Genomic DNA, 55,937 nt, shown 5'->3' with positions numbered 1-55,937 from the left:
CGGCGCGGGTGACAGCCCCGGCGGGCAGCCGCCCTCCACCTCGCACGGCTGCCCGGCGTCGTGGCCGGTCGTGGGGGTACCCGGGGCGGGTCAGGGGCGCCGGGCCGTGAAGGTGGTGTCGCGATGAGCGGGCGAGACCGGATCACCGAGCTGCGCCGCGTCGCCCGGGAACGGTTCGGGTGGAGCGACCTGGCCGCCGAGCAGACGGAGGCGATGGAGGCGTTGCTCGACGGCCGCGACGTGCTGGTCGTCATGCCCACCGGTTCCGGCAAGTCGGCGATCTATCAGGTGCCGACGGTCGTGCTCGGTGGTCCCGCGGTCGTGGTGTCGCCGCTGATCGCCCTCCAGCGCGACCAGGTCGCCGGCCTGCGGGACAGCGCGGCGCCGGACGCCGTGGCCGTGAACTCGGCACAGCCCCGGTCGGCCACCGAGAGGGGCTGGCGGGCGATCCGGGACGGAGGTGCCGAGTACCTGTTCCTGTCCCCCGAGCAGCTGGCCAAGGACAGTGTCGTGGAACAGCTGCGGGAACTGGGTCCTTCGCTGTTCGTCGTGGACGAGGCCCACTGCGTCTCGGCCTGGGGACACGACTTCCGTCCCGACTACCTGAACCTTGGCGAGGCCGCCGAACGGCTGGGCCGCCCGCCGGTCCTCGCTCTGACGGCGACGGCCGCGACCCCGGTCCGCGCGGACATCGTCGAGCACCTGCACATGCGCGAGGCTCACGTCGTGACGGCTGGGACCGACCGGCCGACCATCCATCTGGCGGTGCGCACCTTCACCGACGACCCCGCCAAACGTGAGGCCGTCGCTCGCTGGACGGCCCGAGCGGGCGCCCCGGGCATCCTGTACACCGCCACCCGCAAGGACGCCGAGACGTACGCGGGGCGACTGCGGCAGGACGGAGTGGACGCGGAGGCGTACCACGCGGGCATGAAGGCGGCCGACCGCCGCCGCATTCACGACGGCTTCATGGCCGACGCTCCCGCCGTGGTGGTGGCCACCTCAGCTTTCGGGATGGGCATCGACAAGCCGGACGTACGGTTCGTCGCCCACGCGTCCGTCCCGGAGTCGCTGGACTCCTACTACCAGGAGATCGGACGCGCCGGCCGGGACGGGGAGCCCGCCCGCGCGGTGCTGTTCTACCGCCCCGAGGACCTGGGACTGCAGAAGTTCCTCACCGCCCGGGCCCTGGACCACGACGCACTGCGCCGGATCATGACCACGCTGCTCGGCCAGAACGCCCCGCAGAGCCGTAGCCGCACGGCGCAGCTGTGCGGCCTGTCGCGCCGGAAGACCAGCGATCTGCTGAACCTGCTCGAAGAGGCGGAAGCGGTGACCGTCGAGGGCGGGCGCCGTGCGGTCCGGGCGCTGCCCGGCCGCACGGCGGACGAGGCCGCCGAAGGAGCGGCAAGGGTGTTCGAGCGGCGGCGCCGCGTCGACCGGTCGCGCATCGAGATGATGCGCGGCTACGCCGAGACGCCCACCTGCCGCCGCCAGTACCTTCTGGGCTACTTCGGCGAGCAGCTCGACGCACCGTGCGGGCGGTGTGACGTGTGCGACCGCGAGGACGAGCACTCCGCCACCGGGGCCGGGCACCGCGACGCCGCTCCCCCGCCCGGGAACGGCGGTCCCTACGCGGCGAACGACCGCGTGTGCCACGCGGAGTGGGGTGCGGGCACCGTGATGCGCACGGAGGAGGACCGCCTTGTCGTGCTGTTCGAGCAGGTCGGTTACAAGACGCTGTCCCTGGCAGCAGTACGGGAAGGCGACGTCCTGACCGGGCCGAGCAGCGGGTGAAAGCACCGCGAACGGTGGGCCGCGGCCGCGTCGGGGGTTCCCGCCACCGGACACTGTCGGCAGCCGCTCGGGCGGACAGGCGTCGCGGCCGGTCTGCGCAGAGGAGGAATCCATGCCCGAGACGATCAGAGAGCAGTCGGTTGCGCAACTGGGCGGCCCGAGCAGCGTGCTGGCCCGGCAACGCCGTGATCATGCCGAGATGGACAGGTTGATGGACCGCTATCGGACCCTGGCGTACGGCGAGGACCGCGAACGGATCCTGCGGGAGGCCGTCCAGCTGGTCTTCAGCCATGCCTTCGCCGAGGAGACCGTGCTGTGGCCCGCCGTCCGGCGCTCGGTCGAGGACGGTCAGGAGTTGACCTCGCGGGTCGAGGAGGAACACCAGCAGATCAACGACCTTGTCGCCGCCATCGAACGCCTGAGTCCGGGTTCTCCTGAGCGTGAGGAGAAGGTACGGCGGGTCTTCGCGCTGATGCGGCAGGACATCCGCGACGAGGAGGACCTCGTACTGCCCCGGCTGCAGGAAGCGCTGCCCGCCGCGCGGCTGCGCCGGCTCGGCACGGCGTGGGACACGGTGCGCCGCAGCGCGCCCACCCACCCCCACCCCGTCGTCCCGCGGCGCCCGCCCGCGAACGCGGCCCTGGGTGTGCCGCTCGGTCTCTACGACCGGATGCGCGATGCCTTCGGACTGAGCACGCCCATGGCCCCCGCCAAGAAGGTCCTCACCGCGCTCGCCGGGGTTCTCGCGCTGGCCGCGGCCGTCGCGAGGTGCCGCACACGACGGTGAACCAACCGTCGTGTGCGGCGCTGGGTGCCGAGGGCACCCCGGGCACGCCATCGACGTCGCACGCGTCTCTGATCGGAACGCATCATGCCCCAGACGTCCCGGCCGGACGACTGGCCGTCCGCGTGCCCAAGTCGACCCGTGTCCTCGCGCCGTCGGCCGAGTGACCGCCGCGATGCCGGTTGGCGCGGGACGTGTTCTCCTCTCCTCTGAGGGCCGGTGCACCTGTGCTTGGCCCTGTCCTGGCGGGTACCCGGCGCGGGCATCCCCAGCCGACGTCGTCGTCCAGCGGGAAGGGAGAGCCATGAGCGACTCCGTCCGGTCCGACACGGCACGGGGCACCGGCTCCGCCACTCGCGAATCCATGGCCGTCTGCGCGCTGATCGGGGCGGCGGTCATGGCCTCGGTCGACGAGATCGTCTTCCACCAGATCCTGGGGTGGCACCACTTCTACGATCGTTCCACCTCCGGCGTGGGCCTGCTGTCCGACGGACTGCTGCACACCGCCGAACTGCTGGCTCTGGTAGCGGGGTTCTTCCTCTACGCCGATCTGCGCCGCCGCAGGGTCCTGGCGTCGGCCCACGCGTGGTCGGGCTTCTTCCTCGGGCTGGGCATCTTCCAGCTGTTCGACGGAATCGTGGATCACAAACTGCTGCGCCTGCACCAGATCCGCTACGGGGTGGACGTCACCCCGTACGACTGGGCGTGGAACATCGCCGGCCTGGTCCTGCTGCTCATCGGCGTGGTCCTGGCCCTGCGCGCGGCCCGCCGCAGCGGGGCCGGGACGGCGTCGTGACACTCGCGCACCTCCACCCGGCCCGGCCACCGGACCCGGGGCGGGCCAGCTGCTCACCGCCGTGACCGCCCTGCTGGTGGCGGTGGCGTATCCGCTGGCCGCGGGGCACCTGCGGCGCCGCGGGGATGCCTGGCCCCGGTGGCGGGACGTGTCGTTCACCGCCGGGGGCGTCGGTACGGCCTGGGCGTCGGGGGGAGCTGTGCCGGGGGGACCGTTCACCGGGCACATGATCCAGCACCTCGTCGTCGGCATGGCCGCCCCACTGCTGTTCGTCGCGGCCCGTCCCCTCACCCTCGCCCTGCGAGCCCTCAGGCCCGGCCGGGCACGACGAAGCCTGCTGTTCCTCGCGCGATCCCGTCCCCTCGGCTGGCTCGTCCTCCCACCGGTGGCGGCCCTGTTGCACGTCGGCGGCCTCTGGCTGCTGTATCGGACGGAGCTGTTCGCGACCGCGCGGCACCGGCCGCTGCTTCATGGCGTGGTGCACGCACACATGCTGGCGGCAGGGCTCGTGTTCACCTTCGCCGTGTGCCAACTCGATCCGGTGCGCCGTCGCTGGAGTGTCGCCGTACGCGGTGCCACCTTGCTGGCCGCCGGCGCGGCGCACGCGGTGCTGGCCAAGACCCTGTATGCGTTTCCGCCGCCCGGCACCGACTTCACTCCGGCCGACCTACACAGCGGGGTCCAGTGGATGTACTACGGCGGCGACGTGGTGGACGCCGCCTTGGCGGTGGTGCTGGGGGCGGGCTGGTACACGGCCGTCGGACGTGCCCGCGCCCGTCGCACCCGACGTGGAACTGCCCCGACCGGCTCCGAACAGAGGTCGACCGGTGCAGCCGGGGCATTCGGTGGCCGTCCGCAGGGCGGCGGTACGGCGACATCCGCGATCTGTGCGACGAGGTGGAGAAGACCACCGGGGTTCGACAGGGCAGCCGGGACGACGGCGGTGGGCAGCGGCTGGAGATCCTGAACGGAAGTGCCGGAGTGTGGCGCTGCCGCGCGATCTCCATCTGCACGGACGTATTCCGCGGGGCGTCGCCGTCACCAAGGCGATCCACGAAGTGGAGCGGCACTGATCACACGCCGCATCTGACCGAGCCGGTCGTTCACCGTCGGCCGCTCCTGACCTTTCCCGTACTCCGCGCTGGGGACGAACGCAGCCAGGCCGCGATCCATCCGGTCTGCATCGCGGCGTCGAGGAGGTACGTCGGCCGGATCCGCCCCTTGGGTACGTAGACCAGGTCGACGGCCAGCAGGGTCAGGGCGGTGCCCAGCCCGATGCGGCGGGCGTGGGCCGGGCCCTGCGTGTCCGCGGCCGCCGCGAGTTGGGCGGCGCCGACGGAGGCGAGCAGTCCGCCCGTCGTCCTCTGCAGCCACACGTCGGTCTTCGGGCCGAAGACCCACTCGAAGCTGCGCAGGTGCAGCAGGGGCCACAGTCCGCCCACGATGTTGAAGGCACCGTGCGCGACCGCGAGCGTGTGGGCGGGCTTCCGCACTCCGGTTGTGTCCAAGGGACATCCCTTTGTAGGTTCCGACCGGGTACCCCTGTCCAGGCGCCCTCACTCCGGGCCGAGTTCGACCGTCGTCGTGACCCGGGTGACGGAGGGGTTCCTCGGCGCCGAACCGAACCCGAAGCGCACGGGCGGCTCGACCGGTGCCATCGGCCCGAGGTGCGCGCCTCCGTAGGCGGCCGAGACGGCACGGATCGGCAGCAGGTCCCGGGCGCCGTACCACTCCCGGCGGCCCCGGCCGGCGCTGCCACGGGTGCGCACGCCGGGCAGCAGCAGGCGGGCGGGCCGGTCCGTGAGCGCGCTCCATGCCGGACGGCGGGCGAGTGGGCCGGGCACGGTCCGCAGCGCGAGGCCCAGCAGCCCTCGCCGACCGGTGGTGAAACGCAGGTCGAGTGGCCCGGCGGTGACGGTCCAGGCGTCGTTCGTGACGCTCACCTCGACCGGCACGACACAGACCGTGTCGAAGACGTAGGTGGCGCTGATGAAGTCCACTGTGTCGCGCGTGGGGGCCAGCAGCAGCCTGTCACCGTCGGCTCGCTCCAGCATCACGTCGCTGAACGCTCCGAAGGGCGACGCCTGCCAGTGTCCGAGCACGATCCGCGTGCCGGAGGAGGTGCCCATGCCCGCGATCCAGCCGTCGAAGCGCACGCGCGGGCGTCGGGTGACGGCGCCGGGATGCCGGCGAGGGGTGTCAGGAAGGCTGGGAGACGCGCTGCGGGGCGCACGGCCTGGAGGGCCCGAGCCGCACATGCCTGACTCCTTCCGAGAAGTGCACCAGGGGCTCACCGAGGGGGGCTTCCTCAAGGCCCGCCGCGGCGGTCAGTGTCTCCTCCAGTACCTCGACGCCCGCGTCGGCCAGCGGCCACGGCTCGTGCTCGACGGGCGTCTCCCAGAACATGCCGAGCCTGCGGGTGTACGCCCGCCAGCGCGAGGTCAGCCACACGTCCCGCTCCGTCGGATCGATCGGGTCGCCAGGCCGGACGACCAGACGGTAGGAGGCGGCACCGAGCCATCGGGAACCGGAGTACGAGACGGTGTCCCCGTCCTGGGACACGCGGAGGGTGCCCGGGTTGTACGGTGCGCCGATGGCGCGGGCCGTCACCATCGGGGGGAAGGCGACCTCGATGGACAGGAACCAGAGCCCGTCCCGGCCGTCGCGGTGCCGTACGTACGTGCGCAGGTTGGTCTCCGCGAACGTGGGCAGGCCGGGCAGCGAGGCGGGAACGCCGGGTGGTCGCACGTCCGCCATGACAAAGGGGGTGAGCCCCACCCAGGCGGCCCCCTCGTACTCGTCCACGACCAGTCCCCCGGGCAGGAGTGCCTGGACCGCGTCAGGCCGGAACGGCCAGTGGACGAACGTCTGCGTCAACCAACCCGCCCGCAGCGCTGGCAGGCGCACCCGCTGCTCCGCTCCGTATGCCGCCACCGGTGTCGGGTCCCCGTCGCACGAGCGAAGGAAACCCGCGGGCCCCGGCAGGGTCGGCGGAACGACGCGGGCCTGTGATGGAAGAGGCCAGGACGCCGGGCGTGCGGCCGAAACACCTCGCCCGCAGGGCAGGTGGTAGGTCTGCCGCAGGAACGCGGCCGTGTCCCGCAGGGCCTGGGTGCGGCCCGCCTTGTGGCGCGCCGGTGTCGGCGCACCGGCTTTCGGCCTCCGCCCACTGGCCGAGCTGCGGGGCGATGTCGAGGTGGTCGCGGTACAGCGTGCCGTGTTCGCCGTCGAGGGCCGCTCGTGTGCGCTCCTCCGTCCCAGTCGCCCAGCTCGCCCGTACGAGATCCAGCAGTTCCTCATCAGGCCGCCGCACGGTCTTCTCCTTCGTTCCCCTCAGGCCGAGAACAAGCAGCCCAGTCGTCCTCACAGGTACCCGTCATCGGATCCCGGTCGCGTCTGACGGCCGACTTCCAGACGACGGCGACCTTCTGGTCGAGGAACAGGAAGTAGCGTCGCTCTTCCTCGCGGTCTGCCCCCGCGCGTCGCTGAGGGCCGGGTGCGCACGCTTCAGCCAGCGCGGCCTCCCTCAGCCTCGGACCCACTCCGGGACCCGGGGGCCGTTGCCGGGGGTCAGCCGGCCTGGTCGACTGTTTGCGGTATGCGCAGGTGGAAACCCGGCTGAGCATGAGCACGACGCCACGCCGTCGGATGCGGCAGAACCGGGTTCTGTGGCTACTGGACCGCCTGGAGCGTGCCCCCGGGGCCGATGCGGTGATCGACGCGCTCGGCCGGGGTGTGCACGGCCTGCCGCTCGGTCGCGGCCGGGACGCGCTGCACGGAAGGTGGCTGGGCCACCCCGTGCATCCGCTGATGGTGCAGGTGCCGATCGGCGGCTGGCTCTCCGCGGCCCTGCTCGATCTACGGCCCGGCCGCTCCCGTGAAGCGGAAGTGCTCGTCGGTGTCGGCCTGACCGCCGCCGCCCCCGCCGCCCTGGCAGGCTGGGTCGACTGGGCGGAACTGCACCGCCAGCAACAACGCGTGGGCCTGGCGCACGCCCTGAGCAACCTGACAGCCGTCGCGCTGTACGCCACCTCGCTCACCTGCCGCCTCAAGGGACGCCACGTGGCCGGCCGTGCCTACGGCCTGCTGGGACTGACGGCGGTCGGAGTCGGCGGTATGCTCGGCGGCCACCTCGCCTACCGTCAGGCGTCCGGCGCCAACCACGCCGAAGAGGTGCCGCACGTGGTCACGGAGGGCTGGCACCAGATCGGCACCGTGGACGAGTTCCCGGTCGGCCGACCCGTGCGGCGCAGCGTGGACGACGTACCGGTCCTGGTCGTGCGCGAAACCGGCGGCACCGTCCACGCCCTGGCCGACCGGTGCAGCCACCTCGCCGGACCACTGTCCGAGGGCACGGTCGCCGACGGATGCGTCCAGTGCCCCTGGCACGGAAGCGTCTTCCGCCTCTCCGACGGCTGGAACGTACGCGGCCCCGCCACCGCTCCCCAGCCCGCCTTCGACACTCGGACCACCGACGGCCACGTCGAGATACGCCTGCGCCAGGACGACCGGGCGGAGCACGCGGACAGCAGCCGGGAGACAGAGCGGGCACGGGGCGCCGCGGAGGAGGGTGTGGCCCATGGATCCCCTGGCCACCACGCCCGACGACAGGGCTGAGACGACAGATGACGCGATGGCTGACAAGACGGCTCACAACCGCCTCGCACCACGTCTGCGCGAGCTTGCCCGGCGCACCGGACGACGGTACTCCGCAGGGCATGACCGGCCGCTGGGCGCCTATCTCGCGTCCATGACGGGATTCGGGGCGTAGACGGCGGCCTGGGCCGCGGCGGTACGACTGCGCGGGTGCCCCCTGCCCGATCGGCCCCAGCCCTGGGACGTGGCCCTGACCTCGGTCGCCACCTTCCGGCTCAGCAGGCTCCTGAGCAAGGCGTCCGTCACCAGTCCGCTGCGCGCGCCCTACACACGGTACGCAGGCCCGCAGGGCCCCGCCGAGCTGCGCGAGGAGGTGGAGCCGGAAGGCGGCGGGGACACCGTCGGCGAGCCGGTGACCTGCCCCTTCTGCACGAGCGTCTGGGTGGTGTCCACCCTGACCGCTGGCCAGTTGCTGTGGCCGAGGGCAACCCGGACCGCCATGGGCGCGTTCGCGGCACTGGCCGGCTCGGACGCGCTGCAACTGGCGTACGGCGCGCTGGTGAGCCTGGACCGCCGGGGACGACTGATCCGGGCCGCGGAGAGCCGGAGTGCAACGGTGCCCACGCCAGCCGCTGCACTGCCTCCAACCTCTGTGCACAGACGCCCCGCCGGACCGCACCAGAAGGGCTCCTCGTCGCACGCCGCTGTCACACGGCTATCACCGACTGCGTCGACTGCCCCCGACCAGAACGCCCTGACCTGGCGGTACACGCCCACCTTGGACTGGCCTGGACGCCCACGGACGGTCTCTACAACGTGTGCCATGTGGTGCCGAGTGAGGGACCCAGGATCAGGACAGGTGCGTCTTCTGGCCCGTCAAAGCGGTACTGCAGTGTGTTCGGTGGTGTCTCCCATGTGGTCCGACTTCGCCGACGAGCGAACGGTAAGGGCCCGGCGTCCCGAAGCCGGGATGCCGGGCCCTTACGGAGCCGCGCGAATCAGGCGGGGCGGATGTTCTCGGCCTGCGGGCCCTTCTGGCCCTGCGTGACGTCGAACTCGACCTTCTGGCCCTCATGCAGCTCGCGGTAGCCCTGGCTGGCGATGTTGGAGTAGTGGGCGAAGACGTCGGGGCCGCCGCCCTCCTGCTCGATGAAGCCGAAGCCCTTCTCGCTGTTGAACCACTTCACTGTGCCCGTAGCCATGACTGTCTCCTTCGAGGGAAAACCGGGCGCGCACCCTGCGCGACCGGGAGGTGATCGCCCTGGTCCGGAGAGGCGCCGCACAGCAAGAACGCCCGTGAGGCGATCACGGGCGAACGGAACTTCGGAACCACGACTGCTGATCACAACGCTATAACGGCACGACGGATGCCGCCAGTGAAAACGCGCCAGCGTTCGGCCCGGGAGGAAGGGCTGGATCGCCCGAGCGGCTCGGCCGACGGTGATCGGGCGGTTTCGCGCCCTTCTGTCGCACAAGGCCGGGGCGACGCTGCGGGTGCACCGCCGCGTCGGGGAAGGGGACCGCACAGGCAATGGATCATCCTGTCCCGCTCTCCGGGTACCGTCAGGGTATGAGTCATCCGCACCCCGAGCTGAAAGCCGCCCCGCCTCTCCCCGAAGGGGGGCTGCGGGTCACCGCCCTGGGCGGCCTGGGCGAGATCGGCCGCAACATGACCGTCTTCGAGCACGCGGGCAAGCTGCTCATCGTCGACTGCGGCGTGCTGTTCCCCGAGGAGACCCAGCCCGGTGTGGACGTGATCCTGCCGGACTTCACCTCGATCCGCGACCGGCTGGACGACATCGTGGCCGTGGTACTCACCCACGGCCACGAGGACCACATCGGGGGCGTGCCGTACCTGCTGCGCGAGCGGTCCGACATTCCCCTCGTCGGCTCCAAGCTGACGCTGGCGTTCCTGGAGGCCAAGCTCAAGGAGCACGGCATCCGCCCGCGCACGGTGCGGGTGCGGGAGGGCGACCGGCGCGGCTTCGGGCCCTTCGACTGCGAGTTCGTCGCGGTCAACCACTCCATCCCCGACAGCCTCGCGGTCGCGATCCGCACCCGGGCCGGGATGGTGCTGCACACCGGCGACTTCAAGATGGACCAGTTCCCCCTCGACGAGCGCATCACCGACCTGCGCGCCTTCGCCCGCCTCGGCGAGGAGGGCGTGGACCTGTTCCTCACCGACTCCACCAACGCCGAGGTGCCCGGCTTCACCACCTCCGAGCGTGAGCTGAACCCGGCGATCGAGCAGGTGATGCGCACCGCGCCGCGCCGGGTCATCGTCTCCAGCTTCGCCAGCCACGTGCACCGCATCCAGCAGGTCCTGGACGCCGCCCACCAGTACGGCCGCAAGGTCGCCTTCGTCGGCCGCTCCATGGTCCGGAACATGGGCATCGCCCGTGACCTGGGCTACCTCAAGGTCCCCTCCGGTCTGGTCGTGAGCACGAAGGAGCTGGAGAAGCTCCCGGACCACAAGATCACTCTGGTGTGCACCGGCTCCCAGGGCGAACCGATGGCCGCGCTGTCACGGATGGCCAACCGCGACCACATGATCCGCATCGGCAAGGGCGACACCGTCCTGCTCGCCAGCTCCCTGATCCCCGGCAACGAGAACGCCATCTACCGGGTGATCAACGGACTCACCCGGTGGGGCGCCCACGTGGTCCACAAGGGCAACGCCAAGGTGCACGTCTCCGGTCACGCCAGCGCCGGTGAACTCGTCTACTGCTACAACATCGTCAAGCCCCGCAACGTGATGCCCGTGCACGGGGAATGGCGCCATCTGCGGGCCAACGGCGACCTCGCCATCCGTACCGGTGTCGACCCCGACCGGGTCGTCATCGCCGAGGACGGCGTCGTCGTCGACCTGGTCGACGGGCGGGCCGCCATCACCGGCAAGGTCCCGGCAGGCAACGTCTACGTGGACGGCATGGAGGTCGGCGGCGCCACCGAAGCGTCCCTCAAGGACCGCCTCACCCTCGCCGCGGAAGGCGTGGTCACGGTGGTGGCGATCGTCGACGCGGACACCGGCGCCCTCGCCGAGGCCCCCGACTTCCTGGCCCGCGGCTTCGTCCATGACGAGACCACCTTCGAGCCGGTCATCCCCGTGATCGAGAAGACCCTGGCCACCGCGGCCGAGGAAGGCGTCGGGGACGCGCGCCAGCTCGAACAGCTCATCGCCCGCGCCGTGGCGAACTGGGCGTTCCGCACCCACCGTCGCAAGCCGCTCATCATCCCCGTCATCATCGACGCCTGAGCCGCGGCCCGGCAGCACGGTCCGGCCAGCGGGCCGCGAGGGAGTCGAGGTCACGGGCGGCGGTGGGACGCGCGAGTGGAGGTCGCGAGCGCCGGTGAAGCGGTCAGAGCGCGGGACTCATCGACTCAGCCGCCGCTCTTGCGCCTGAACGACCGCTGGCTCGCAGCCGGACCGTGCGCCGAACGCACCTTCGACCCCTCGGACCTGGCGGCACCCTCAGCGGCATCCGTCTGCGCGCCGCGCTTGCGCGCCAGGGCTTCGCGGAACTTGCGCTTGAGGTCGTAGTTGCCGTCGCTGTCCGGCTCCAGAGGGGACGTCTCGGGGGCAGTCGGCTCGGGGGCGGTCGGCTCGGGGGCGGTCGGCTCCGAACCTTCCGTGGGTACGGGCTCTGCGGTCATGGTGACCTCCTGGGTTCGGCGGGGGGTGGGCAAGCACAGCTTGTCACGCCGGGCGCGGTGCGCGGCGCCGACAACATCATCCCGCTCCGTTGCGACGCACGAGGGCGGCCTTGCGGGCCTCGGCGAGCTTGCGGGCCTCGCCCGCCTTCCGGGACCTGCCGCCAGCGCCGCGGGAGGCGCCCTTGCTGGTGCCGAGGCCGCGGAAGGGGGCGTGGGTGTTCTTGGGTCGGGGGACGGCGGGCTCGCCGTCGAGCGGGATGCCGGAGGGGGTCCTGGCGCCGGTGATCCGGCTCAGTTCCGCCTCGCCCGAGCGCACCTTGGTGACGGTCGGCTCGATGCCTGCCCCGGCCATCATGCGGCTCGCCTCACGTCGCTGGCCCGCCAGCACGAGCGTGACCACGCTGCCGGACTCACCGGCGCGGGCGGTGCGGCCCGCCCGGTGCACGTAGTCCTTGGCGTCGGTGGGCGGGTCGACGTTGACCACGAGATCGAGGTCGTCGACATGCAGGCCACGGGCCGCGACGTTGGTCGCCACCAGAACGGTGAGCTGGCCGTTCCTGAACTGCGCCAGGGTCCGTGTGCGCTGTGGCTGGGACTTGCCGCTGTGCAGCGCCCCGGCGGGCACCCCGCTGGCCCGCAGGTGCCGGGTGAGCTGGTCGACGGCGTGCTTGGTGTCGAGGAACAGCAGTACGCGGCCGTCGCGGGCGGCGATCTCCGTGACGACGGCGTAGCGGTCGGGGCCGTGGACGACCAGGACGTGGTGCTCCATCGTCGTGACGGTGCCCGCAGCGGGGTCGACCGAGTGGACGACGGGGTCGTGGAGGTAGCGGCGGACCAGTTGATCGACGTCGCGATCGAGCGTGGCCGAGAAGAGCATCCGCTGGCCGTCGGGGTGCACCTGGTCGAGCACGTCGGCGACCTGCGGCAGGAACCCCAGGTCGCACATCTGGTCGGCCTCGTCCAGCACGGTGGTCTTCACCCGTCCCAGGCGGCAGGCGTTGCGCTCGACCAGGTCGTGCAGGCGTCCGGGGGTGGCGACGACCACCTCGGCTCCCTGACGCAGCGCGGCGACCTGTCGGCCGATCGACGTTCCGCCCACGACCGTGGCGGTCCGCAGCCGCAGTGCCTCGGCGTACGGCGCCAGCGCCTGGGTGACCTGTTGGGCCAGCTCCCGGGTGGGCACCAGGATCAGGGCGAGGGGTTGCTTCGGTTCCGCGCGCCGCCCGGACATCCGGGCGAGCAGCGGCAGGCCGAAAGCGAGCGTCTTGCCTGATCCGGTGCGTCCGCGCCCCAGGATGTCGCGCCCCTTGAGGGCGTCGGGCAGCGTGGCGGCCTGGATCGGGAAGGGTTCGCGCACCCCGAGTTCGCTCAGTGTCCGCAGCAGCTCCGTCGGCAGTTCCATACCGGCGAAGGTGACGGCCGGGAGCAGCGCCGGGGCCGGTGCCCCGGGCTGGGCGGGACCGCCGTGAGCGATACCGGAGTCATGGGGATGCTTCATGAACAGCCTTCCGCAGGGAACGTACCGAGGAAGGCCCGGCAGGTGTGAACAGCCCACGCACAAGCCGAACGGTACAGGCGGAACCGCCCACCGCGACGACCGCGCAAACACGTCAGGCTAACACGCGGCATGACCTCGCGCCGCTGATGTCTGCGGGTGCGGGCCGCTCCGCGCCTCGCGGGTCGGCCGCCACGCGGCGCAGCCGGTGCCTCGCCCACCGGCACACCGCGTCACCCCGAGGAGATGCGGAACTCGAATTCGGGACGGTCCCACGGCACGGCGGGCGGGTTCGCGAGCGCGGTCCCGGTCCGCACCGCACCCGCGCGGTGGTAGAAGTCCGCGGCGGGCAGATGCGACACGACCCTGACACGGTCGAGCCCCGCGGCGCGCGCCTCGGACTGCATGTGCGCGACGAGCAGCCGTCCAATGCCCCGTCCTTGCGCCTCGTCGGCGACGAACAGCAGGTCGAGCTCCGGGGGAGCGAGGACGAGCGAGTAGAACCCGAGGACCCGGCCTCCCCGCTCGTCGGCGCCGACGGCCACGAAGGTGCGGTGGGCCTCGATGTAGTCGGGCCCGACGCGGTAGCCCGCGACCGCGTCGGCGTACTTGCCCGCGTAGGCGCCTGAGCCACGCACGATCCGCGTGAGCCGTCTGGCGTCCCGCGCGACGGCCCTCCGTATCGTGACCGGCTGGCTGGTCGGGGAAGTGCGTGAACTCATCGGGGGAGTATGCCGCACGGGGGCCTTTCGAGCCGAAGCGCACGGTCCCCTGGCCCGCTACTGCCAGCCCGGCCAGATCATGGCCGCCGTGGCGCTGGTCCGCCGCGTCCGGGAGGAGGGCCGCGCGATCACCGAGGCCGACCTGGACGGCATCCGCAACATCTGCCGCTGCGGCACGTACCCGCGGATCCGCGAGGCGATCAGGGCGGGCGCCGAGCGGATGTGACCGGGCGTCCACCGGGCGGGCTGGTCAGGGTGCGCCGAACCAGTCGGTGAGGGACCGGCGCAGCCCGGCGCGGGCCGGGTCCGTCGCCTCGCCCAGGGGCACGGCCCAGGCGATGTGCGCGTCCGGGCGGATCAGCAGGGCGTCGGCCGGTGGGTGGGCCGTCCTGGCGGTGTGCACGTCGACACGGTTCCGCCAGGGCGCGGCGGCACGGCGCAGGTCGGCCCGGTCGGCGAGGTCGAGGAGGACCGGGCGTGCGGGGCGCATCAGTTCGGCGACACTGCTGACGCGCCGCGCGGCGGGGAGGGCGCGGTCCGGCAGGGGGTGGACGGCGAGGTCCGGCGCGGTGTGGGGGGTGCCGTCCGGCGCGGTGGAGAGGGTCAGGTTCGGCGCGGTGGAGAGGGTCAGGTTCGGCGTGAACGTACCGGCCAGGGGGTGCGGGCAGCCGGGTACCGGGTAGCGGATGTCGGCCCCGGCGAGCAGCGCCGCCGTCCGGCGCAGGGCCGGTGCGTCGGTGAGGAGTTCCGCGAGGACCGCGCGGAGCGCCTCGGCGGCGTCGTCGCGTCCGCGCCGCAGCGCCCAGTGGGCGCTGGTGTGGAGCAGGGTGCGGGACGCGGCGAGGTGCCGCTCCTGGTGGTACGTGTCCAGCAGCCCGGCCGGGGCCCGGCCACCCACCTCGGCGGCCAGCTTCCAGCCCAGGTTGACCGCGTCGAGCATCCCGGCGTTGAGCGACACCCCGACGGCGGGGAACCGGTGCGCGGCGTCCCCGGCGAGCAGGACACGCCCGGCCCGGTACCGTTCCGCCTGCCGCGCCGAGAGGACGAACCGCGACAGGCGCAGCGGGTCCCGCACCGGCAGGTCGGCGCCGCCCAGCACCCGGCGGACGCTGGCCTGGAACTCGGGCAGGGTCATCGCGCTGGTGTCGTCCTCGGGGGCGTCGTACTCGGTCGTGTAGAGGGTGACGGCTCGGGAACCGGGGAGCGACGCGGTCAACCCCAGCAGGCCCCCGTCGGTACGGGTGACGCCCGGCTCGATCCGGCCGTAGCCGGGGACGTCGAGGGCGCCGCCGTCCAGGACGGTCACCGACTCGTCCAGCGTGGCCTGGGCCAGGCGGCTGACCTCCGGATAGACCGTTCCGGGGAAGGGGATGCCCGCCCAGTCGCGCACCCGGCCGCGCGCGCCGTCGCAGCCCACCAGGTACCGGGCGGTCAGTTGCCGGGGCCCGTCCGGGCCGCGCACGTCCACGGTCACCGCCTCGGCGTCCTGGCGCACCCCGACCACCTCGTGGCCGTAGCGCACCCGCACGCCCAGTTCGGCGGCGCGTTCCTCCAGCAGGCGCTCAAGCCGCCGCTGTGGCAGCGGCAGGACGCGCGTCGGCGGGTCGTCGAGGGTGGTGAGGTCCAGGCGCGGCCCGCCGAACGGGAACCGCGGCGCCGGTACGGGCTCGGTGCAGGCCGCCTCGCACCGCTCCAGCAGACCCCGGTACCGCAACACCTCCAGGATCTGCCCGCCGAGTCCGACCGCCCTGACCGTGTCCGGGCGCCGCGCGCTGCTCTCCAGCACCAGGGGCCGCGCCCCGGCCAGCCGCAGTTCCACCGCCAGCGTCAGGCCGGTCGGTCCGGCGCCCACGACGATCACGTCGCCGCCCGCCTCACGGGCGAGCCGCTCGGAGGGTGCGCTCATGGTCCGGGGGCCGGGGTGCCGAGGCCGGTCAGGGCGCCGACCGGGTCGGCGTCGGGGGTGCCGCGCGGCCACCAGTCGTCGGCGCCCGGCTCGGACTCGTAGGCGTACCACAGACCCTCGCGGCCCAGCCGGAGCTGGACGTGGCCGCGGGGGTGGGTGAGGCGGTTGCGCCAGGGGCGGAAGGCGGGCAGGTCGGCGGCGAGCAGCAGCGGGCGGGCGCGGTCGAACCGTCCGGCCGGTGGGTCCCAGGGCTCTTCGAGGACGGCGAGTCCCTCGGGCCCGCCCTGCCGCCAGGCGGCGACCGCGCGCGCCAGTTCGGCGGGGGTACGGCCACACGCGGCGGCCAGCGCGGAGTACAGGGCGCGGGTGGTGGCGGTGAGTCCGGCGCCGGGGCGGGTGGCGGCGAGCCGTACGGCGTCCTGCCACAGCGTCAGCTCCGCCACCGGGTCGTGCCCGGTGACCAGCAGGGCGTGGGCGCGGGCGGCGGCGTCGGTCGCCAACTGGTCCAGCGTGAACGGGTCGGGGCCGCCGGGTGCCGCCGGGTAGACGGGGGGCTGCTCGGGGTGCGGGGGGCCGGGCAGCGGGGCGGGCGGTCGGGGCAGCGGGCGGGGGGTCAGGGCGTCGGTGGCGCGGACGCCGGGCAGCGGTTCGGGCTCCCGCCGCTGGGCGGCCCGGGCCGCGCGGGCGGCGTTGCGGCGGGACAGCGCGTCCAGCACCTCGCGCTCGCCGCGGCCCCGCAGCAGGAGCAGGACGAACGGGTCGGCGTCGAGCAGACGGGCCGTCTGGTAGCAGAGGGCGGCGGCGTGTTTGCAGGGGTGGCCGCTGTCGGGGCAGTTGCACCGGGGGTCCAGGTCGCCGGGGCCGGGCAGCAGCGGGACGTCGCCCTCGGCGAGGGCCTGCGGCATCTCCTTGTCGAGCAGCGCGGCGATGTTCCCCGGGCGTTCGGCGGCGGCGTCCAGGAAGCGGTCCCACTCCGCGTCGCCGAGGGTGCGCAGCCGCACCTGCACGCGGTACGGGCGCGGACGGCTGCCGCGCACGTACGCCAGCACCAGGCCCGGCGTGACCGTGATGGCGTCCACCCGCCCGCCCTGGGCGTAGCCCCGGCCGCGCGCCAGCCGCTTGGCGTCCAGCGCGCCCTCCTCCAGCGCGGTCACCCAGGCGTGCCCCCACCAGGTCTCGGCGAGGGGTACGTCGTCCGAGGCGCGGGAGGGCAGCGGGGGGAACGCCGGGAAGGTGCGGCGGAGTTCGCCGTCGCGGTGCGGGGCGGCCATGGGGCGGGGGGCGTCCCCGAGGGGGCTCTCCGCGGGGAGGGTGCTCGGCGTGGGGCGGCGGGCCGGGCGGCGGGCGGCCTTCGTGCCGGGTGCCGGTCCGGCGTCCTTCGGCTCGGCGTCGGCGCGCTCCTGCCGGGCGACGCGCAGGGCCTCGCGGGCGACGTCGGCGGGGCGGGGTGCCGTCGCCGCCTCCTCGTGCGTCCCCGTCGCCGCTTCCCCGTCCGTCCCCGTCGCCGCTTCCTTCCTTGCGCCCGTCCCCGCCGCCTCGTCCGCCGCCGTCTCCGCTTCCCCCTCCCCCGATGCCGCCCCCGCTGTCCTCGCCTGCTGGTCCACCGCCCGCCGCAGTGCCGCACGGGCCGCGTCCCCCGGGCGGGGCGCGTCGCCGGGGCCGGACCGGGAGTGGGCCGCCGCGCGGGCCGTACCGCTGGCGCCGGACCGGGAGCGGGCCGTCGGGCGGGCCGCCGTGGGCTCCTGGTCGCCGGGCGCCCCCTGCGCCGACGCCTCGTCGGACGCCGCGCGAGCCGCCCGCAGGGCGCGGCGGGCCACGTCGGCGGGCCGCTCCCCTGACGTGCCCGGTGTCTCCCGCCCGTTCGGCTCCCCGCTCATGACGCCCTCCGCAGGGACACCAGGTCGGACAGCTCACGGTCGGTCAGCTCCGTCAGGGCCGCCTCCCCGGAGCCGAGGATCGCGTCGGCCAGGGCGCGCTTGGCCTCCAGCATCTCCGCGATGCGGTCCTCGACGGTGCCCTCGGTGATGAGCCGGTGGACCTGGACGGGCTGGGTCTGGCCGATGCGGTAGGCGCGGTCGGTGGCCTGCTCCTCCACGGCCGGGTTCCACCAGCGGTCGACGTGGATGACGTGCCCCGCGCGGGTGAGGTTGAGGCCGGTGCCCGCGGCCTTGAGGGAGAGCACGAGGACCGGCGTCTCGCCGCTCTGGAAGCGGTCCACCATGCGCTCCCGCTCGGGCACCGGTGTGCCGCCGTGCAGGAGGTCGACGGGGACGGCGCGGGCGGCGAGGTGGGCGGTGATCAGGCGGGCCATGCCGACGTACTGGGTGAAGACGAGCGCGGAGCCGTCCTCCGCGAGGAGGGTGTCGAGGAGTTCGTCGAGCAGGGCGAGCTTCCCGGAGCGGGCGGCGAGGCCGTCGCCGGTGCCGGGCGGGTGGTCCTCCTTGAGGTAGAGCGCGGGGTGGTCGCAGATCTGCTTGAGCGAGGTGAGGAGCTTCAGGACGAGGCCGCGGCGCGCCATGCCCTGCGTGGTCTCGATGGCGAGCAGCGACTCGCGCACCACCGCCTCGTACAGCGCGACCTGTTCGCGGGTGAGCGGCACCGGGTGGTCCGTCTCGGTCTTCGGCGGCAGCTCGGGGACGATGCCGGGGTCGGACTTCCTGCGGCGCAGCAGGAACGGCCGGACCAGCCGGGCGAGCCGGGTCACCGCCTCCTCGTCCTCGCCGGTCTCCACCGCGCGGGCGTGCCGGGCGCGGAAGGACTTCAGCGGGCCGAGCAGTCCCGGGGTCGTCCAGTCCAGCAGGGCCCACAGCTCGGAGAGGTTGTTCTCCACGGGGGTGCCGGTCAGGGCGACACGGGCGGGCGTGGGGATGGTGCGCAGCGCCTTCGCGGTCGCGGAGTAGGGGTTCTTGACGTGCTGGGCCTCGTCGGCGACGACCATGCCCCACGGCTGTTCGGCCAGGGCGGGGGCCGCCGAGCGCATGGTGCCGTAGGTGGTGAGGACGAAGCCGCCGGGCAGGTCGTCCAGGGTGCGGTCGGGGCCGTGGTAGCGGCGGACGGGGACGCCGGGCGCGAACCGGGTGATCTCCCGCTGCCAGTTGCCGAGCAGGGAGGCGGGGCAGACCACGAGGGTGGGTTCGGTGCGGGCGCGTTTGAGGTGCAGGGCGATGACGGTGATGGTCTTGCCGAGGCCCATGTCGTCGGCGAGGCAGCCGCCGAGGCCGAGGGAGGTCATCAGGTCCAGCCAGGCCAGTCCGCGCAGTTGGTAGTCGCGGAGGGTGGCGCGCAGCCCGGCGGGCGGTTCGGCGGGGTGCACGCCCGCGGTGAGCCGGTCGCGCAGGGCGGCCAGCGCGCCGGTCGGGACCGCCTCGACGGTCTCGCCGTCGACCTCGGCGGTGCCGGTGAGCGCGACGGACAGCGCGTCGACCGGGTCGAGCAGGCCCAGTTCGCGCTTGCGGGCCTTGCGGACGAGGGCGGGGTCGACCAGCACCCACTGGTCACGCAGCCGGACGACCGGCCGGTGGGCCTCGGCCAGGGTGTCCATCTCGGACTCGCTGAGGTGCTCCCCGCCGAGGGCGAGCTGCCAGCGGAACTGGAGGAGGTCCTCGCTCTCGAAGAAGCCGGTGCCGTCGGTGGCCGAGCCGGGCGCGGGCCGGACCACCGCGGCGGCGGTGAGGTCCTGCGCCAGGTCGCGGGGCCAGTGCACGGCGACCCCGGCCGCCGCGAGCCGGGTGGCGGCGACGCCCAGCAGGTCGCTCAGCTCCTCCTCGGAGAGCGCCAGCACGTCGGGGACGTCCTGCTCCGCGAGCCGGTCGAGCGGTGGCCAGACGCGCGCCGCGCGCCGTACCGCGAGGGCGGCGTCCACGCGCGCGCGTGGCCCGAAGACGGCCTCAGCCTCCCCCGCCCACAGGGCGCTGGCGTCGGTGACGAGGGTGGGGTCGGAGAGGCTGTGCACCTGGACCACGGCGGCGCCCGCCCGCCGCGCTCCGCCGCGCGCGTCCCCCTCGCCGTCGTCGGTGTCGGTGTCGAACAGGTCGTCCGCCGACAGGTCGAGGCGCAGGGAGATCCGCACGCCCGCGTCCATCCCGGCGGCGACCTCGGCGGCCCACGCGTGGGCGTCGGGCAGCCGCTGCGGTCGGGTGTCCGCGAAGGGCCTGCCGCAAGCGTGCGGCGCGGCGGGGGTGCGCGGGAGGGTGTCCGCGACGGCGTCGAGGAAGGACCGCAGCAGTGCCTCGGGCTCCGGCAGCCGCAGCGGCCCGGGTCCTGGCAGCGGCACGGCGTGGCCCTCGGGCGGCAGGGCGGCGGCGATGGCGCGCAGGTGCGCGATGTCCTCGGGGTCGAGGGGGCCCGCCCGCCAGGCGTCGTGCCCTGAGGGGCTCAGGCCGGGCAGCAGACGGCCCCGGGCGGTGAGCCGCAGCGCGTGCAGGGCGGCGGCGCCCCAGCAGGCGGTGGCCGGGTGGGCGGCCGGGTCGTGCCGGGCGCGCACGAGCAGCGGCAGCGCGGCGCCGACCGGCAGCGACAGCGCCGGGGTCCGCCTGCGGCGCACCCCGGCACCATGGCGCCGTACCACCGTGAGGTCGGTGGTGTCGCCGGTGGGGGGTGTGGTGCCGTCCGGGTCCCAGAAGGCGACGTGGGAGTGGCGGGGCAGGGGCGCGGGGAGGAAGACGGCCGCGAGGCGCGGGGAGACGGCGGACGCGTCAGCCGTCCGCTCCGCCGGTGCCGTGTCGCTCATACGTCCTGTCACCTCCCGCCCGTCGTGTCGGATCAGTCGTCTCCGACTCTACGGGCGGGGTCTGACAATCGGCCCCGGAGCCGGTCAGGGGACCGTGCGGGAGACGACGTACACCATCGGGTACCGGGAGTTCTGGGTGTTCACCACCACGTCCTGGGACGGCTTGGGGTTCTTCTCCTTGTTGGACAGGCCCCAGTAGCCGCCGAGGCGGGCGCCGGGGCCGGAGAACTTCCAGCCGACGATGTGCCGGTCGCGGTCGCTGATGGTGATGTTGTTCTTCTCAAGCTGGTCCCGGCTGACGCCGATGTCCCTCAGGAACGCGTCCAGGCCGTCGTGCGTGGTCTGGAACTGGACGTAGAGGCGGCTGGTGCGCCAGTTGTTCGTCTCGTAGTACGCGACCTGGTTCGACGGGTGCGGGATCGGCACGTCGTAGACGCGCCGCTGTACCTTCGCGGGCCAGTCGTGGGTCAGCCCGCGCGCGGAGTACTTCTGTTCCTTGGTCCTGCCGCTGTCCCGGCTCTGCTCGGCGGAGATCACCAGGTAACCGGCGGGTACGCCGATCAGCAGCACGATGATGATCAGGGTGAGCACGCGGCGGCGGACCACCCGGCGGCGCTCGGCGGGCGACTGCGGCGGCTCCGGGGGGAGGGCGGTCTGCTGGGGCAGGGAGGCGGTCACAGCGACTCCCGCATACCCCGGGCCTGGGCGGCGAACCGCTCATAGCGCTCGTAACGCTCCACCCGGCGCCGTTTGGCGCGCCGGAAGCGGCGGGCGACCAGCCGGGCGAGGTCGGCGGCGCCGACCATCCCGGCCTCGGGGCCGAGCTGGGCGCGGACGATGCGGGCCTCGGGGCGGTAGCCGCGGCCGGTGAGGTGCCGCTTGAACGCGTCCCGCGCGGGGCCGATGAGCAGGTCGTCGGCCGCGCTGACGCCGCCGCCGATCACGAAGCAGGACGGATCGAGGGCGGCGGCGAGGTTGGCGATGCCGACGCCGAGCCACTGCCCGATGTCCTGGAGCAGCTCGATGCACATGGCGTCGCCGTCCCGGGCCAGCTCCGTGATCATGGGGCCGGTGATGTCGGCGACGTTGCCCTTGACGTGCTCGATGATGCCGTAGGCCACCGGCGAGTCGGCGGCGGCCAGTTCGCGGGCCTCGCGGACGAGCGCGTTGCCGGAGCTGTACTGCTCCCAGCAGCCGCGGTTGCCGCACGGGCAGCGGTGGCCGCCGGGCACGACCTGCATATGGCCGAACTCGCCCGCGACGCCGTACTTGCCGCGCTTGACCTGGCCGTCCTCCAGGATCGCGCCGCCGATGCCGGTACCGAGGGTGATCATGACGAGGTGGTCCTCGTCGCGTCCGGCGCCGAACCGCCACTCCGCCCAGGCGGCCGTGTTGGCGTCGTTGTCGACCAGCACGGGCACGGCGAGGCGCCCGGCGATGCGGTCGCGCAGCGGCTCGTTGCGCCAGGACAGGTGGGGCGCGAACAGCACGCGGTTGCGGTCGGCGTCGACCCAGCCCGCCGCGCCGATGCCGACGGCGTGCACGTCGTGCCGGTCGGACAGGTCGAGGACGAGTTCGACGATGGTGTCCTCGACGACCTTCGGGCTCTTGGACTTGTCCGGGGTCTCCGTGCGGAGCTTCTCCAGGATGTTGCCGTCCGCGTCGACGACGCCCGCCATCACCTTGGTGCCGCCGATGTCGATGCCGACCGTGGGCACCCGGGGGGCGGTCAGGTGGGAGCGGCGCTCCCGGGTGCCGATGGTGCGCAGCGCCGGGGCTCTGCGGGAGCCGATGGGGGCGGTGAAGGTGCCGTAGGTGCTCATCGTCGCCGATTGTGCCTCACGGGGGTGCGGGGTGCCGAACAGGTGGGTTGGTGTGCGTTGCCGGGTGCGGCGCCGTCGTGGTTGTTCGCGCAGTTCCCCGCGCCCCTAGCGGCGCTGTAGTTCATGGCGTAGATCTTCCAGGTCTGTTCCGCCTGCCATCTGGGTCGTCAGCTCATCGAGCGTGATCTCATCCCGGGTGTACGTGCCCACCATCGTGCCGCGGCGCAGGAGGACGAAGCGGTCGCCCACCAGGTACGCGTGATGGGGGTTGTGGGTGATCAAGACAACGCCCAGGCCCTGGTCGCGTGCCGCGGCCACATACTTCAGGACCACGCCGGACTGCTTGACGCCGAGGGCCGCCGTGGGCTCGTCCAGGATGAGGACCTTCGCGCCGAAGTGCACCGCGCGCGCGATGGCCACGCACTGGCGCTCGCCGCCGGAGAGGGTGCCGATGGGCTGGTCGACGTCGCGCAGGTCGATGCCCATGCGCAGGAGTTCGGCGTGGGTGGTGCGGCGCATGTGGTCGACGTCCATGCGCCTGAAGGGGCCGACGCCCTTGCGGGGCTCGGAGCCGAGGAAGAAGTTGCGCCAGACCGGCATCAGCGGGACGACGGCGAGGTCCTGGTAGACGGTGGCGATGCCGCGGTCCAGGGCCTCGCGCGGGGAGGAGAGGCGGGTCTCCTCGCCGTCGATGAGCAGGGTGCCGCCGTCGTGTTCGTGCAGTCCGGCGATGATCTTGATCAGGGTCGACTTGCCCGCGCCGTTGTCGCCGAGGACGCAGGTGATCTCCCCGGCGCCGACCTCCAGGGAGACGCCTTCGAGGGCGCGGACGGTGCCGTAGTTCTTGCTGACGTCGGTCAGCTTCACGAGCGTCACTTGGTGGCCTCCGCGCGCTTGCGGACCCAGGCGTTGAGCAGGGTCGCGAGGAGCAGCATCGCTCCGAGGAAGAACTTGAACCAGTCGGGGTTCCACTCGGCGTAGACGATGCCCTTGCTGGTCATGCCGAAGAGCAGGGCGCCGACGGCCGAGCCGATGGCGCTGCCGTAGCCGCCGGTGATCAGGCAGCCGCCGATGACGGCGGCGATGATGTAGATCAGCTCGTTGCCGACGCCCTCGCCGGACTGGACGACGTCGTACGAGAAGAGCAGGTGCTGGCCGGAGATCCAGGCGCCGAGGGCGACGCCCATGTAGAGGCCGATCTTGGTCCTGGCGACGGGGACGCCGACCGCGCGGGCGGCGTCCTGGTCGCCGCCGACGGCGAAGATCCAGTTGCCCGCGCGGGTGCGCAGCAGGATCCAGGAGGCGAGGGCGACCAGGCCGAGCCACCACAGGATGGTGACCTTGAAGTCGACGCCGCCGACGGTGAGCGTGGCGGCGAAGACGGCCCTCGCGGCGGGGAAGCCCTCCATGTCGGCGATGGTCTTGGTGGAGACGGTGCCGTCGATCAGCTTGGTGAAGCCGAGGTTCATGCCGGTCAGCATCAGGAAGGTGCCGAGCGTGATGATGAAGCTGGGCAGCCTGGTGCGGGTCAGCATGAAGCCGTTGAAGGCGCCGATGGCCAGGGTGGCGAGGAGGGAGACGCCGACGCCGACCCAGACGTTGGCGGTCATCTGGTAGCTGAACATCGACGAGATCAGCGCGGAGGACGTCACCATGACGCCCGCCGACAGGTCGAACTCGCCGCCGATCATCAGCAGCGCGACGGGGACGGCCATGATGCCGATGGTCGAGGAGGCGTACAGGACGGTGCTGAGGCTGGTGGCGCGCAGGAAGCTGTCGGCGGCGAGGGCGAAGAAGACGAAGACGGCGAGCGCGCCGACGACCGAGCCGAGTTCGGGGCGGCCGAGGAGGGCGCGGAGCGGAGACTTCGGGCGGAACGTTTCTGCAACGGCGCTCATCGCGTGCCCCGCTTCGTGTACTCCTCCAGCTCGGCCGCCTGCTCCCTGGTGACGATCTGCGGGCCGGTGAGGACCGGCTGGCCGCCGCCGAGGGCGTCGGCGTTGTAGCGGTACAGCCACAGCAGGTCGACCGCCTCGTAGCCCTGGAGGTACGGCTGCTGGTCGACGGCGAAGCCGAGGGTGCCGTCCTTCAGACCGGCGGCGACCTTGGCGTTCAGGTCGAAGGTGTCGATCTCGGCGTCGCTGCCCGCGCCCTGCCGGGCCTTGACGGCGGTGTCGGCGTAGGGGGCGCCCAGGGTGACGACGGCGTCGACGGACGGGTCGGCCTGGAGCTTGGCCTCGATGGCGGACTGCACGTCCGGCATGTTGGTGCCGTTGACGTGCAGCCGCTGCACCGTGCCGCCGAAGGTCTCCTCGACGCCGTCGCAGCGCTGCTCGTGGCCGACGTTGCCCTGCTCGTGCAGGACGCACAGCGCCTTCTTCCTCCCCCGCGCGTTCAGCTCCTCGCCGACGGCCCGCCCGGCGATGGTCTCGTCCTGGCCGATGTGGGTGAGCGCGCCGAACTCCCTGGACTGGGCGGAGCCGGAGTTCACCGTGATCACGGGGATGCCCGCCTTGACCGCGCGGGCGACGGCGGCCTTCATCGCGTCCGGCTTGGCGAGGGTGACGATGATGCCGTCGACCTTCTTGTCCACGGCGGCGTCCACGAGCTGCGCCTGCTGCTGGGCCTCGTCGTCGTGGGAGTACAGGAAGTTGATGTTGTCCTTGGCGGCGGCCTCCTTGGCGCCGCTCTGGACGATGTCCCAGAAGGTGTCGCCATCGCCCGAGTGGGTGATCATCGCGAAGGTCCAGCGAGGGGTGCTCACCGTCGCCTTGCCCCGCGCGGCCTCGCGGGCGTCCTCGGCGCGCTTGCCGCCGGTGCTGCTGCACGCGGCGAGGGACGCGCACAGCGCCCCCGCCACCGCGATGCCTGTCCAGGTCCGAAACCGTGCCACGAGGCCGTGCCCTTCTTGCCGTGTTCTGTCGTGCGTGGGGGCCGGTGTTCCCACCAGCCCCAAACGCCCCAGTATCGAACACGGGGGTGAGGGCTACGGCGTCCGGGGACGGTGACACCGCTCACTTGTCCGGACAATGCGACGAGAGAAGGGGCCCTGCGGGACGGGAGAAGGGGCCCTCACGGCCGTACGAGGAGCTGGAACTCGAAGGAGTAGCGGGCCGGGCGGTAGGTGTGGGTGCCGTACTCGACCGCGCGGCCGGTGTCGTCGAAGGTGGTGCGCCGCATGGTGAGCAGCGGCGCCCCCTCGGGTTCGGTGAGCCGCTCGGCCTCGGCGGCGGTGGCGGCGCGGGCGCCGATGGACTGGCGGGCGCTGTGCAGGGTGATCCCGGCGGACCGCATCAGCCGGTACAGCCCCGTGGCCCCCAGTTGCGCGGTGTCCAGGTCGAGCAGCCCGGGGGGCAGGAAGTTGCACAGGTACGCCATCGGCTCGCCGTGCGCCAGCCGCAGCCGCTCCACCCGGTGGACGTCGCCGCCCTCGGGGACACCGAGCGCGGCGGCCACCTCGGCGGAGGCGGCGACGACGGTGTTGACCAGGACCTTCGTCGACGGGCGCTGACCGGCCGCCTCCAGGTCGTCGTAGAGGCTGCTCAGCTCCAGCGGGCGCTTGACCTGGCTGTGCACGACCTGGGTGCCGACGCCGCGGCGGCGCACCAGCAGGCCCTTGTCGACCAGGGACTGGATGGCCTGGCGGACGGTGGGCCGGGACAGACCGAGCCGGGCGGCCAGCTCGATCTCGTTGCCGAGCAGGCTGCCGGGGGTGAGCGTGCCGTGCTCGATCGCGGCCTCCAACTGCTGCGAGAGCTGGAAGTACAGCGGCACCGGTGAGCTGCGGTCCACGCTGAGGGCGAGCGACACGGTCGGGTCCACTTCTGGTTTCGGCACGGCCTGAGCGTAGCTCCGTGAGCTGTTGACGGGAAGTTGTGTAGTCCGATTGTCCGGACATACGCATTGACAGGGCGGTGGGCGGCACACCACCTTGATTCCATGCGCATCGGGGTCATCGGAACGGGCCGCATCGGCACGTTCCACGCAAGGACGCTCAGCAGGCACCGGGACGTGGGATCGCTGATCCTCACGGACGCCGACCCCGCCCGGGCCCAGGAATTAGCGAACCGGATCGGGGAGACGGCGGCGCCTGGCGTCGACGAGATCTTCAAGTGGGGCGTGGACGCGGTGGTGATCACCACGGCGACCTCCGCGCACGCGGAACTGATCGGCCGGGCGGCGCGCTCCGGGCTGCCGGTGTTCTGCGAGAAGCCCATCGCCCTCGACCTGCCCGGCACGCTGAGCGCCATCGCCGAGGTGGAGACGGCGGGCACGATCCTCCAGATGGGCTTCCAGCGCCGGTTCGACGCGGGGTACGCGGGCGCGCGGGAGGCCGTCCGCGCCGGGCGGCTGGGACGGCTGCACACCATCCGGGCGATCACCTCCGACCAGGCGCCGCCCCCGGCCGCGTACCTGCCGCAGTCCGGGGGGCTGTACCGGGACACGCTGATCCATGACTTCGACATGCTCCGCTGGGTGACCGGGCGCGACGTCGTCGACGTGTACGCCGCCGGGTCCGACGCCGGGGGCGCGATGTTCCGGGAGGTCGGGGACGTCGACACCGCCGCCGCGCTGCTCACCCTGGACGGCGGCACCCTAGCGACGGCCACCGCGACCCGGCTGAACGGCGCGGGCTACGACGTGCGCATGGAGCTGGCCGGGGAGCTGGACCAGATCGTCGTCGGCCTGGACGACCGTACGCCGATCGCCTCCACCGAGCCGACCGGGCCGCCCGCCGCGTCCAAGCCGTGGACCGGCTTCCTGGAGCGCTTCGGACCCGCCTACGAGGCCGAACTGCACGCCTTCGTCGAGGTGGTCCGGGGGGAGCGCGCCAACCCGTGCGACGGGCGGGAGGCGTTGCAGGCGCTGCGCATCGCCGAGGCGTGCGACCTGTCCCGGCGCGAGCACCGGTCGGTACGGCTGTCGGAGATCCCGGGGCGCATCGAGCCGGTGATGGGCTGAGCGCCGGGCCCGCTAGTGCCCGGCCCCGCCCGCAGGTTCCTCCGGGTCCTCCAGCAGTCCGGCGTCATGGGCGAGGAGCGCGATCTGCACCCGGTTGTTGAGGTCGAGCTTGGCGAGGATGCGGGAGACGTGGGTCTTGACGGTGGCGACGCTCATGTAGAGGGCCGAGGCGATCTCGGCGTTGGCGAGGCCCCGGCCGACCGCGACGGCGACCTCGCGCTCCCGCTCGTTGAGGGCGGCGAGCCGCTCGCGCGCGCGGGGGCGGCGGGGGGCGGCGGCGGTTCCGGCCGCGTGGGCCATCAACTGGCGGGTGACGGTGGGCGACAGCACCGGGTCACCGGCCGCGACCCGGCGCACCGCCGCCAGGATCTCGGCGGGCGGGGTGTCCTTGAGGACGAACCCGGCGGCGCCCGCGCGCAGGGCGCGCAGCACCTGTTCGTCGGCGTGGAAGGTGGTGAGGACCACGACCTGCGGGGCGTCCGGGCGGGCGCGCAGCCGTTCGGTGGCGGTGAGGCCGTCGACGGCGGGCATCCGGATGTCCATCAGCACCACGTCGGGCCGGGTGCGGGCGGCCACCGTCTCGGCCTGCGCGCCGTCGGCCGCCTCGCCGACGATCTCGATGTCGTCGGCGCCGCCCAGCATCAGGGACAGCCCGGCGCGCACCAGGGGGTCGTCGTCGACGAGGAGCAGTCTGATCGCGGTCGCAGTCATGGGGTTACGAAACCACGCCCCACCACGCGCCCACGCGCGCGTACGCCCCACCCACGCGACGCGCGCGTACCGCTCGTTCACGCGCGTGTACCACTCGTTCACGCGCGGGTACGCCCGTCATCCCCACGGCAACCACGCCCGCACCGCGAAGCCGCCGTCCGGTTCCGGGCCGTGTTCCAGCCGTCCCCCGGCCAGCGACGCCCGCTCGGTCAGCCCGATGAGCCCCTGCCCCGAGCCGGGCACGGACGGCACGTCGCCCTCGGGGGCCGGGTTGCGCACGCCGACGGTGAGCCCCTCGCCGTGGGCGCCGCGGACGGAGACGGTGACCTCGGTGCCGGGGGCGTGCTTGCGGGCGTTGGTCAGGCCCTCCTGGGCGATCCGGTAGGCGGTGCGGCCGACGGAGGCCGGGACGCTCCCGGGGTCGGTGACCCGGTGGTCGAGGGTGACCTTCATCCCGGCCGCGCGGGACTCCGCGACCAGCGCGTCCAGCGCCGCGAGGGTCGGCTGCGGGCGGCCCGCGTCGTCGGGTTCCGCGGCGCGCAGGACGCCGATGATCTCCCGTAGGTCCTGGAGGGCCTCGTGCGCGCTCTCCCGGATGACCCCGGCGGCCCGCGCGACCTCCTCGCGGGGCGCGTCGGGCCGGAACTCCAGGGCGCCCGCGTGCACGCTGAGCAGCGTCAGCCGGTGCGCGAGGACGTCGTGCATCTCGCGCGCGATGGCCTCCCGGGCGAGCCGCTGCGCCTGCTCGGCGCGGAGCCGGGCCTCGGTCTCGGCCCGCCGGGCCCGGTCGCGCAGGCTCAGCATGAGCTGCCGCTGGGACCGGACGAACATGCCCCAGCCACCGGCCGTGGCGATCAGCAGCACGGTGAGCACCACGGCCGTCGGATAGGTCATCGTCGGGTCCGGGCGCAGCCAGTACAGCACCGGCGTCAGCGCGAGGTTGGCGCCGCCGATCCAGGCCAGGTACCGCAAGGGCCGGTGCACGGCGACGGTGAACAGGACGACCAAGGCCGCGCCGCCGGAGGTCAGGGAGAGGGGCGAGAGGACGGTCAGCGCCACGGCGAGCGCGACGGGCCAGCGGCGCCGCAGCCAGACGGCGGCGCAGGCGAGGGCGCCCAGCACCTGGTCGAGCGCGGCGAGGGCCGCCGGGGTGGCGGGGTCGTCCCCGACCACGTCGGCGCTGGTGATGCCGATGGCGACGGCGACGAGGAAGCAGGAGAAGTCGACGACCCAGTCACGCGCGGTGCGCCGGGGCCACCGCCCGCCCCGCCCGTCGCCGGTACCGGGGTCGAGCTGGTGCATGAGGGCGGACGGGAACAGCCAGCGGCGTCCCGCGAACTCCGGAGCCGGTACGGATGTCGGCCTTGCCACGCTGTCGTCCCTCACGGTCGGCAAATCTACGCAGCGCGGCGCCGGGAGGGTGCCCCGCGCGGGCGGTCGTCGACCAAAGTCGGCGGATCGTCGACTTTCGTCGACGGGGTCCCGCCCGGTGGCCGACGCGGGGGCGGGCCCCGCGCGGCGAGGCTCGTGCCCATGAGGCAGTTGCTGGAGCTACTCGGATTCCTCGCCCTGGTGCAGGGGGTGCTCGGTCTGGTGCACGAGTTCACCGACTGGGACGCGGGGTTCGTGCAACGGATCGGTGTCTTCGACGGCTACGAGATCTTCGTCAGCGTCGCCCTCCTGGTGCTGGCGGGCGCCCTGTTCGCCGCCGCGGAGAGCGTGCGCGGACCCTGAGGGCCCGGCGGTCCGCCGGCGCCGGTTCCACGCCTCGTTCGCCACGAAGTGCAGCACGTTGACGGTGACGACGGCGGGCGCGACGATCCCCACGGTGCGGGGGAACGCCGGTTCGAGGGACAGGGCCAGGACGACCGCCGTCACGCCGTTCTGCTGGCCCAGCGCCAGGGAGATGCGGTCGTAGTGGCCCAGGCCGCGGGCGATGACCCACCCGACGACGCACTGCGCGCCGAAGGCCGCCGCTCCCAGGGCGGCGCCGGGCCCCGGCTCCATCCCGTCGACGAGCAGCATCCCGAGGGCGAACAGCGCCGTGTGGTAGGCGGTGTCGAGCAGCGGGCCGAGCACCGGCGCCAGCGGGGGCGGCCGGTAGAACAGTCCCGCGACGGCCACGCCGAGCATCAGCCCGTACACCGTGGCCGCGGCGAGGAGCCCGCCGAGCAGTAGCAGGCAGGCGGCGGCGCGCAGCACGGCGGTGCGCCGGGTGTCCCGCGTCCGGGGCCGCAGCAGCCGCCAGCCGAGCGCGGCCACGACGACGAGGACGGCGTTGCCGACCGTGGTGAGGGCGTACGCGTCGGGGGTGACGGGTAACGCGGAGGGGTCGGCGGCGTCGTCCAGCGCGTGCAACGCGGCCGGGGCGAGGTAGGCGGTCAGCAGGACGGTGACCGGGTCGTCGAAGGACGACCAGACGGTGAGCACGTTCTTGCCGCGCTCCGACATCCGCGACCGGGACCGCAGCGCCGCCACGGAGAGCGGGTCGATCTGGGCGACCGCGATCGCGAGGATGACGTACCCCGGTTCGCGGACGGCCAGCAGCAGCACCGGCATGATCAGCGCGGCCTTGGCGAGCACGCCCACGGTGACCGCGACCAGCAGGGTGCGCAGATCGCGGCGGGCCTCGGCGAGGTCGATGCCGGAGGTCGATCCGTACAGTCCCACGGCGAGCAGCGCGGAGACGACCAGCGGGTAGGCGGTGGTGTCGGCCAGCGAGCCGATGCCCGTGCCGGACGACAGGGCCCAGCCGGACGCCAGGACGGCGAGCATGACCCACAGGTGGCGCGCCGCTCTCAGCGTCCCTGCCATGGCTCGCTCCGCCTCCGGCCGACTTCCCAGCCCGCTGAGCATCCCAGCATCGGGCGAACTCCGGGGCCGAACGCCCGCGGCTCGTACAGGTGATGTACCCGCGTGAGCGAGTGGTCACCCGGTGGGTCGGAATTCACACCGTGTTGTCCGGTTTCTCATCCGTCGTGGCCGGGAGTCCTTCGTCCGTCGTGGCCGGGAGTCCTTCGTCCGTCGTGGCCGGGGGTTTCTCGTCCGTGGTGGCCGCGACGCGGTGGACGAGCGCGTTCATCTGCTGGTCGGCCCGGGCCACCTGGCTCTGGTCGAGGGTGACGCCGAGGAGGAAGTGGTCCCCGGGCCGGTCGACGTAGAACAGGGCGCCCTCCTCCACGTCCAGGACGACGCGGGAGAGGCTGCCCGGCACGATCGCGCGCAGGGACTGGTTGAGCCGGGCGACGACGTAGTGCAGCCGGTCGCCCAGCTCGGCGTAGCGGGTGCGCCGTTGGTCGCGGGTGAGGCCGCCGAAGAAGCGGGACAGGGAGGGGTCGTTGAAGACGTCCGCGCTGAGCCGTCCGATGCCAGGTCCGACGCATCCGGCGTAGTGCAGTCCGTCGGGGGAGACCGCCTCGGCGCAGCGGGCGAGCAGTTCCGGTTCCGTGCTGCCCCAGTCGCCCTCGACGATCCGGTGCGGCTCCTTGACGACCGTCCGTTCCCGCGGCGGGTCGTCCTCCGAGCCGAAGCCGCCCCAGTTCATCACGGGCAGGCCCATCTCCTGGCGGAACCGGCCCACCAGGTCGGCCATGGCCCGGTCGCCCGCGTCGGCGGTCCCGGCGCCCAGGGAGTACCCGGTGAGGTAGTCGTCGGCGCGGAAGTAGTAGTGGAAGACGGCGCCGTCGCCTAACTGGAGCACGCTGCGGATGAGCCTGCCGCTGTCCACGGAGCGCAGGACGTGGTCCATCCGGCCCAGGACGTAGTGGAGTTGGCGGCCCAGGCGGATGAACCGGTCCCGTCGGACGTCCAGGTCGTCGCCCCCGAAACCGCCGCCCTGGGAGCCGGGCAGCCGGTCCAGGATGTCCACCGAGTAGTCGAAGACGCCCCAGCGGTACTCGGCCACGTGGTGCAGCCCGCCGACGCTGAGCGCGTCCTCGCACAGGCCGATGAACACGTCGCTGTCGTCGGTCACATGGGCCGCGCGCCGCACCTCGGCCGACCATGTCGCCGGGGGCCGGGTCCGCGCCGCCGAGTCGGTCCTGTCCTCGTTCATCTCGCCCCCATCGCCCCGTCGTCGAGTACGTCCGGCCACCGCGCCAGCAGTCCGTCGTACAGCGTCCTCACCAGTGGTGTGCCGCGGTCCGGCAGGCGGCCCAGGGCCACGTCCGCCGCGCCGGACCGGTCGTACGGCAGCAGCATCAGCGGCGCCTCGGCCGCCGTGGGTCCGGCCGTACACGGGCCGGTGCCCTGCGGGTCGTTGCACACCCGGCCCAGGACCTTCCGGTCCAGGCCGCGTTCGCCCAGCCACGTCCTGAGCTGTGCCGTCTCCGCCGCTCCGGCCGGGTCCGGCGGTCCGACGAGGATGATGTGCTCGACCCGTTCGCACACCTCCTGGGTCACCGGGGTGCGGCTGACGCCGCAGTCGACGATCAGACAGCCCCGTAGGTCCACCAGTCCGTCGACGGCGGCGCCGACGATGTCCTGGAGCGTCCCGTCGGTGGGCAGCCGTTCGCCGGGCTTGTCACCCGGTCCGAGCGGGAGCAGCGCCATGTCCTGGCGCCGCGGGTCACCGGTGTGCACGTGCCGCAGATAGCGGTGCACGGGCCGGATGGCCAGCTCGACGCGGTCCTCGGCGAAGCCCAGGAGGCCGTCCTTCGGGGCCTCGCACGTGGCGTTCCAGTACCGGGTCAGCTCGGTCAGCCCGCCGCCGTCGGTGTCCGCGTCCATCAGGATCACCGTCTGCCCGACCCGGCCCACCGCGTCGTCGACGACCAGACCGGCCGCGGCTGTCAGCAGCGTCGCTCCGCTGCCGCGGGTCGCCGAGAGCACCGCCACCGAGTGCGGCACCCCGATGGACCCCGTCGACGGATGTGCCATCGGTTCCTCCTTGCTCCGTGCTGCTCACTCAGATCTTCGGGATGTCCAGTTCGATGCCGACCCGGTGGTCCGGGTCCGCGTGGTCGGCGGCGTCCTCGCGCAGGCCCAGGTGCGCGGCCACGAGCAGGGTGAGGGGGTGCCGGGGTCCGAACTTCTCCAGCAGGCCGCGGTGCGTGCGCTCGTCCAGCTCCCGCGCGGCACGCGCCTCGCCCGCGAAGACGAGCAGGTTGGCGTGGCAGAGGGCGGCGGTGAGGATGAGCGGGTGGTGCTGGTCGACGTGGAGGGTCTCGCGCAGCCCGCGCAGGCCCCGCTCGCTGAGCTCCACGGCGGTCTCGTCCTCGGCGTCGCGCAGCACCAGGGCGAGGTTCACCTCGGCGATCCGGGCGAAGAGGTGGTCCTCGCCCCACTCCCGGTACGCCGCGAGGTTCTCCTCGGCCAGCTCCCGCGCCCCGCCCGGCCCGCTGACCTTGCCGAGGAACCGCAGGTCGGCGGCGAGTCCGGCGCGCGCCGCCAGTGTCTCGGGGTGCCGGGGCCCGCCGTAGGTGACGAAGGCGTCGACGACCCGCGCGTCCAGCACGCGCGCGGAGTCCGCCTTCTCCTGGCGTGCCCGCCGCGACAGCTCCGGGGAGAGCACGGCGATGTGCCGCAGGGTGGAGGCCAGGGAGCAGGCCGCCAGCAGGGTGGTCACGTTGGACCAGCCGAAGTCGGCGGCGTCGCTGGTGTGCCGGTAGATCTCCTGGAGTCGGCTCAGGGAGTCGTCGTAGCGGCCGAGTTCACGGAGTCTGCCGCCCATGTGCACGGAGGTGCGCAGGGTGAGCGGGTGCCGTTCGCCGAGCACCCTGACCCGCTGTGCGTGGACCTCGCGGTGCTGTTCCAGGGAGTCGCCCGGCAGGCCGACCATGTCGAGGGACAGGCCGAGGTTGCTGCCCGCCATGAGCGTGAAGTGGTCCCGCGGGCCGTACTTGGAGCGCAGGATGTCGAGGGTGGACGCGTCCTCGGCGAGCGCCTCCTGCGGGCGGCCCAGGGCGCGCAGCTCACCGCCCCGGCCGAGCGCGCTGCGCAGGGTGAAGTCGCCGTCGACGTCCTGCACCCGGCACAGTTCCCGGTGGGCGGCGGCGTTGACGCGGTTGGCCTCCGGGTAGTCGCCCATGTCGGTGTGGATGTTGGCCAGTTCCACGCGCAGCCGGAGCAGCAGGAGCAGCCGTTCCTCGTCGCCGGTGGCCAGGGTGGCGGTCCAGTTCTCCTCCAGCCGCCGGGCGAGGTCGTGGGCGGCCCGCAGCCGTTGGGTGAGGCGCCGGTAGCGCACCTGGTTGACCAGCCAGCGGCGCACCTCGGGGTCGTCGTCGGTCACCGCCTGCGAGGACTCGACGTGCCGGTCGAGTTCGGCGTAGCGCGGGTACAGCGTGCGGTCGTCGACGCGGTCGTCCGGGGGCGCGTAGGCGGCCAGCACGCGGCGGACGCCCGCGGCGATCCGGGCGGCCTCCTCGGGTTCGAGTTGCTGGCGCTGCCAGGTGAGGATCATCCGGGAGGCCCGCAGCCGCTTGCCGTCCTGGTCCTGGCTCGCCTGCGACCTGCCGACCAGGCTCTGCGCGGCGAACCCGAGCTGCCGGGCGCCCTCGGGGCCCTCGGGCAGCCGCAGGAAGTCCAGGGCGGCGGGCGACTCCAGCAGGTCCCAGCCCGCGCCCTCCGGGGAGAGCGCGGTCAGCGTCTTCAGCAGCTCCAGCGAGGCCGGGCGTTCCTTGCCGACGTCCTCGACGACGCTCTGCCACATCGCCGGGACCGCGCCGAGGCCGATGTCCCGCCGGTTGGTGATCTCCTGTACGAAGTCGTCCACCGCCGCCTCCACCGGGCGGGCGGTGCTGCGCAGGTAGGCCACCATCTGGTCGAGCATCTGCGGCAGGGTCTCCCCCAACGCGACGAGCCGCTGGGCGAGTTCGACGGTGAGCGCGGGGTGCTTGCGGCGCAGGTACCGTACGGCCTCCTCGGCGGTCGGCGGTTCGATGGCGACGGGTTCGGCCACGCCGCCCCAGTCGGCGCTCTCGGAGGTGATCAGCGTGTGCACCTGGTTGCCGGTGACGAGCAGGTTCCGCACGGTCTCGGGCTGCCGGGCGTCGTCGTAGACGAGGAGGATGCGCTCGGGTCCGCCCTCGCGGCCCTCCAGCAGTTCGCGCAGTGCCTCGATGGCGCGGGGCGACGCCTTCGGGGAGGCGTTCAGCCGCTCGCTGAGCAGGACGAGTTCGCGTTCGATGCTCCCGGCGTCGGCGGCGGGCAGCCACCACACGATGTCGTAGTCGGCGCGGAACCGGGTCACGTACTCCAGGGCGTACGTGCGTTTGCCGACGCCCGCCGGTCCGCTCAGGACGACGGGTTTCCTGGCCGCGCGGCCCGGTGGCAGGGCGTTCCTGAGCTGCCGCAGGCGGTCCTCGCGGCCGAGGAACTCGCCCTGGTGACTGGGGACGCCGTGCCACACCCGGGGGTGGCGGCCGGGGAAGCGGGGTCCGGCGCCGGAGCGCTCCGCCCAGGGCGCGTCGTGCCGGTCGCCGGGCAGGAAGTGCGTCAGGAGGGCGTTGCGGGCGGGCTGTTCCTCCAGGGTGTACAACTCGGGGCCGCGCAGGCCGCGGAACGGCGGCTGCACCTCGATGTCCTCCAGCCAGGCCACCTTGACCTCCGGCCGGTCGCCGAGCCCGCCCGGGTTGGGCAGGTTCGCCGCCAGCGCGGTGAGCTGCGGGGAGCCGACCATGGCGGACGACATCAGCACGAGGTGGGTGACGCCGGGGTCGCGGCGGACGGCGCGGTCGACGGGGCCGTCCCCGAACTCGGCCAGCACCCCGTTGGCGGCCAGTTCCGCGCGGATCCACTCCGCCCAGCCGCGGTCCTGGGGTTCGTACACGAGCCGGACGACGCGGGGTGCGGGGGGCTCGGCGGCGAACGCCTGGCCGTAGCGCTCGCGGTCGGTGTCGGGGAGCGTGGCGAAGCACAGGTCGGGGTCGCCGCTGATCTCCTTGCCGAGCCGTTCGAGGGCCAGCTTCTGCAGGGAGACGACGTACTTCCGCAGCGCGAACGGGATGAGCGTCTCCTCGTAGGCGAGGTACGGCAGGTGTCCCACCTCGACCTCGCGCCAGTACTGCTCCTCGCCGGTCAGCTGGATCGGGCCGACGGCGCCCTCGAACTGGTGGCGGGCGCGGGCGCGGCGGCGCTCGGCCTGCTCGGGGTGCGAGGGGTCCACGCGCATCGGGACGGGCAGCACCCTGATGCGGCCGCCGGACTGCTCGCGCAGTTGGCGGGCGACGGCGGCGGAGCCCTCGATGGACTGGTTGCTGAGGTTGAAGCCGACGACGACGACGACGGGCAGGAGCAGGGTGCACAGGCTGGCGTTGTCGGAGTGGCCGGTGCGGCTGTCGATGAGGACGTAGTCGTAGTCGTCCTCGCGCAGGCCGCGCCGCAGGGTCTCGGCGAACAGCCGCCCGCTGTGCTCCTGGTAGAACCGGGCCCAGTCGAAGGCGGCGACGCGTCGGCTGTACAGGCCGTCCTGGCGGCCGGGGCCGAGGAAGTCGATCCGGCCCCCGGGGTGCGGGAACCGGTAGGCGAGCGAGTCGGTGTAGAAGCCGACCTGGGTGTGGCGCCGCAGGACTTCGGCCAGCCGCCGCTCGTGGTCGGCGTCGGACAGTCCCTCGGCCGCCAGGGCTTCGACGGCCCGCCCGTAGTTCTGCACCATCTCCACGACCCCGGGCGACTCGCTCAGCTCCGGGTCCCGCAGGAAGGGCCGCAGGTAGCGGTGCAGGCCGGGGGACTCCAGGTCCCAGTCGACGGCGAGGACCCGGTGTCCGGCGTCGGCGAGCAGCCAGGCGATGTTGGCCAGCGCCATGGTGCGCCCGACCCCGCCCTTGTACGAGTAGAAGGTGACGACAGTCGCCTGGTTCCGGCGGGATATGGAACCGGAGGGCTCGGCACTGCTCATCGATGTCGCTCCAGCGTGCGTGCGTCAGCTGTGGGGCCCCCGGAGGATCGGCCTCTCGTCGTCCTCCGGAGTGGAGAACCAGGATCTGCGGGGGGCGGCCTCCCACCGTGCGTCGGCGCGGTGGGACGTCGGTGCGGCGTGCGTAGGCAGCCACGGTACCCGCAGCGGCGGGAACTGCCTATCACGGTTGCTTCCGCCCGAGAGGGGAATTCGCGGCATTCCCGAAACGCCTGGGGCGACGGTGAAGCAGAGGTCCTCGGGTGTCATCGCGGGGGGCGCGTGACGGGCCCCGGTGAGGATGCGGTCGACCACCGCGCGCAGCACCTTCCGGTAGCCGCCGCGGGCGTGCGGCGCGCCGACGAGCCCGGCGAGTCCGGAGCGGGTGTAGTCGCCGACGAGCACGGTCACGGTGTCGGGTTCGCGGTGCCGGGGCAGTCCCTCGGTGGTCCACAGCACCGGCACCAGGGCGGGCGAGGGCTGCCCGGTGCGGTCCTGCGCCCACCTCAACCGCCGCCGGAACACGGCGAGTTCGCCGCGGGTGCGGGGTTCGGTGTAGTAGCGCTCGGTGAGCAGGGCGAGCAGGGTGCGGCAGCGCATGACCGGCGTCCAGTCCGGTACGGCGGCCCCGAAGGGTCCCGGCGGACGGTCCGGCAGCACGCCGGTGCGGTCCGGGTCGGGGCCCAGGCGCCGCTGTATCTCGGCCTGGACGTCGGTGTGGAAGGCCCGCAGCCAGGGGTCGGACGGCGCGGGCAGGGCGTGGCTGATGTAGTAGTAGGGAGCACTGGGACCACGGTGGCCGGTCATGCGCTCCACCCCCCTCCGGCAAGACGCGCGCGCAGGGCGGTGACACCGTCGGTCAGCCGCCCGCGGACGTGGTCGATGAGGAACCGGAGGTCGGCGCAGTAGCACGACGGGTTGTCGAAGCCGTTGTCCGGGTGGTGGCGGTGCGCGCGCAGCCCGCCGCCGCAGATGTCGACGACCGGGCAGGACCGGCACTGGGCGCAGAGCCCGGCCAGTCCGGCGCGCTCGGCGGCGAATCCCGGGTCGGCCGCGGCGCGGTCGAAGTCATGGGCCCCGATGTGGAGTACGGACCGGGCGGCGCCCGCGCTCACCGTCTTGAGGATGTCGTTGTACTCGATCAGTCCGGACGGCTGGATCACCACGACGTCGGAGCCGTAGGGGCCCCACATCTCGCTGCTGCTGGTGCCGCCGAGGTGCAGGTCGAGGAGGGAGTCGAAGAGCCGTACGGAGGTCTCGCGGCGGGGCGCGTCGAACCAGCGGTCGAAGACGGCGGCGAGCCAGCGGCCGTAGGGCGCGGCGGGCGCGTCCGGGGAGCGGGGCGGTGGGAACTGCCAGGTGGCGTGCGGCAGCAGCAGGTCGACGGTGGGCGGCTCGTGGGCGAGCAGCGCCTCGTAGGTGGCGACGGGGTCGGCGGTGATGTCGACGACGCACAGCAGTCCGCCGTACAGCGGCCGGTAGCGGGGGGTGCGCAGGAGTTCCAGCGCGCGGGTCACCTCGGCGTGGGTGCCGCGTCCGGCGCGGTCGGGGCGGCGCCGGTCGTGGGACTCGGGGGTGCCGTCGGTGCTGACGCCGACCCTGATGCCGTAGCGGTGGAAGACCTCAAGGAAGGCGTGGTCGAGGCGAGAGGCGTTGGTCTGGACGAGCAGGTCGATCCGGGTGGCGAGGCCGCGGCAGTCGGCGCGCAGCCGTCGGGCGAAGTGCTCCAGGGTGGCGGGCGGGGCGAGCAGGGGTTCGCCGCCGTGCAGGATGACCTGGGCGCGGGGCGGGCGGTGGCGGCGCAGGTGCTCGGTGATCCGGCCGGACAGGCGGCTCATCACGGTGGGGCCCATGACCAGGGGCTGGGTGCTCCAGCCGTCGTCGCGGTGCTCGTAGACGTAGCAGTCGGGGCAGCCGAAGTTGCAGCGGCTGTGGAGCTTGACGACGAACTGGGTGAACCGGGGCGGTGGTCCGGCGGGCGGCGGGGGCGCGCTGGGCGCCGTCTCACACCGCACTTTCCCACCTCGGCCGCTCGGGTCCGGCGCCGTGTCCGGCGTTGCGCAGCAGGGCCTCGACGAGGGCGCTGCGCGGCAGGCGGCGCAGGGCCCGTGGGTCGGGCGGGGCGTGTGGAGCGCCGTCGGCGGACGCGGGTAACGCCCGGCCGCCGGGTGCGGTGTGCTGTGCCGCGTCGTGTGCCGTCACGCAGGCTCCCCCTGGCTGTCCCGGCCGAGTGGTGCGCGGTTCGACCGGCGTGGTCCGGTCGAACGGCCGGAGTGCTCCGGGGAGTTGTGTGGCTCCTGGTACAGTCCGGGACCCGTGGGCCCGCGGACCGCTCGCCCCCCGCTCGAGAATGCCTCGGCGCGCTGACTGAACGCCCCCATCAGATACCTGTGAGTGTATCGACCGGGGCGAAGTAAGCCTATCCTCTGAGGTATTAAGGGGGTGTGAACCGGCCTATTGGGGACCGCCGTTGACCGACCGGCCATCCTTTGTGACCGAGTCTGCGCGATTGTCCATCACGCCGGACCAGCCGGCGGGAGTCTGTGAGGGGCGCGTGGATCCAGCCGCTTTCTTCTATACGAGCTGTGTACGGGCCGACGGCTGGCGTGCGCTGACGCGGTTCCACACCGACCTGGAGTACCACCTGCGCATCCAGGAGGGGTTCGGGGTCAGTGGGGTGCTCGGCGCGGTGGCGGAGCCGGAGTCGGCCCGGGAACGCGACCTGGCCAGGGCCGGGGTCATGGTCGCCCTGTACTCCCCGCGGTACTTCACCGACCGCGGCGCGGGCCAGGAGTGGGCGGTCTTCCGGTCCCGGATGCGGTACCACGAGGACGTCCGCGGCGTCCCGGCGCGCGGCTGTCTGGTCCCGCTGTGCTGGAAGCCCGTCCCCGACGACCAGGTACCGGCGGGCGTCCGTACGGCGGTGACGGCGCCCGGCGCCTTCGACTGGCTGCGGGAGCGGGGCCTTGAGGCCCTGGCGGCCTCACCGGACTCGGAGGACGGCGTCCGCTACCACACCCTGCTCGAACAGTTGGCCAAAACCATCGCCGAGGCGGGCCGCGCGGAGCTGGAGCACCTCGACCCGGCCGACGTGCCGGAACTGGCCCCGGCGTTCGGCACCGAGAGGCCGGTTCCCGTCCCGCGGCGGGGCACGGCGGCCCGGGGCGGCCCCGCCGCGGGGCGCGAACCGGGCTCGGTCGCCATCAGCTACGTCGGCGCCGACCAGCCGTGGGCTGACTGGATGACGGAGGTGCTCCAGCAGCGGGGCCGCCGGGTCGTACCGCACCGCTGGCGGGCCAGCCGCGAGAGCCTCCAGGACGCCGTCGCCCAGGCGCGGGGCATGGCCGAACACCTACTGGTGATCTTCTCCCGGAACTACTTCGCCGCCGGGGACACCAGCCCCACCGAGTGGGAGGACGCGTTCCCCGAGTCCCGCAGCCGCTCCTCGGACGCCGTCCTGGTGCAGATCGACGCCGCGCCCCGGCCGCTGCTCGTGCGGGACGCCGAGGTGGTCGTCCTGGCCGGGACGGACCCCGCGGAGGCCGAGCAGCGGATCGAGGAGGCGCTGCCCGGCGCCCCGCCCCCCGCCGACGCCCCGGGGAGCGGCCGGTGAGCCCGTTACGCCGCCCGCCCCGGCAGCTCCCGCCCGTCACCAACCTCCCGCCGCTCCCGGCACCGTTCGTCGGCAGGGACGAGGAGATCGCGGACACGCACCGGCTGCTCGACAACCACCGGGCCGTGCTGGTGCACGACCCGGAGGACCGCCCGCACGGGTACGGCACCTCCCACCTGGCCCTCTCCTACGGCCACCGCTACACCCAGCACTACGAACTCGTGTGGGTCATCGACTGCGGCGGCGAGCAGGACCCGGGGCGGCTCGCGGACCTGGTCGCGGCGCAGACCACGCTGCTGGGCGAGGCGTTCGAGGCGGGCACGGGCGAGCCGCTGACCGGTCCGACGGCGGCCGACTGGCTGTACGTCTTCGACAACGTGGCCCGCCCGGACGGCATCCGGCGGCACTTCCCCGAGGGCAACGCGCGTATCCTCGTCGCCTCCCGCGCCACTGGCACCTGGCCGTCGGCCGCCCGGCTGCGGGTGGGCCCGCTGGACCGGGACGACGCGGTCCGGCTGCTGAAGGAGAACATGGGCCTGGAGCAGCGGCACGCCGTGCTGCTGGTGGACACCTTCGGCGGGCACCCGCACCAGATCGTGCGCGCCGGTGAGGCGGTCCTCGCGGGCCGGGTCACCCCGGAGCAGGTCGTCACCGTGACGGAGATAGCGCGGATGGCGCCCCCGCCGCCCGAGCGGCCCCCGACGCTCGCGATCCCCCGGCAGCGCCGCTCCGGGGACCTGGACGCGGCCCGCACGAGCCTGCGCTCCAGTCTGCTGCGCTCCACGGTGTGCCGGGACTCCGGCAGCTTCCGGCGCTGGATGGCGACCCTGGGGGCCCGCACCCGTCTCGCCCTGCCGTCGGACAGCGCGACCGCCGACCTGTCGATGGCGGAGCGGGTGGAGCTGCTGCTGGACATCGTGTTCGAGCGGCGGGACCCCGACTTCGCGCGGGCGCTGGCCGACACGGTGGCGGCGGAGACGGAGACCGCGGGCTCCGGCCGCCAGATGGCCGACACCGTACGGGACATCGTCGGTGAACTGGCGGCCCACTGGTCCGGCGCCGGGCAGCCGCCGCCCGTGGTCGCGCCGGAGAAGCCCTCGTGCTTCTTCTTCACGAGCTGGCACAACCGGACGGTCGACCAGGAGGAGGTGCTCCGCTTCCACGCCCTGCTGGAGAAGCAGGTGACGGCCAAGCTGGGCGGCCGGGTGAAGCCCGCCGGGTTCCTCGACAAGACCATCAAGCACGGCGCGGTGTGGGAGCCCAAGCTGATCGAGGCGATCCGCACCACGCGCCTGCTCGTTCCCCTGATCACCGAGGAGTACTTCACGAGGGAGTGGTGCAGGCGCGAGTGGGCGGTCATGATGAGACGCCTGGCGAGCACGGACGCCGCGCCGGACCAGCAGCCCATCGCCATCATGCCGGTGATCTGGGCCAGGCCCCTGGACGGCTGGATGGTGCCGGAGGACTACAAGCCCTACCAGCGCTGGGTGCACTCCGCCGGGAAGCCCGAGTGGGACGGCGACGTCTACGACCTGCTGGCGGGCGACCGGGAGACCGAGCTGAAGCGGTACGTCTCCACGCTCGCCAACACCATGGTCGCGGAGGCCAGCACCCCGCTGCCGCCGCTGGACCGGGACCTGGTGATGAAGGTCCCGCTGGCCTTCGCGGACGTCAACGGCGGGATGGGCTGAGACACGCGCCGCCCCGCTCTAGGGTTCGGTCCATGACAGCCCCGCACCAGGACCCCGACTGCGCCTTCTGCGCGATCGCCGCCGGGACCGCACCGGCCCGCGTCGTCGCCACCACGACGGAGACACTGACGTTCCTGCCCCTGAACCCCGTACACCCCGGACACGTCCTCGTCGTGCCCCGGCGCCATGTCGCGGACGTCTGGGGCCTGGACGAGGGGACGGCGGCGGCCGTCAGCGCGGCGGTGCTCAGGGCCGCCCACGCGGTCCGCGCCGTCCACCGCCCCGAGGGCATGAACGTCATCCAGTCCTCCGGCGCGGTCGCCACCCAGACCGTTCCGCACCTGCACGTCCACGTCGTCCCCCGGTACGCGGGCGACCGGATGCCCCGGTTGTGGCCGGAGGCCGCGCCCACGGAACCGGAGCGGCTGGACGACTCGGCGCGTCGGCTGCGCACGGCCCTCGGGTCACCTCACGACTAGCAGCGCGACCACCTGGGCGACCAGGAGGGGGCCGTAGAAGATCGACAGGGTGGGGGAGACGGCGGCCCGCAGCACGCCCGCCTTCTCCCGGCCGGGTGCCACGTCCATGTGGAAGGGGGCGATGTCCTCCTCGGGACGGCGCACCCGGTCGTAGAGCCGCCGGAAGAGCCGCTCCTGGTAGAGGAAGTAGCCGTCCATGATCCAGAAGGCCAGCACCGGGAGGATGCTCACCAGGGCGACGGCACTCTCCTCGTTGCCGACGGCGTAGGCGAGCAGCGCGCCCGTGACGGTCAGCGACCAGCCCTTGATCAGGAAGGAGTTGCCCGCCATCCGGGTCACGATGGTCTGGATCATCTCCAGATGACGGATCCGTACCTCGTCCAGCGCCATCGGCTCCCCCGGAGGTCAACTCGCCCGCCGCTTAGCCTAGTCGGCGGCGCGCGACGTCGGTGTCCGTTCGCCGCCAGCGTCCTGGGATGGGCGTCGGTGGAATGGGGGGCATGACTTCTCAGGTATTTGGCATGACAGTTCGGACACCGCTGCTGGGTCGGAAGGCGCTCGTCACCGGGGGCAGTCGGGGCATCGGCGCGGCGACCGCCGTGCGGCTGGCGCAGGAGGGCGCGGACGTGGCCGTGACGTATGTGCGGGGCAAGGAGGCCGCCGAGGACGTCGTCCGGGCGGTGGAGTCGCTGGGGCGGCGGGCGGTGGCGCTGCGGGCTGACTCCGCGGACCCGGTCGAGGCGGCGGACGCGGTGGCGCGGGCCGTGGCGGCGCTCGGCGGGCTCGACGTGCTGGTGAACAACGTGGGCGTCGGGGTGCTCGGGCCGCTTTCCGAGCTGTCCCTCGCCGACGTGGACCGGGTCCTCGCGGTGAACGTGCGGGGCGTCTTCCTGGCCTCCCAGGCCGCCGCCGCGCGGATGGCGGACGGCGGCCGGATCATCACCATCGGCACCTGTATGACCCAGCGCGTACCCGGCCCGGGCGGCACCCTGTACGCCATGAGCAAGTCGGCCCTGACCGGGCTGACGCGGGCGCTGGCCCGGGAACTCGGCCCGCGCGGGATCACCGCGAACATCGTGCACCCGGGGCCCGTCGACACCGACATGAACCCCGCCGACGGGCCGTACGCCGCCGGTCAGGCGGCGCTGACCGCGCTCGGCCGGTTCGGCACCGCCGACGAGATCGCGGCGACCGTCGCCCACCTGGCCAGCGCCACGTACGTCACCGGCGCCGAGTTCTCGGTGGACGGCGGCCACGCGGCCTGACGGCGCCGGGGTCAGCCGCCCAGCTCCTGGTGGCGCGCCGTCAGGCGCCGCGCGCCGTCGTCCGTCAGGGCGCCGAACAGGCGCAGTCGGGAGATCCCGCCGTCCGGGTAGATGTCCACGCGCGCGTGGGTGCCGACGACGGGCTCCGGCAGGACGAAGCGGTGGTTGGTGTCGGGCTGGAGGCGGGTCCGGGGGAGCGCCTCCCGCCAGGCGCCGTCTCCGCCGTCCGCGCCGTGCTCGCCGTCCCGCACGGAGACCGACGCCCAGCCCGCGCTGTTGCCCTTGAGGTAGGCGGTGTCGATCTCCAGGGCGCGGATCTCGGCGCGGGCGGCGAGCCGGTAGCGGATCCAGTCGTGGCCCTGGTCGCGGCGGCGCCGGGTCTCCCAGCCGTCGTCCATCTTGCGGGAGCGGCCCGGCTGGATGGTGTTCGTGGCGGGCGAGTAGAAGCGGTCGGAGGCGTCCTCGACCTGGCCGCCGTTCTCCAGGGCGACGACGTCGAAGGTGCCGAGCGCCGCCAGCCAGGCCGGGTCCGGGACCACCTCGCCGTACACGCGCAGCCGGGCGATGCCGCCGTCGGGGTGCTGCCGGACGCGCAGGTGGGTGACGCGCCGCTCCAGCGACACGGCGAACCCGTTGGCGGCGTGGCCGCCGACCGGGGTGCGCGGGACGAGGGTCGTCCACTGCACGTCGGGACCGAGGAGTTCCTCCGGCGCGGCGGCGTCCGGCGCCGAGGTGGCCTCAATGGACACCGCCTGCGGGTGGTTGCCGCGGAAGTGCGCGGTGTCGACGACGACGCCGCGGACCACGCCGGGCGCGCCGAGCCGGACGAGGGCCCAGTCGTGGTCGTCGGCGGCGGGCCAGGGATGGTCGGCGGAGGCACCGCGGCGGCGCCGGGTCTCCCAGCCGTCCATGATCTTGCCCTTGTGCCCGAAGTGCTCGGGGTCGAACACGGGCCGCTCGGGCACCAGCAGGTTCTCCCGCTGGGCGAAGAACTCGTCGTTGGCGGCGATGACCCCGGCGCCGAGCCGCCGGTCGGCGAGGTTGGCGTACCGGGTGAAGGGGAAGTCGGCGGTGCGGTAGTCCGCGTACGGGTCGCCGCCCGCGTAGGGGTGCGCGTCGCCGGTGAAACGGGGTATCGCCGTCACGGTGATCAGTTCTGCCTTTCGTCGGTTCGGCCGCCGCGGGTGCGGGCGGGCGGGGGTCAGTGGGTGCGCTGGAGGAGCCGTCCCTTCGGTGCGGTGAACTGGCCGTCCGCGACGACGCGTTCGCCGCGCAGCCAGGTGGACTTCACGACGCCGCTGAGGGTGCGGCCCGCGTACGCCGTGACGCGGTTGCGGTGCTGGAGGGCGGCCGGGTCCACGGTGAAGGTGGCGTCGGGCGCGAGGACCGCGAAGTCGGCGTCCCGTCCTACGGCGATGGCGCCCTTGCGGTCGTCGAGGCCGACGAGTGCGGCGGTGCGGGCGGACATCCAGCGCACGACGTCCTCCAGGCCGTGGCCGCGCCTACGGGCCTCGGTCCAGACGGCGGAGAGGCTGAGCTGGAGGCCGGAGATGCCGCCCCAGGCGGTGGCGAAGTCGGCGGTCTTGAGGTCGGCCGTGGACGGGGAGTGGTCGGTGACCACGCAGTCGATGGTGCCGTCCGCGAGCGCCTCCCAGAGCAGGTCCTGGTTGGCGGCCTCCCGGATCGGCGGGCAGCACTTGAACTCGCTGGCGCCGTCCGGCACTTCCTCGGCGGTCAGGGTGAGGTAGTGCGGGCAGGTCTCGACGGTGACGCGGACGCCGTCGGCGCGGGCGGCGCGGATCAGCGGCAGCGCGTCGGACGACGACAGGTGCAGCACGTGCACGCGCGCGTGGAGGCGCTTCGCCTCGGCGAGCAGGGTGGCGACGGCGGTGTCCTCGGCGTCGCGGGGGCGGCTGGCGAGGAAGTCGGCGTACCGGGGGCCGCCCTTCTGCGGGGCGGCGGCGAGGTGGCCGGGGTCCTCGGCGTGCGCGATGAGCAGGCCGTCGAAGCCCGCGATCTCGGCCAGGGAGCGGGCGAGCTGGTCCCGTCCGAGGTGCGGGAACTCGTCCACGCCGGACGGGGACAGGAACGCCTTGAAGCCGAAGACCCCGGCCTCGTGCAGCGGGCGCAGGTGCCCCACGTTGTCGGGCAGGGCGCCGCCCCAGAAGCCGACGTCGACGTGGGCCTTGGCGGCGGCGACCTCCTGCTTGACGCGGAGGGCGGCGACGGTCGTCGTCGGGGGCAGGGAGTTGAGCGGCATGTCGACGAGGGTGGTGACGCCTCCGGCGGCGGCGGCGCGGGTGGCGGTCCAGAAGCCCTCCCACTCGGTGCGGCCGGGGTCGTTGACGTGCACGTGGGTGTCGACCAGGCCGGGCAGCAGGACGTCGTCCCCGAGGTCCTCAAGGCGGGCGCCGGAGGGCACCTGGGCGTCGTAGGGCGCCACGGCGGTGATCGTGCCGCCGGTCACCGCGACCGAGGCGGCGCGCATCCCCTCGGGGGTGATCACGCGCGTGGAGCGCAGCACCAGTTCAGCGTCGGACACCCGGGCCCCCTTCGGGAATTAACTTCCACGTAACGGAATTCAACTTTCTGTTGAAGGAGTTTCGCCTCCCGCCCCGTCGCAGTCAAGGGGCACACCCTCTACCGTGCACCCGCGGGCGACCTCTGGACTTTTCCGCAGTGCGGAATTAGACTTCCGCTCTACCCGTCCGTCCCGAAAGGAACGCGCCGTGCCGACGTCCCGCGCCAGCACCACCGACCCCGGCAAGTCCGCCAGCGGTGGCGTCCAGTCCCTTGAGCGCGCCTTCGACCTGCTGGAGCGGATGGCGGACGCGGGCGGCGAGGTCGGTCTGAGCGAGCTGTCCGCGAGCAGCGGGCTGCCGCTGCCCACCATCCACCGGCTGATGCGCACCCTGGTCGCCTGCGGCTACGTCCGCCAGCAGCCCAACCGGCGCTACGCGCTCGGCCCGCGCCTGATCCGCCTCGGCGAGTCCGCCTCCCGGCTGCTGGGCACCTGGGCGCGTCCCTACCTCGCCCGACTGGTCGAGGAGACCGGCGAGACGGCGAACATGGCGCTGCTCGACGGCGACGAGATCGTCTACGTCGCCCAGGTGCCGTCCAAGCACTCGATGCGGATGTTCACCGAGGTCGGCCGCCGCGTGCTGCCGCACTCCACCGGCGTCGGCAAGGCCCTGCTGGCGGGCTTCCCGGCACAGGAGGTCCGCGCCCTGCTCGCCCGCACCGGGATGCCCGCGGCCACCGAGAAGACGATCACCACGCCGGACGGCTTCCTCGCGGCGCTGGCGGACGTGCGGCGCCTCGGCTACGCGGTGGACGACAACGAGCAGGAGCTCGGCGTGCGCTGCCTCGCGGTGCCGGTGCCGGACTCCCCCACCGCGGCGGCGATCTCCATCTCCGGTCCGGCGGGCCGGGTCACGGAGGCGGCGACGGAACGGATCGTGCCGGTGCTCCAGCAGGTGGCGGTGGAACTCTCGCAGGCGCTGGCGACGCCGGGCGCCCCGGCGAGCTGATCCCGTCCCGGACCGTTCGGGTCAGCCGCGCGGCGGCTCACCGAACAGTTCCACCGCTTCCCGCACCTGGGTGAGCCCCTTCGACAGGGCGCTCACCGAGCCGATCGCGCCCGCGATGAGCAGCAGGGAGCGGCGCAGGCGGAGGATCTCGGGGGCGTCGCCCGAGGTCATCGAGGCGAGCGCGGCGAGTTCGTCCTCCGCGATGGCGCGGTCCGGGAACTCGGCCGGGAGCACGGCGAGTTCACGGCGTAACCGGGAGACGGCGGTCCGCAGTTCCGCCACCCTCGGGTCCTCGCCGCTGCCGGTCACCCGCTTCTGCCCCAAGCTCCGCAACACAGCTCTCCCCCCTCGCACGCCCATGTGCGCGGTCGTGTCGTCCCCCTGGACCATCCCCGGCTCCCCGGCTCGGGGACGCCGGTCAGTAAACGCCTTCCTGGGTGGATGCGCCACCGCCCGGACTGAAATTCAGCCCTCGGACGCCCGGAAGTCGACATGCCGTCAGGTATGCAGGACGTATGACCGAAAAAACTGAAGGCGGCGCCGTCGCCGGACTGCTGCTCGCCGCCGGGGGCGGACGGCGGCTCGGCGGGCGCCCCAAGGCCCTGCTGACGCACCGTGGGCGCCCGCTCGTGGAGCACGCGGCGGGCGTGCTGCGCGCGGCGGGGTGCGCGCGCGTGCACGTGGTGCTCGGGGCGCACGCCGACGCCGTACGCGACCAGGCCGAACTGCCCGGCTGTGTGCTGGTGGAGAACCCGAAGTGGGAGCAGGGCATGGGCGGCTCACTGCTCGCGGGCCTGGACTCGCTCGCCGGGACGGGGGCCGGGGCGGCGCTGGTGCTGCTGGTGGACCAGCCCGGCATCGGGGCGGAGGCGGTGGCGCGGGTGCGGGCCGCGTACCGGGACGAGTCGTCGCTGGTGTCGGCGGCGTACGAGGGTGTGCGCGGCCATCCGGTGCTGCTCGGCGCGGCCCACTGGGCGGGCGTCGCCGGGGCCGCGAGCGGGGACCGGGGGGCGCGTGGCTACCTCAGGGAGCGGGAAAGCGCTGTCACGCTCATCGAGTGCGGGGACGTGGCACGGCCGTACGACATCGACACCGAGGCGGACCTGGGTCACCTTGAGTGAGTGGGGTGACACCGAGTGCCACGATGCCTCGACCCGGAGAATCTCGACATCAACAAACCATTGAAGTTCCACGATGAGGAAATTACTATCCACTGCCCAGGGGCCTGTTCAAGGCAGCCACACTCGCTGAAGGAAGTGACAGCTCATGTCCGCACCAGCGCCGTCCCCGCTGGCCATCGTCGACGCCGAGCCCTTGCCGCGGCAGGAGGAGGTCCTCACGGACGCGGCGCTCGCCTTCGTGGCCGAGTTGCACAGCCGGTTCACGCCCCGGCGCGACGAACTCCTCGCCCGCCGCGCCGAGCGCCGCGCCGAGATCGCCCGCACCTCGACCCTGGACTTCCTCCCCGAGACCGCCGCGATCCGCGCCGACGACTCCTGGCGGGTCGCCCCCGCGCCCGCCGCCCTCGACGACCGCCGGGTGGAGATCACCGGCCCCACCGACCGCAAGATGACCATCAACGCGCTCAACTCGGGCGCGAAGGTCTGGCTCGCGGACTTCGAGGACGCCTCCGCGCCCACCTGGGAGAACGTCGTCGGCGGCCAGCTCAACCTGATCGACGCCCACACCCGCCGCATCGACTTCACCGACGAGCGGACCGGCAAGTCGTACGCCCTGCGCCCGGACGCCGAACTCGCCACCGTCGTGACGCGCCCGCGCGGCTGGCACCTCGACGAGCGCCACCTCCGGTCGGACGGCACCCCGGTGCCCGGCGCCCTGGTCGACTTCGGCCTGTACTTCTTCCACAACGCGCGGCGCCTGCTGGACATGGGCAAGGGCCCCTACTTCTACCTCCCGAAGACGGAGTCGCACCTGGAGGCCCGCCTCTGGAACGACGTGTTCGTCTTCGCGCAGGACCAGCTCGGCATCCCGCGGGGCACCGTCCGCGCCACCGTCCTGATCGAGACGATCACGGCGGCGTACGAGATGGAGGAGATCCTCTACGAGCTGCGCGAGCACGCCTCCGGGCTGAACGCGGGCCGCTGGGACTACCTCTTCTCCATCGTGAAGAACTTCCGCGACGGCGGCCCGAGATTCGTCCTGCCGGACCGCAACGCGGTCACGATGACGGCCCCGTTCATGCGGGCGTACACCGAACTCCTCGTCCGCACCTGCCACCGGCGCGGCGCGCACGCGATCGGCGGCATGGCGGCGTTCATCCCGTCCCGCCGGGACGCCGAGGTCAACAAGGTCGCCTTCGAGAAGGTCCGCGCCGACAAGGACCGCGAGGCGCGCGACGGCTTCGACGGCTCCTGGGTCGCCCACCCCGACCTGGTGCCGATCGCCATGGAGTCCTTCGACAAGGTCCTCGGCGACAAGCCGAACCAGAAGGACCGGCTCCGCGAGGACGTCCACGTCGAGGCGGCCGACCTGATCGCCGTCGACTCCCTCGACGCCAGGCCGACGTACGCGGGCCTCGTCAACGCCGTCCAGGTCGGCATCCGGTACATCGAGGCGTGGCTGCGCGGACTCGGCGCGGTCGCCATCTTCAACCTCATGGAGGACGCGGCCACCGCCGAGATCTCCCGCTCGCAGATCTGGCAGTGGATCAACGCCGGGGTCGTCCTCGACAACGGCGAGACCGTCACCGCCGACCTGGCCCGCGAGGTCGCGGCGCGGGAGCTGGCGAGCATCCGGACGGAGCTGGGCGAGGAGTCCTTCGCCGCGGGCAACTGGCAGCAGGCCCACGACCTGCTGCTGAAGGTCGCCCTCGACGAGGACTACGCCGACTTCCTGACCCTTCCGGCGTACGAGCAGCTCAAGGGGTAGCAGGGCGGGCGGTCACTTCAGGTGGGCCGACCAGTCCTGTTCCGCGGCCGGTCGGCCGTGCAGGTCGGGGACCCGCTTGAGCCAGTCCGGGCGTCCCCGCTGGGTGCGTGCCGCGCGCCGCGCCTCCTCGGCGGCGACCTCCTCCCGGGTGGGGAAGTCGGTCGGCAGCCAGGCCGTGGAGGCGCGCACGCGCGCGTGGAGGTAGCCCACGTACGCCTCCCGGACGGCGTCCGGCGTCGCGAAGTCCGCCTCCTCGGCCAGCCAGGCGTCCGGCACCTCGGCGACCACCGCGCGCAGCAGCTCCTCGGTCACCTTCGGCGCCAGCTCGGCGTCGGCGGCACGCAGGTCGGGGCCGTACTGCCCGAGGGCGTGGTGGCGGAAGTCGTACGCCTTCTCCGGCGCGGAGAGGTCCCAGCGGTGGTGGAAGACGAGCGCCGCGCCGTGGTCGATGAGCCACAGGCGCGGCGGGGCGACACCGGCGGTCGGCCAGACCATCAGGTTGGAGCTGTGGACCGTGCGGTCGACGTTCACGGTCAGGGCGTCCAGCCAGACGACCCGGCCCGCCTCCACCGGGTCAACCGGGAACGTCGCGGCGACCTCGGGCGTGAAGTCGCGGGCGCCCGGCAGCCAGTCCATGCCGAGGTTGGTCCCGGCGCTGGCGCTGTGCAGGTCCCGTACCTCCTGGTGGGGTTCGTGCCCGGCGATCGCCGGGTCGAAGTGCACCAGCACCAGCTCCGGGAACCGCAGCCCGAGCGCCCGCGCCAGCTCCCCGACGATCACCTCGGCGACCAGGGCCTTGTGGCCCTGCGCGGAGCCGGTGAACTTCACGACGTACGTCCCGAGGTCGTCGGCCTCGACGACGGCGGGGACGGAGCCGCCGGAGCGCAGGGGCTCGACGTACCGGGTCGCGGTCACTTCCCTCAGCATCCTGGCAGGCCCCACGGCTCGGTCGTCTTGCACGGTCACCTCATGGCGTGTGCATCGTAACGAAGTGGGTGTCGAAGGCGACGAAGCGGAGTTCCGAGGTGTAGCGGCGGCCCTCGTCGTCGGTGAGCCAGGTCTGCTCCGGGGTGGGCAGCATCTCCGTGATCGTCACCGTGCCCGCCGGGTCCTTGCGGGCCAGGCGGCGCAGGGCCTTGGCCAGGATGGTGATGTAGACCGGGCTGTCGAAGTCGACGTAGAACGGGCGGGACTCGGTCGGGGAGACGACGAAGACGAAGCGCGGCAGGTCGAGGCAGGTGCGCCACTGCCGGGCCTGGACGAAGCGCCGGGCTTCGTCCTTGACGTCGACGAAGGCGGCGTCCGCGGCGGGCAGCCGCCAGGTCTCGCGGGCGATGACCAGGCGGTCGACGGTGACGCGCGGGGTGTGCGCGGCGGGCGGCAGGAACTGGCACAGGTCCATCGCCAGCGTGGTCAGGACGTGCGCGAACACGTCCACCGCGGGGAACAGCGCGCCGTCCGGGAGGCGGACGACGAGGCCACCGTCGCGTTCCTCGACGACGGCGTCGGCGCTGCGGACGGCCCGCGGGCGGGCGGGGTCGGCGGTGAAGTCGGTGAGGGCGACCTGGTAGTCCTCGGGCCTGACCAGGGTCTGCCGGACCCGGGCGGAGAGGCGGGCGCGGTGCTCCTTGGGGATCAGGGGCAGCAGGCGCGGGCCGGGGTGGTCGCGGTCGGTGAGGGCGAACAGCTCGTCGACGTCCGGGTGCTGGTGGGTGAAGAGGGAGGCCGCCAGCGTGTTCGAGGCCAGGTGGAGTTCCCCGAGGACGAGGGTGAGGTCACCGCGGGCGGCGGCCTCCGGCCCGTCCGCGGCGATCATGATGTCGGGGCTGAGGTAGCGGGCGGCGGTCCAGCCACCGCCGTCTCCGCCGAACTCCCGCCGTACGGCCGCCTCGACGTCGGCGGTGCGCGCGGTCACCCGGCGGGCCCCCTCGGGGACGGCGAGGACGCGCTGCCAGCGTGCGGCGAACTCCTGTTGCAGGTCGGTCGCGGCGGCGCGGGCGGTGCCGTGCAGGACCGGCAGGCACGCAAACCAGAAGGAGGCCAGGTCCACCGGCCCGTCGGCGGCGAGCCGGTCGTACACCGTACGGGTCTCGGCGGCGACGGTGGCGGCCAGGCGTGCGGTGAGCCAGCCCGCGCTGTCCAGCAGCGGGCGCAGCGGGGCCAGCGCGTCCAGGACGGCGGGGCCGAGACGGGCGGTGGCGGAGCGCCGGGTGTCGGAGTAGACGAGGGCGCGGCAGGGCGCGGTGGTGGCGGACTTCTCGCGGACGGCGGCGGTGTCGGTGAGGTCCGTGAAGTCGCGTTCCAGTTCCTGGAGCGCGGTGACGAGGGCGTCCGCGTCGGTGGCGGCGGCGACCTTCGCGCGGCCCGCCTCCAGGCGGTCCAGGGCGGCGAGCGCGCGGTCCCGGGGGCCCGGGTCGCCGACGGTGTCCAGCCAGGCGCGCAGGGCGCGGTCGGGGTGGGTGCCCGCGGGCACCTCAAGGCGCCAGACCGCCCAGCGGCGGGCGACCAGGTCGGCCAGGACGGCGGGGACGTCGGTGCCGGGCAGTTCGGCGGCGATGTCGTTGGCCCGGTGGACGCCGTCGCAGCGGGCCAGGACGGCGGCCGTCGCGGCGTCCACGGTCGCCGGGCGGCGGCCGGGCACCCGCACCCGGTCACCGTCCACGGCGACGAACGGCACCCGCCGCGGGGCGATCCAGCCGCGCAGCGCCGGGTCCGCGTCCAGCAGCCTGGCCAGGGCGTCGATGCCCCAACTGGCCCAGTACACGGTGGAGTCCGCGATCAGGCCGGACCCGGTGTCGACCACGGCGCCGTGCACGGCGGGGTCCCAGCGGCCCCAGCCGACCGGGCCGAAGAAGCCGATGGTGTCGTTCTTCACGCAGAACCGCTGCCAGTAGTGGGCGACGAGTTCCTCGCGCTGCCGGGGCATACTGCTGCGCGCGTCCACGCCCGGCGTCCAGCGCAGGAACGGGGCGATGCCGGAGGTGAGCACGGGCCGGTTCTGCCAGGCCACCGCCTGCCGGAACGCCGGGGTGCGGGCGATGTCCTGGAGGACGTGGGCGGTCTCCACGGCCGCCGTGGCGAGCTGTTCGGCGAAGCCGTCCCAGTCGGGGCCGGTCAGCGGGGTGTCGGGGCCGAACTTGTCGGCGGCCTCGGCCAGTCCGGGCGGGGCCAGGCGCAGCACGCCGTCGGCGGGGAAACCGGGCCCGCGCAGCGCGAACTGGTTCCACAGCCGCCAGCGGCCGAGGGACGGAGCGGGTTCGTCGGTCATAGCGGCACTCCTTCGCGAGCACGGACGGGTTGGCGGGACGGGGCGCGAGCGGGGGCGGGCGGGGGCGGGCGGGGGCGGCCATGGGGGGCGCGGGGCGCGTCAACGAGGTGGCGGGCGGGGCAGGACACGGGCGCACCCGGCCATGGAGGGCGCGGGGCGCGTCAACGAGGTGATGGGGGGACCAGGACGCGGGTGGGGGTGGCTGGCGCTCCGGTTCCCCGGCCCCGTGGGGCGGGGTGGGTGGGGCCGGGAACCGGTGGGGGCGCCGCGTGGGTGGTGTCAGGCCCTGCCGTAGTCGGCGTCGACGACCTCGGCGAGGTCGCGGGGCGTCGGGTAGGCGAAGACCAGGGAGACCGGGATGTCGTCGGCGCCGAGGATCTCCTGGAGGCGGCCGGTGATCTGGAAGGCGGTCAGGGAGTCGCCGCCCGCCTCGTAGAAGTCGGTGTCGGCGGTGAGGTCGGGCAGGTCCAGCACCTCGCGGAAGACGTCGACGAGCAGGTCGAGGGTGCTGACGGCGGTGGCGGTGGCGGTGGGCTCGGTCATGGCGTGTGCTCCTCTGTGGTGGTGGGTGTGCGGTGCGGGGTGAGCAGACGGGCGGGCGTGTTGCCGCCCGAGACGATGGCCACGGCGGCCTCGCGGCGCCCGGCGCGCAGGGCTCCGGCGAGGGCGACGGCGCCGCTGGGTTCGGCGGCGACGCCGTTGCGGCGCAGCAGGGTGGCGGCGGCGAGGATCTCGGCCTCGCCGACGGCGATCAGGTCGTCGACCCGGTCGCGGACGATCGGGTAGGTGGTGTCCCCCGGGCGCTGGCCGCGCAGGCCGTCCGCGACGGTGGCGCTCGGCGGCAGTTGGACGGGGTGTCCGGCGGCGAGGGAGCGGGCGTAGCGCGGGGTGAGGGCGGGTTCGACGCCGACCACCCGCACCGGGTGGTCCGCGGCGGCGAGGCAGACCCCGGCGAGCAGGCCGCCGCCGCCGACCGGGACGTACACCGTCTCGGTGTGGGGGGCGTCGGTGAGGAGTTCGGCGCCGACCGTGCCCTGCCCGGCGATCACCAGGGGGTGGTCGGAGGAGGGGATGAGGGCGGCGCCGGTCGCCTCGGCGAGCGCGCGGGCGCGTTCCTCGCGTTCGGCCACTCCCCCGCCCACCCGGACCGTCTCGGCGCCCAGCGCCTGGATGGCGGCGGCCTTGGCGGGCGCGGAACCCGCCGCGAGGACGACGGTCAGCCGCAGGCCGAGCGTGCGGGCGAGCCGGGCGAGCGCGATGCCGTGGTTGCCGGACGAGCCGGTGACGACGTGGCGGGCGTCCAGGGCGAGGACGGCGTTGGCCGCCCCGCGCGTCTTGAACGACCCGCCGAGCTGGCGGTGTTCGGCCTTCAGCAGCAGTCGGGGGCCGCAGGCGGCGGTCACCGGGCCGGACAGCAGCGGGGTGCGGACGACGTACGGGGCGATGCGGACGGCGGCGGTGACGACGTCGGCGGGGACCGGCAGGCCGGGGACGCGCGTCGCGGTCGCAGTCGCGGTTGCGGTCGCAGTCGCGGTCGCGGTCGCGGTCGCGGTTGCGGACGGGCCGGGGCGGGGGCCGGTGGTGGTCGGGGTGCTCATGCGGTGCGTCCGGTGACCAGGCGGCGGCGGTCGGCCTTGCCGCCGCGGGTGGTGGGCAGGGTGGTGTGGCGGTGGAAGCGGCGCGGCAGCAGGTGCGGCGGCAGGGTGCGGGCCAGGTGGGCGCGGAGCGCGGCGTCGGTGGTGACCTGGTCGCCGGTGACGTGGGCCGCCAGGTAGACGCGGCCCCGCTCGTCGGTGTGCGCGGTGACGACGGCGCCGGTCACGGCGGGGTGGGTGAGCAGGGCGCCCTCGATCTCGGCGGGGTCCACGCGGTAGCCGCGGATCTTGACCTGGCGGTCGCCACGGCCCTCGTAGCGGAGGCCCTCACCTGTCCAGCGGCCGAGGTCGCCGGTGCGGTAGAGACGGGACCCGGGCGGGCCGTAGGGGTCGGGGACGAAGCAGGCGGCGGTACGGGCCGGGAGGCCGCCGTAGCCGCGGGCGACGCCGGTGCCGCCGATGTAGACCTCGCCCACGGTGCCGTCGGGGACGGGCGTGAGGTCGGGGCCGAGGACGCGCACGACGGCGCCGGTACGGGGCGTGCCGACGACGTCGTGCGCCGGGTCGGGGTCGGCGGGGACGTCGTGGCGGGTGGTGGTCATGGTGCACTCGGTCGGGCCGTACTGGTTGACGAGGCGGCCGGGGACGAGGCGGCGCCCGCCGGAGGTGAGGAAGGGCCGCAGGGACTCGCCGCTGGAGGCGACGACGGTGACCCCGGCCAGCGGGTCGGGCAGCTCCCGCTGGCCCGCCAGGTGGGTCAGGAAGGACGGCGTGACGCTGAGCAGGGCGGTGACGCGGT

49 protein-coding genes and 2 pseudogenes (1 of these 51 only partly in view) are annotated in these 55,937 nt (G+C 73.6%); 18 read left to right on the top strand and 33 right to left on the bottom strand.

Going from position 1 to position 55,937, the window contains the following annotated elements; translation table 11 throughout:
- Window positions 1-123 precede the first annotated feature (123 nt).
- The 5 genes and pseudogenes from ACFQZ6_RS29140 to ACFQZ6_RS29120 form a co-directional block, all read left to right on the top strand.
- Entirely contained in the window at window positions 124-1,797 is a 1,674-nt protein-coding gene (locus ACFQZ6_RS29140) for a RecQ family ATP-dependent DNA helicase (protein WP_381614817.1), read from the top strand.
- Between the two features lie 112 nt (window positions 1,798-1,909).
- Window positions 1,910-2,584, top strand: coding sequence for a hemerythrin domain-containing protein (locus ACFQZ6_RS29135; protein WP_381614814.1), 675 nt, complete (start codon window positions 1,910-1,912; stop codon window positions 2,582-2,584).
- Between the two features lie 301 nt (window positions 2,585-2,885).
- Complete coding sequence (locus tag ACFQZ6_RS29130; RefSeq protein WP_381614811.1) at window positions 2,886-3,377, top strand: DUF2243 domain-containing protein; 492 nt, start codon at window positions 2,886-2,888, stop codon at window positions 3,375-3,377.
- A gap of 61 nt (window positions 3,378-3,438) precedes the next feature.
- Window positions 3,439-4,344, top strand: a complete 906-nt coding sequence (locus ACFQZ6_RS29125) for a cytochrome c oxidase assembly protein (protein ID WP_381614809.1) — start codon at window positions 3,439-3,441, stop codon at window positions 4,342-4,344.
- A pseudogene (locus ACFQZ6_RS29120) lies at window positions 4,305-4,450 on the top strand (succinate dehydrogenase iron-sulfur subunit); the annotation flags it as partial. The gene ACFQZ6_RS29125 and the pseudogene ACFQZ6_RS29120, both read left to right, overlap by 40 nt.
- 30 nt (window positions 4,451-4,480) lie before the next feature.
- Here the strand turns inward: ACFQZ6_RS29120 and ACFQZ6_RS29115 are convergent.
- From ACFQZ6_RS29115 to ACFQZ6_RS29105, 3 genes are all read right to left on the bottom strand, one after another.
- The gene (locus ACFQZ6_RS29115; protein ID WP_381614807.1) at window positions 4,481-4,885 is read right to left on the bottom strand and encodes a hypothetical protein; all 405 of its coding nucleotides are present in this window, start codon (window positions 4,883-4,885) and stop codon (window positions 4,481-4,483) included.
- Window positions 4,886-4,933: 48 nt separating this feature from the next.
- On the bottom strand, window positions 4,934-5,506 hold the full coding sequence (locus tag ACFQZ6_RS29110; protein WP_381618730.1) for a hypothetical protein: 573 nt from the start codon (window positions 5,504-5,506) through the stop codon (window positions 4,934-4,936).
- A gap of 70 nt (window positions 5,507-5,576) precedes the next feature.
- Window positions 5,577-6,311 (bottom strand): YqjF family protein, encoded by a 735-nt coding sequence (locus tag ACFQZ6_RS29105; RefSeq protein WP_381614804.1) that lies wholly within the window; start codon window positions 6,309-6,311, stop codon window positions 5,577-5,579.
- A gap of 690 nt (window positions 6,312-7,001) precedes the next feature.
- Here ACFQZ6_RS29105 and ACFQZ6_RS29100 point away from each other — a divergent pair.
- Window positions 7,002-7,994, top strand: a complete 993-nt coding sequence (locus ACFQZ6_RS29100; RefSeq protein WP_381614801.1) for a Rieske 2Fe-2S domain-containing protein — start codon at window positions 7,002-7,004, stop codon at window positions 7,992-7,994.
- A 223-nt stretch (window positions 7,995-8,217) separates the two neighbouring features.
- Window positions 8,218-8,511 (top strand): annotated as a pseudogene (locus ACFQZ6_RS29095) (DUF1360 domain-containing protein); the annotation flags it as partial.
- A 460-nt stretch (window positions 8,512-8,971) separates the two neighbouring features.
- On the opposite strand, the gene ACFQZ6_RS29090 reads toward ACFQZ6_RS29095, so the two are convergent.
- On the bottom strand, window positions 8,972-9,175 hold the full coding sequence (locus ACFQZ6_RS29090; RefSeq protein WP_381614798.1) for a cold-shock protein: 204 nt from the start codon (window positions 9,173-9,175) through the stop codon (window positions 8,972-8,974).
- A 368-nt stretch (window positions 9,176-9,543) separates the two neighbouring features.
- On the opposite strand from ACFQZ6_RS29090, the gene ACFQZ6_RS29085 reads away from it, so the two are divergent.
- The gene (locus ACFQZ6_RS29085; RefSeq protein WP_381614795.1) at window positions 9,544-11,229 is read left to right on the top strand and encodes a ribonuclease J; all 1,686 of its coding nucleotides are present in this window, start codon (window positions 9,544-9,546) and stop codon (window positions 11,227-11,229) included.
- Window positions 11,230-11,354: 125 nt separating this feature from the next.
- Here the strand turns inward: ACFQZ6_RS29085 and ACFQZ6_RS29080 are convergent, their stop codons facing one another.
- The 3 genes from ACFQZ6_RS29080 to ACFQZ6_RS29070 form a co-directional block, all read right to left on the bottom strand.
- Window positions 11,355-11,627 (bottom strand): DUF5302 domain-containing protein, encoded by a 273-nt coding sequence (locus tag ACFQZ6_RS29080; RefSeq protein ID WP_381614792.1) that lies wholly within the window; start codon window positions 11,625-11,627, stop codon window positions 11,355-11,357.
- A gap of 76 nt (window positions 11,628-11,703) precedes the next feature.
- Window positions 11,704-13,125, bottom strand: a complete 1,422-nt coding sequence (locus tag ACFQZ6_RS29075) for a DEAD/DEAH box helicase (RefSeq protein WP_381614790.1) — start codon at window positions 13,123-13,125, stop codon at window positions 11,704-11,706.
- A gap of 230 nt (window positions 13,126-13,355) precedes the next feature.
- A complete protein-coding gene (locus ACFQZ6_RS29070) occupies window positions 13,356-13,844 on the bottom strand; it encodes a GNAT family N-acetyltransferase (RefSeq protein ID WP_381614787.1) in 489 nt (162 codons plus the stop codon).
- On the opposite strand from ACFQZ6_RS29070, the gene ACFQZ6_RS29065 reads away from it, so the two are divergent.
- Window positions 13,843-14,070 carry a 2Fe-2S iron-sulfur cluster-binding protein gene (locus ACFQZ6_RS29065; protein ID WP_381618727.1) on the top strand — a complete coding sequence of 76 codons (228 nt, stop codon included), beginning with the start codon at window positions 13,843-13,845 and terminating at the stop codon, window positions 14,068-14,070. The genes ACFQZ6_RS29070 and ACFQZ6_RS29065 overlap by 2 nt on opposite strands.
- Window positions 14,071-14,094: 24 nt before the next feature.
- On the opposite strand, the gene ACFQZ6_RS29060 is transcribed toward ACFQZ6_RS29065, so the two are convergent.
- From ACFQZ6_RS29060 to ACFQZ6_RS29020, 9 genes are all read right to left on the bottom strand, one after another.
- On the bottom strand, window positions 14,095-15,750 hold the full coding sequence (locus tag ACFQZ6_RS29060; RefSeq protein WP_381614785.1) for an FAD-dependent monooxygenase: 1,656 nt from the start codon (window positions 15,748-15,750) through the stop codon (window positions 14,095-14,097).
- Window positions 15,747-17,627 (bottom strand): SWIM zinc finger family protein, encoded by a 1,881-nt coding sequence (locus ACFQZ6_RS29055; protein WP_381614783.1) that lies wholly within the window; start codon window positions 17,625-17,627, stop codon window positions 15,747-15,749. The genes ACFQZ6_RS29060 and ACFQZ6_RS29055 overlap by 4 nt, the downstream gene beginning before the upstream one ends.
- Window positions 17,624-20,479 (bottom strand): DEAD/DEAH box helicase, encoded by a 2,856-nt coding sequence (locus ACFQZ6_RS29050; protein ID WP_381614780.1) that lies wholly within the window; start codon window positions 20,477-20,479, stop codon window positions 17,624-17,626. Before ACFQZ6_RS29050 ends, ACFQZ6_RS29055 begins: the two co-directional genes overlap by 4 nt.
- Window positions 20,480-20,563: 84 nt before the next feature.
- Window positions 20,564-21,157 carry a sugar kinase gene (locus ACFQZ6_RS29045; RefSeq protein WP_381614777.1) on the bottom strand — a complete coding sequence of 198 codons (594 nt, stop codon included), beginning with the start codon at window positions 21,155-21,157 and terminating at the stop codon, window positions 20,564-20,566.
- Window positions 21,154-22,302 carry an ROK family glucokinase gene (locus ACFQZ6_RS29040; RefSeq protein WP_381614774.1) on the bottom strand — a complete coding sequence of 383 codons (1,149 nt, stop codon included), beginning with the start codon at window positions 22,300-22,302 and terminating at the stop codon, window positions 21,154-21,156. The genes ACFQZ6_RS29045 and ACFQZ6_RS29040 overlap by 4 nt, the downstream gene beginning before the upstream one ends.
- 105 nt (window positions 22,303-22,407) lie before the next feature.
- Window positions 22,408-23,178: an ATP-binding cassette domain-containing protein gene (locus tag ACFQZ6_RS29035; protein ID WP_381614771.1), complete on the bottom strand. Its 771-nt coding sequence runs from the start codon at window positions 23,176-23,178 to the stop codon at window positions 22,408-22,410.
- A complete protein-coding gene (locus ACFQZ6_RS29030) occupies window positions 23,175-24,200 on the bottom strand; it encodes an ABC transporter permease (RefSeq protein WP_381614768.1) in 1,026 nt (341 codons plus the stop codon). The genes ACFQZ6_RS29035 and ACFQZ6_RS29030 overlap by 4 nt, the downstream gene beginning before the upstream one ends.
- A complete protein-coding gene (locus tag ACFQZ6_RS29025) occupies window positions 24,197-25,195 on the bottom strand; it encodes a sugar ABC transporter substrate-binding protein (protein ID WP_381614766.1) in 999 nt (332 codons plus the stop codon). The genes ACFQZ6_RS29030 and ACFQZ6_RS29025 overlap by 4 nt, the downstream gene beginning before the upstream one ends.
- A gap of 179 nt (window positions 25,196-25,374) precedes the next feature.
- Entirely contained in the window at window positions 25,375-26,112 is a 738-nt protein-coding gene (locus ACFQZ6_RS29020) for a GntR family transcriptional regulator (RefSeq protein ID WP_381618724.1), read from the bottom strand.
- Between the two features lie 129 nt (window positions 26,113-26,241).
- Between ACFQZ6_RS29020 and ACFQZ6_RS29015 the strand changes: the two genes are divergently transcribed.
- A complete protein-coding gene (locus ACFQZ6_RS29015; protein WP_381614763.1) occupies window positions 26,242-27,264 on the top strand; it encodes a Gfo/Idh/MocA family protein in 1,023 nt (340 codons plus the stop codon).
- Window positions 27,265-27,276: 12 nt separating this feature from the next.
- Here the strand turns inward: ACFQZ6_RS29015 and ACFQZ6_RS29010 are convergent, their stop codons facing one another.
- Window positions 27,277-27,975, bottom strand: coding sequence for a response regulator (locus ACFQZ6_RS29010; RefSeq protein WP_381614760.1), 699 nt, complete (start codon window positions 27,973-27,975; stop codon window positions 27,277-27,279).
- A 117-nt stretch (window positions 27,976-28,092) separates the two neighbouring features.
- The gene (locus tag ACFQZ6_RS29005) at window positions 28,093-29,277 is read right to left on the bottom strand and encodes a sensor histidine kinase (RefSeq protein ID WP_381618721.1); all 1,185 of its coding nucleotides are present in this window, start codon (window positions 29,275-29,277) and stop codon (window positions 28,093-28,095) included.
- Window positions 29,278-29,508: 231 nt separating this feature from the next.
- Between ACFQZ6_RS29005 and ACFQZ6_RS29000 the strand changes: the two genes are divergently transcribed.
- Complete coding sequence (locus ACFQZ6_RS29000) at window positions 29,509-29,709, top strand: hypothetical protein (protein WP_381614757.1); 201 nt, start codon at window positions 29,509-29,511, stop codon at window positions 29,707-29,709.
- 1,213 nt (window positions 29,710-30,922) lie between these two features.
- On the opposite strand, the gene ACFQZ6_RS28995 is transcribed toward ACFQZ6_RS29000, so the two are convergent.
- The 6 genes from ACFQZ6_RS28995 to ACFQZ6_RS28970 are packed head-to-tail and all read right to left on the bottom strand — an operon-like array spanning window position 30,923 to window position 39,010.
- Window positions 30,923-32,029 (bottom strand): hypothetical protein, encoded by a 1,107-nt coding sequence (locus ACFQZ6_RS28995; RefSeq protein ID WP_381614754.1) that lies wholly within the window; start codon window positions 32,027-32,029, stop codon window positions 30,923-30,925.
- Window positions 32,026-32,853 carry a hypothetical protein gene (locus ACFQZ6_RS28990; RefSeq protein ID WP_381614751.1) on the bottom strand — a complete coding sequence of 276 codons (828 nt, stop codon included), beginning with the start codon at window positions 32,851-32,853 and terminating at the stop codon, window positions 32,026-32,028. Before ACFQZ6_RS28990 ends, ACFQZ6_RS28995 begins: the two co-directional genes overlap by 4 nt.
- Window positions 32,854-32,881: 28 nt before the next feature.
- A complete protein-coding gene (gene fxsT / locus ACFQZ6_RS28985; protein ID WP_381614748.1) occupies window positions 32,882-36,811 on the bottom strand; it encodes an FxSxx-COOH system tetratricopeptide repeat protein in 3,930 nt (1,309 codons plus the stop codon).
- A 24-nt stretch (window positions 36,812-36,835) separates the two neighbouring features.
- A complete protein-coding gene (locus ACFQZ6_RS28980; protein WP_381614745.1) occupies window positions 36,836-37,615 on the bottom strand; it encodes a hypothetical protein in 780 nt (259 codons plus the stop codon).
- On the bottom strand, window positions 37,612-38,823 hold the full coding sequence (locus ACFQZ6_RS28975) for an FxsB family cyclophane-forming radical SAM/SPASM peptide maturase (RefSeq protein WP_381614742.1): 1,212 nt from the start codon (window positions 38,821-38,823) through the stop codon (window positions 37,612-37,614). The genes ACFQZ6_RS28980 and ACFQZ6_RS28975 overlap by 4 nt, the downstream gene beginning before the upstream one ends.
- Window positions 38,813-39,010: a hypothetical protein gene (locus tag ACFQZ6_RS28970; protein ID WP_381614740.1), complete on the bottom strand. Its 198-nt coding sequence runs from the start codon at window positions 39,008-39,010 to the stop codon at window positions 38,813-38,815. The genes ACFQZ6_RS28975 and ACFQZ6_RS28970 overlap by 11 nt, the downstream gene beginning before the upstream one ends.
- A gap of 352 nt (window positions 39,011-39,362) precedes the next feature.
- Here ACFQZ6_RS28970 and ACFQZ6_RS28965 point away from each other — a divergent pair, with 352 nt between their 5' ends.
- The 3 genes from ACFQZ6_RS28965 to ACFQZ6_RS28955 are packed head-to-tail and all read left to right on the top strand — an operon-like array spanning window position 39,363 to window position 42,591.
- The gene (locus tag ACFQZ6_RS28965) at window positions 39,363-40,421 is read left to right on the top strand and encodes a TIR domain-containing protein (protein WP_381614737.1); all 1,059 of its coding nucleotides are present in this window, start codon (window positions 39,363-39,365) and stop codon (window positions 40,419-40,421) included.
- Entirely contained in the window at window positions 40,418-42,112 is a 1,695-nt protein-coding gene (locus ACFQZ6_RS28960) for a TIR domain-containing protein (protein WP_381614734.1), read from the top strand. The genes ACFQZ6_RS28965 and ACFQZ6_RS28960 overlap by 4 nt, the downstream gene beginning before the upstream one ends.
- 32 nt (window positions 42,113-42,144) lie before the next feature.
- Window positions 42,145-42,591, top strand: coding sequence for an HIT family protein (locus tag ACFQZ6_RS28955; RefSeq protein ID WP_381614731.1), 447 nt, complete (start codon window positions 42,145-42,147; stop codon window positions 42,589-42,591).
- Here the strand turns inward: ACFQZ6_RS28955 and ACFQZ6_RS28950 are convergent.
- On the bottom strand, window positions 42,577-42,981 hold the full coding sequence (locus ACFQZ6_RS28950) for a hypothetical protein (RefSeq protein WP_381614728.1): 405 nt from the start codon (window positions 42,979-42,981) through the stop codon (window positions 42,577-42,579). The genes ACFQZ6_RS28955 and ACFQZ6_RS28950 overlap by 15 nt on opposite strands.
- A 131-nt stretch (window positions 42,982-43,112) precedes the next feature.
- Here ACFQZ6_RS28950 and ACFQZ6_RS28945 point away from each other — a divergent pair, with 131 nt between their 5' ends.
- The gene (locus ACFQZ6_RS28945) at window positions 43,113-43,856 is read left to right on the top strand and encodes an SDR family oxidoreductase (protein ID WP_381614725.1); all 744 of its coding nucleotides are present in this window, start codon (window positions 43,113-43,115) and stop codon (window positions 43,854-43,856) included.
- A gap of 11 nt (window positions 43,857-43,867) precedes the next feature.
- Here ACFQZ6_RS28945 and alc read toward each other — a convergent pair whose 3' ends face one another.
- Together alc and allB are read right to left on the bottom strand one after the other, a co-directional pair.
- Complete coding sequence (gene alc, locus ACFQZ6_RS28940; RefSeq protein ID WP_381614723.1) at window positions 43,868-45,001, bottom strand: allantoicase; 1,134 nt, start codon at window positions 44,999-45,001, stop codon at window positions 43,868-43,870.
- Between the two features lie 56 nt (window positions 45,002-45,057).
- Window positions 45,058-46,398 carry an allantoinase AllB gene (gene allB, locus ACFQZ6_RS28935; RefSeq protein ID WP_381614720.1) on the bottom strand — a complete coding sequence of 447 codons (1,341 nt, stop codon included), beginning with the start codon at window positions 46,396-46,398 and terminating at the stop codon, window positions 45,058-45,060.
- 187 nt (window positions 46,399-46,585) lie between these two features.
- On the opposite strand from allB, the gene ACFQZ6_RS28930 reads away from it, so the two are divergent.
- Window positions 46,586-47,386, top strand: coding sequence for an IclR family transcriptional regulator (locus ACFQZ6_RS28930; protein WP_381614718.1), 801 nt, complete (start codon window positions 46,586-46,588; stop codon window positions 47,384-47,386).
- 21 nt (window positions 47,387-47,407) lie between these two features.
- Here the strand turns inward: ACFQZ6_RS28930 and ACFQZ6_RS28925 are convergent, their stop codons facing one another.
- The gene (locus ACFQZ6_RS28925) at window positions 47,408-47,722 is read right to left on the bottom strand and encodes a DUF5955 family protein (RefSeq protein ID WP_381614715.1); all 315 of its coding nucleotides are present in this window, start codon (window positions 47,720-47,722) and stop codon (window positions 47,408-47,410) included.
- Window positions 47,723-47,901: 179 nt separating this feature from the next.
- On the opposite strand from ACFQZ6_RS28925, the gene ACFQZ6_RS28920 reads away from it, so the two are divergent.
- Both ACFQZ6_RS28920 and aceB read left to right on the top strand, forming a co-directional pair.
- Window positions 47,902-48,507: a nucleotidyltransferase family protein gene (locus tag ACFQZ6_RS28920; RefSeq protein WP_381614712.1), complete on the top strand. Its 606-nt coding sequence runs from the start codon at window positions 47,902-47,904 to the stop codon at window positions 48,505-48,507.
- A gap of 145 nt (window positions 48,508-48,652) precedes the next feature.
- Complete coding sequence (aceB, locus tag ACFQZ6_RS28915; RefSeq protein WP_381614709.1) at window positions 48,653-50,275, top strand: malate synthase A; 1,623 nt, start codon at window positions 48,653-48,655, stop codon at window positions 50,273-50,275.
- A 12-nt stretch (window positions 50,276-50,287) separates the two neighbouring features.
- Here aceB and ACFQZ6_RS28910 read toward each other — a convergent pair whose 3' ends face one another.
- From ACFQZ6_RS28910 to ACFQZ6_RS28890, 5 genes are all read right to left on the bottom strand, one after another.
- Complete coding sequence (locus ACFQZ6_RS28910) at window positions 50,288-51,202, bottom strand: HipA family kinase (protein ID WP_381614707.1); 915 nt, start codon at window positions 51,200-51,202, stop codon at window positions 50,288-50,290.
- Window positions 51,203-51,242: 40 nt separating this feature from the next.
- Window positions 51,243-53,543, bottom strand: a complete 2,301-nt coding sequence (locus ACFQZ6_RS28905; protein ID WP_381614704.1) for a lantibiotic dehydratase — start codon at window positions 53,541-53,543, stop codon at window positions 51,243-51,245.
- Between the two features lie 279 nt (window positions 53,544-53,822).
- A complete protein-coding gene (locus ACFQZ6_RS28900; RefSeq protein WP_381614701.1) occupies window positions 53,823-54,086 on the bottom strand; it encodes an acyl carrier protein in 264 nt (87 codons plus the stop codon).
- Window positions 54,083-55,141, bottom strand: coding sequence for a threonine ammonia-lyase (locus ACFQZ6_RS28895; RefSeq protein ID WP_381614699.1), 1,059 nt, complete (start codon window positions 55,139-55,141; stop codon window positions 54,083-54,085). The genes ACFQZ6_RS28900 and ACFQZ6_RS28895 overlap by 4 nt, the downstream gene beginning before the upstream one ends.
- Window positions 55,138-55,937, bottom strand: the 3' portion of a protein-coding gene (locus ACFQZ6_RS28890; RefSeq protein ID WP_381614697.1) for an amino acid adenylation domain-containing protein. 685 nt of this gene lie beyond the right edge of the window; 800 of the gene's 1,485 nt are visible here — the last part of the coding sequence; the start codon falls outside the window, past its right edge — the gene reads right to left on this strand; its stop codon occupies window positions 55,138-55,140. The genes ACFQZ6_RS28895 and ACFQZ6_RS28890 overlap by 4 nt, the downstream gene beginning before the upstream one ends.

Origin of the sequence: Streptomyces flavalbus (assembly GCF_042674625.1) — a bacterium.
Classification (GTDB): Bacteria; Actinomycetota; Actinomycetes; order Streptomycetales; family Streptomycetaceae; genus Streptomyces; species Streptomyces flavalbus.
This window is presented reverse-complemented; position numbering and strand designations above follow the sequence as displayed.

Excerpts from the sequence above, each read along its gene's own strand:
- ACFQZ6_RS29140 (WP_381614817.1), top strand. The coding sequence starts at position 124 with ATGAGCGGGCGAGACCGGATCACCGAGCTGCGCCGCGTCGCCCGGGAA.
- ACFQZ6_RS29135 (WP_381614814.1), top strand. The coding sequence starts at position 1,910 with ATGCCCGAGACGATCAGAGAGCAGTCGGTTGCGCAACTGGGCGGCCCG.
- ACFQZ6_RS29130 (WP_381614811.1), top strand. The coding sequence starts at position 2,886 with ATGAGCGACTCCGTCCGGTCCGACACGGCACGGGGCACCGGCTCCGCC.
- ACFQZ6_RS29110 (WP_381618730.1), bottom strand. The coding sequence starts at position 5,506 with ATGGGCACCTCCTCCGGCACGCGGATCGTGCTCGGACACTGGCAGGCG.
- ACFQZ6_RS29100 (WP_381614801.1), top strand. The coding sequence starts at position 7,002 with ATGAGCACGACGCCACGCCGTCGGATGCGGCAGAACCGGGTTCTGTGG.
- ACFQZ6_RS29090 (WP_381614798.1), bottom strand. The coding sequence starts at position 9,175 with ATGGCTACGGGCACAGTGAAGTGGTTCAACAGCGAGAAGGGCTTCGGC.
- ACFQZ6_RS29085 (WP_381614795.1), top strand. The coding sequence starts at position 9,544 with ATGAGTCATCCGCACCCCGAGCTGAAAGCCGCCCCGCCTCTCCCCGAA.
- ACFQZ6_RS29080 (WP_381614792.1), bottom strand. The coding sequence starts at position 11,627 with ATGACCGCAGAGCCCGTACCCACGGAAGGTTCGGAGCCGACCGCCCCC.
- ACFQZ6_RS29075 (WP_381614790.1), bottom strand. The coding sequence starts at position 13,125 with ATGAAGCATCCCCATGACTCCGGTATCGCTCACGGCGGTCCCGCCCAG.
- ACFQZ6_RS29070 (WP_381614787.1), bottom strand. The coding sequence starts at position 13,844 with ATGAGTTCACGCACTTCCCCGACCAGCCAGCCGGTCACGATACGGAGG.
- ACFQZ6_RS29060 (WP_381614785.1), bottom strand. The coding sequence starts at position 15,750 with ATGAGCGCACCCTCCGAGCGGCTCGCCCGTGAGGCGGGCGGCGACGTG.
- ACFQZ6_RS29055 (WP_381614783.1), bottom strand. The coding sequence starts at position 17,627 with ATGAGCGGGGAGCCGAACGGGCGGGAGACACCGGGCACGTCAGGGGAG.
- ACFQZ6_RS29050 (WP_381614780.1), bottom strand. The coding sequence starts at position 20,479 with ATGAGCGACACGGCACCGGCGGAGCGGACGGCTGACGCGTCCGCCGTC.
- ACFQZ6_RS29040 (WP_381614774.1), bottom strand. The coding sequence starts at position 22,302 with ATGAGCACCTACGGCACCTTCACCGCCCCCATCGGCTCCCGCAGAGCC.
- ACFQZ6_RS29030 (WP_381614768.1), bottom strand. The coding sequence starts at position 24,200 with ATGAGCGCCGTTGCAGAAACGTTCCGCCCGAAGTCTCCGCTCCGCGCC.
- ACFQZ6_RS29015 (WP_381614763.1), top strand. The coding sequence starts at position 26,242 with ATGCGCATCGGGGTCATCGGAACGGGCCGCATCGGCACGTTCCACGCA.
- ACFQZ6_RS29010 (WP_381614760.1), bottom strand. The coding sequence starts at position 27,975 with ATGACTGCGACCGCGATCAGACTGCTCCTCGTCGACGACGACCCCCTG.
- ACFQZ6_RS29005 (WP_381618721.1), bottom strand. The coding sequence starts at position 29,277 with ATGCACCAGCTCGACCCCGGTACCGGCGACGGGCGGGGCGGGCGGTGG.
- ACFQZ6_RS29000 (WP_381614757.1), top strand. The coding sequence starts at position 29,509 with ATGAGGCAGTTGCTGGAGCTACTCGGATTCCTCGCCCTGGTGCAGGGG.
- ACFQZ6_RS28995 (WP_381614754.1), bottom strand. The coding sequence starts at position 32,029 with ATGAACGAGGACAGGACCGACTCGGCGGCGCGGACCCGGCCCCCGGCG.
- ACFQZ6_RS28990 (WP_381614751.1), bottom strand. The coding sequence starts at position 32,853 with ATGGCACATCCGTCGACGGGGTCCATCGGGGTGCCGCACTCGGTGGCG.
- fxsT (WP_381614748.1), bottom strand. The coding sequence starts at position 36,811 with ATGAGCAGTGCCGAGCCCTCCGGTTCCATATCCCGCCGGAACCAGGCG.
- ACFQZ6_RS28980 (WP_381614745.1), bottom strand. The coding sequence starts at position 37,615 with ATGACCGGCCACCGTGGTCCCAGTGCTCCCTACTACTACATCAGCCAC.
- ACFQZ6_RS28955 (WP_381614731.1), top strand. The coding sequence starts at position 42,145 with ATGACAGCCCCGCACCAGGACCCCGACTGCGCCTTCTGCGCGATCGCC.
- ACFQZ6_RS28950 (WP_381614728.1), bottom strand. The coding sequence starts at position 42,981 with ATGGCGCTGGACGAGGTACGGATCCGTCATCTGGAGATGATCCAGACC.
- ACFQZ6_RS28945 (WP_381614725.1), top strand. The coding sequence starts at position 43,113 with ATGACAGTTCGGACACCGCTGCTGGGTCGGAAGGCGCTCGTCACCGGG.
- ACFQZ6_RS28920 (WP_381614712.1), top strand. The coding sequence starts at position 47,902 with ATGACCGAAAAAACTGAAGGCGGCGCCGTCGCCGGACTGCTGCTCGCC.
- aceB (WP_381614709.1), top strand. The coding sequence starts at position 48,653 with ATGTCCGCACCAGCGCCGTCCCCGCTGGCCATCGTCGACGCCGAGCCC.
- ACFQZ6_RS28910 (WP_381614707.1), bottom strand. The coding sequence starts at position 51,202 with ATGCTGAGGGAAGTGACCGCGACCCGGTACGTCGAGCCCCTGCGCTCC.
- ACFQZ6_RS28905 (WP_381614704.1), bottom strand. The coding sequence starts at position 53,543 with ATGACCGACGAACCCGCTCCGTCCCTCGGCCGCTGGCGGCTGTGGAAC.
- ACFQZ6_RS28900 (WP_381614701.1), bottom strand. The coding sequence starts at position 54,086 with ATGACCGAGCCCACCGCCACCGCCACCGCCGTCAGCACCCTCGACCTG.
- ACFQZ6_RS28895 (WP_381614699.1), bottom strand. The coding sequence starts at position 55,141 with ATGAGCACCCCGACCACCACCGGCCCCCGCCCCGGCCCGTCCGCAACC.